The organism is Pseudoteredinibacter isoporae, assembly GCF_040372805.1.
GTDB classification, from domain to species: Bacteria; Pseudomonadota; Gammaproteobacteria; order Pseudomonadales; family Cellvibrionaceae; genus Pseudoteredinibacter; species Pseudoteredinibacter isoporae_A.
On sequence record NZ_BAABWJ010000003.1, the window covers coordinates 1 to 57,671 of the forward strand.

The 57,671-nt window shown below is 50.2% G+C and carries 46 protein-coding genes (1 of these 46 running past the window's edge); 17 read left to right on the top strand and 29 right to left on the bottom strand.

The genetic code is table 11. The features are described 5' to 3' along the window. Window positions 1–814: 814 nt before the first annotated feature. Window positions 815–1,923, top strand: a protein-coding gene (locus ABWW03_RS08160; protein WP_353407591.1) for an IS3 family transposase whose coding sequence is annotated in 2 segments (ribosomal slippage) — window positions 815–1,067 and window positions 1,067–1,923 — 1,110 coding nt in all. Because the reading frame shifts where the segments join, the coding sequence is not laid out codon by codon here. A gap of 397 nt (window positions 1,924–2,320) precedes the next feature. Here ABWW03_RS08160 and ABWW03_RS08165 read toward each other — a convergent pair. After that, entirely contained in the window at window positions 2,321–2,677 is a 357-nt protein-coding gene (locus ABWW03_RS08165; RefSeq protein ID WP_353407592.1) for a hypothetical protein, read from the bottom strand. A 120-nt stretch (window positions 2,678–2,797) separates the two neighbouring features. On the opposite strand from ABWW03_RS08165, the gene dusA reads away from it, so the two are divergent. Then, window positions 2,798–3,781, top strand: coding sequence for a tRNA dihydrouridine(20/20a) synthase DusA (gene dusA, locus ABWW03_RS08170; protein ID WP_353407979.1), 984 nt, complete (start codon window positions 2,798–2,800; stop codon window positions 3,779–3,781). Window positions 3,782–3,856: 75 nt separating this feature from the next. Here dusA and ABWW03_RS08175 read toward each other — a convergent pair whose 3' ends face one another. Together ABWW03_RS08175 and ABWW03_RS08180 are read right to left on the bottom strand one after the other, a co-directional pair. After that, window positions 3,857–4,699, bottom strand: a complete 843-nt coding sequence (locus ABWW03_RS08175) for an alpha/beta fold hydrolase (protein WP_353407593.1) — start codon at window positions 4,697–4,699, stop codon at window positions 3,857–3,859. A 113-nt stretch (window positions 4,700–4,812) separates the two neighbouring features. Further along, window positions 4,813–7,011 carry a TonB-dependent receptor gene (locus ABWW03_RS08180; protein WP_353407594.1) on the bottom strand — a complete coding sequence of 733 codons (2,199 nt, stop codon included), beginning with the start codon at window positions 7,009–7,011 and terminating at the stop codon, window positions 4,813–4,815. 196 nt (window positions 7,012–7,207) lie between these two features. Here ABWW03_RS08180 and ABWW03_RS08185 point away from each other — a divergent pair, with 196 nt between their 5' ends. Both ABWW03_RS08185 and ABWW03_RS08190 read left to right on the top strand, forming a co-directional pair. Beyond that, window positions 7,208–7,675 (top strand): MarR family winged helix-turn-helix transcriptional regulator, encoded by a 468-nt coding sequence (locus tag ABWW03_RS08185; RefSeq protein WP_353407596.1) that lies wholly within the window; start codon window positions 7,208–7,210, stop codon window positions 7,673–7,675. 54 nt (window positions 7,676–7,729) lie between these two features. Next, complete coding sequence (locus ABWW03_RS08190) at window positions 7,730–8,830, top strand: DUF2817 domain-containing protein (protein WP_353407597.1); 1,101 nt, start codon at window positions 7,730–7,732, stop codon at window positions 8,828–8,830. A 22-nt stretch (window positions 8,831–8,852) separates the two neighbouring features. Here the strand turns inward: ABWW03_RS08190 and ABWW03_RS08195 are convergent, their stop codons facing one another. Beyond that, complete coding sequence (locus tag ABWW03_RS08195; RefSeq protein WP_353407598.1) at window positions 8,853–9,848, bottom strand: AraC family transcriptional regulator; 996 nt, start codon at window positions 9,846–9,848, stop codon at window positions 8,853–8,855. Between the two features lie 188 nt (window positions 9,849–10,036). On the opposite strand from ABWW03_RS08195, the gene ABWW03_RS08200 reads away from it, so the two are divergent. From ABWW03_RS08200 to ABWW03_RS08215, 4 genes are all read left to right on the top strand, one after another. Then, a complete protein-coding gene (locus ABWW03_RS08200) occupies window positions 10,037–10,870 on the top strand; it encodes a metal-dependent hydrolase (RefSeq protein WP_353407599.1) in 834 nt (277 codons plus the stop codon). 129 nt (window positions 10,871–10,999) lie between these two features. After that, window positions 11,000–12,931, top strand: a complete 1,932-nt coding sequence (locus ABWW03_RS08205) for a DUF3604 domain-containing protein (RefSeq protein ID WP_353407601.1) — start codon at window positions 11,000–11,002, stop codon at window positions 12,929–12,931. Between the two features lie 101 nt (window positions 12,932–13,032). Next, window positions 13,033–13,965, top strand: coding sequence for a transaldolase (tal, locus tag ABWW03_RS08210; protein WP_353407602.1), 933 nt, complete (start codon window positions 13,033–13,035; stop codon window positions 13,963–13,965). 21 nt (window positions 13,966–13,986) lie between these two features. Continuing rightward, window positions 13,987–14,436, top strand: a complete 450-nt coding sequence (locus tag ABWW03_RS08215; protein ID WP_353407603.1) for a TerB family tellurite resistance protein — start codon at window positions 13,987–13,989, stop codon at window positions 14,434–14,436. A gap of 97 nt (window positions 14,437–14,533) precedes the next feature. Here the strand turns inward: ABWW03_RS08215 and gap are convergent, their stop codons facing one another. From gap to ABWW03_RS08270, 11 genes are read right to left on the bottom strand one after another with little or no spacing between them, the layout of a single operon-like run. Next, complete coding sequence (gap, locus tag ABWW03_RS08220) at window positions 14,534–15,532, bottom strand: type I glyceraldehyde-3-phosphate dehydrogenase (protein WP_353407604.1); 999 nt, start codon at window positions 15,530–15,532, stop codon at window positions 14,534–14,536. A 48-nt stretch (window positions 15,533–15,580) separates the two neighbouring features. Further along, window positions 15,581–16,711, bottom strand: coding sequence for a DUF819 domain-containing protein (locus ABWW03_RS08225; protein WP_353407605.1), 1,131 nt, complete (start codon window positions 16,709–16,711; stop codon window positions 15,581–15,583). Further along, window positions 16,708–17,043 (bottom strand): hypothetical protein, encoded by a 336-nt coding sequence (locus ABWW03_RS08230; RefSeq protein WP_353407606.1) that lies wholly within the window; start codon window positions 17,041–17,043, stop codon window positions 16,708–16,710. The genes ABWW03_RS08225 and ABWW03_RS08230 overlap by 4 nt, the downstream gene beginning before the upstream one ends. 7 nt (window positions 17,044–17,050) lie before the next feature. Then, entirely contained in the window at window positions 17,051–18,019 is a 969-nt protein-coding gene (locus ABWW03_RS08235; protein ID WP_353407607.1) for a sugar kinase, read from the bottom strand. Window positions 18,020–18,030: 11 nt separating this feature from the next. After that, window positions 18,031–19,215, bottom strand: coding sequence for a mannonate dehydratase (uxuA, locus tag ABWW03_RS08240; protein WP_353407608.1), 1,185 nt, complete (start codon window positions 19,213–19,215; stop codon window positions 18,031–18,033). A gap of 24 nt (window positions 19,216–19,239) precedes the next feature. Beyond that, a complete protein-coding gene (locus ABWW03_RS08245) occupies window positions 19,240–20,724 on the bottom strand; it encodes an aldehyde dehydrogenase family protein (RefSeq protein ID WP_353407609.1) in 1,485 nt (494 codons plus the stop codon). Next, window positions 20,725–21,810, bottom strand: coding sequence for a histidinol-phosphate transaminase (gene hisC / locus ABWW03_RS08250; RefSeq protein WP_353407610.1), 1,086 nt, complete (start codon window positions 21,808–21,810; stop codon window positions 20,725–20,727). A gap of 18 nt (window positions 21,811–21,828) precedes the next feature. Continuing rightward, window positions 21,829–23,466 carry a thiamine pyrophosphate-dependent enzyme gene (locus ABWW03_RS08255; protein ID WP_353407611.1) on the bottom strand — a complete coding sequence of 546 codons (1,638 nt, stop codon included), beginning with the start codon at window positions 23,464–23,466 and terminating at the stop codon, window positions 21,829–21,831. Window positions 23,467–23,497: 31 nt separating this feature from the next. Further along, a complete protein-coding gene (locus ABWW03_RS08260) occupies window positions 23,498–23,767 on the bottom strand; it encodes a hypothetical protein (RefSeq protein ID WP_353407612.1) in 270 nt (89 codons plus the stop codon). Window positions 23,768–23,776: 9 nt separating this feature from the next. Next, the gene (locus tag ABWW03_RS08265; protein WP_353407613.1) at window positions 23,777–24,931 is read right to left on the bottom strand and encodes a nitrilase-related carbon-nitrogen hydrolase; all 1,155 of its coding nucleotides are present in this window, start codon (window positions 24,929–24,931) and stop codon (window positions 23,777–23,779) included. A gap of 14 nt (window positions 24,932–24,945) precedes the next feature. Continuing rightward, window positions 24,946–26,529: a phytoene desaturase family protein gene (locus ABWW03_RS08270; RefSeq protein WP_353407614.1), complete on the bottom strand. Its 1,584-nt coding sequence runs from the start codon at window positions 26,527–26,529 to the stop codon at window positions 24,946–24,948. Window positions 26,530–26,872: 343 nt separating this feature from the next. On the opposite strand from ABWW03_RS08270, the gene ABWW03_RS08275 reads away from it, so the two are divergent. Beyond that, on the top strand, window positions 26,873–27,604 hold the full coding sequence (locus tag ABWW03_RS08275) for a FadR/GntR family transcriptional regulator (protein WP_353407615.1): 732 nt from the start codon (window positions 26,873–26,875) through the stop codon (window positions 27,602–27,604). A 6-nt stretch (window positions 27,605–27,610) separates the two neighbouring features. Here the strand turns inward: ABWW03_RS08275 and ABWW03_RS08280 are convergent, their stop codons facing one another. The 6 genes from ABWW03_RS08280 to ABWW03_RS08305 all read right to left on the bottom strand — a co-directional run bounded on the left by ABWW03_RS08280 (window position 27,611) and on the right by ABWW03_RS08305 (window position 35,806). Further along, window positions 27,611–28,390: an SDR family NAD(P)-dependent oxidoreductase gene (locus ABWW03_RS08280; RefSeq protein ID WP_353407980.1), complete on the bottom strand. Its 780-nt coding sequence runs from the start codon at window positions 28,388–28,390 to the stop codon at window positions 27,611–27,613. Between the two features lie 88 nt (window positions 28,391–28,478). After that, on the bottom strand, window positions 28,479–30,776 hold the full coding sequence (locus tag ABWW03_RS08285) for a TonB-dependent receptor (protein WP_353407617.1): 2,298 nt from the start codon (window positions 30,774–30,776) through the stop codon (window positions 28,479–28,481). A gap of 227 nt (window positions 30,777–31,003) precedes the next feature. Beyond that, window positions 31,004–31,639 carry a bifunctional 4-hydroxy-2-oxoglutarate aldolase/2-dehydro-3-deoxy-phosphogluconate aldolase gene (locus ABWW03_RS08290; RefSeq protein ID WP_353407618.1) on the bottom strand — a complete coding sequence of 212 codons (636 nt, stop codon included), beginning with the start codon at window positions 31,637–31,639 and terminating at the stop codon, window positions 31,004–31,006. Window positions 31,640–31,941: 302 nt separating this feature from the next. After that, complete coding sequence (locus ABWW03_RS08295; protein ID WP_353407619.1) at window positions 31,942–33,255, bottom strand: sulfatase family protein; 1,314 nt, start codon at window positions 33,253–33,255, stop codon at window positions 31,942–31,944. A 9-nt stretch (window positions 33,256–33,264) separates the two neighbouring features. Continuing rightward, window positions 33,265–34,593 carry a sulfatase-like hydrolase/transferase gene (locus ABWW03_RS08300; protein WP_353407620.1) on the bottom strand — a complete coding sequence of 443 codons (1,329 nt, stop codon included), beginning with the start codon at window positions 34,591–34,593 and terminating at the stop codon, window positions 33,265–33,267. A 211-nt stretch (window positions 34,594–34,804) separates the two neighbouring features. Beyond that, window positions 34,805–35,806 (bottom strand): AraC family transcriptional regulator, encoded by a 1,002-nt coding sequence (locus tag ABWW03_RS08305; protein ID WP_353407621.1) that lies wholly within the window; start codon window positions 35,804–35,806, stop codon window positions 34,805–34,807. A 325-nt stretch (window positions 35,807–36,131) separates the two neighbouring features. On the opposite strand from ABWW03_RS08305, the gene ABWW03_RS08310 reads away from it, so the two are divergent. Further along, window positions 36,132–38,741: a TonB-dependent receptor gene (locus tag ABWW03_RS08310; protein WP_353407622.1), complete on the top strand. Its 2,610-nt coding sequence runs from the start codon at window positions 36,132–36,134 to the stop codon at window positions 38,739–38,741. A gap of 79 nt (window positions 38,742–38,820) precedes the next feature. On the opposite strand, the gene ABWW03_RS08315 is transcribed toward ABWW03_RS08310, so the two are convergent. Next, window positions 38,821–39,273: an HIT family protein gene (locus tag ABWW03_RS08315; RefSeq protein WP_353407624.1), complete on the bottom strand. Its 453-nt coding sequence runs from the start codon at window positions 39,271–39,273 to the stop codon at window positions 38,821–38,823. A 239-nt stretch (window positions 39,274–39,512) separates the two neighbouring features. On the opposite strand from ABWW03_RS08315, the gene ABWW03_RS08320 reads away from it, so the two are divergent. Then, complete coding sequence (locus tag ABWW03_RS08320; RefSeq protein ID WP_353407625.1) at window positions 39,513–41,249, top strand: proline--tRNA ligase; 1,737 nt, start codon at window positions 39,513–39,515, stop codon at window positions 41,247–41,249. 45 nt (window positions 41,250–41,294) lie between these two features. Continuing rightward, window positions 41,295–41,882, top strand: coding sequence for a lytic transglycosylase domain-containing protein (locus ABWW03_RS08325; RefSeq protein WP_435372750.1), 588 nt, complete (start codon window positions 41,295–41,297; stop codon window positions 41,880–41,882). A gap of 9 nt (window positions 41,883–41,891) precedes the next feature. Here ABWW03_RS08325 and ABWW03_RS08330 read toward each other — a convergent pair whose 3' ends face one another. Both ABWW03_RS08330 and ABWW03_RS08335 read right to left on the bottom strand, forming a co-directional pair. After that, window positions 41,892–42,821, bottom strand: coding sequence for an exopolyphosphatase (locus ABWW03_RS08330; protein WP_353407627.1), 930 nt, complete (start codon window positions 42,819–42,821; stop codon window positions 41,892–41,894). Window positions 42,822–43,012: 191 nt separating this feature from the next. Then, window positions 43,013–44,311, bottom strand: coding sequence for a valine--pyruvate transaminase (locus ABWW03_RS08335; RefSeq protein ID WP_353407628.1), 1,299 nt, complete (start codon window positions 44,309–44,311; stop codon window positions 43,013–43,015). 232 nt (window positions 44,312–44,543) lie between these two features. On the opposite strand from ABWW03_RS08335, the gene ABWW03_RS08340 reads away from it, so the two are divergent. Next, complete coding sequence (locus ABWW03_RS08340) at window positions 44,544–47,015, top strand: zinc-dependent metalloprotease (RefSeq protein ID WP_353407629.1); 2,472 nt, start codon at window positions 44,544–44,546, stop codon at window positions 47,013–47,015. Between the two features lie 74 nt (window positions 47,016–47,089). On the opposite strand, the gene ABWW03_RS08345 is transcribed toward ABWW03_RS08340, so the two are convergent. The 5 genes from ABWW03_RS08345 to ABWW03_RS08365 all read right to left on the bottom strand — a co-directional run bounded on the left by ABWW03_RS08345 (window position 47,090) and on the right by ABWW03_RS08365 (window position 52,120). After that, a complete protein-coding gene (locus ABWW03_RS08345; RefSeq protein WP_353407981.1) occupies window positions 47,090–47,761 on the bottom strand; it encodes a response regulator in 672 nt (223 codons plus the stop codon). Between the two features lie 47 nt (window positions 47,762–47,808). Beyond that, complete coding sequence (locus ABWW03_RS08350; RefSeq protein ID WP_353407630.1) at window positions 47,809–49,272, bottom strand: ATP-binding protein; 1,464 nt, start codon at window positions 49,270–49,272, stop codon at window positions 47,809–47,811. A gap of 47 nt (window positions 49,273–49,319) precedes the next feature. Next, complete coding sequence (locus ABWW03_RS08355) at window positions 49,320–49,850, bottom strand: EF-hand domain-containing protein (RefSeq protein ID WP_353407631.1); 531 nt, start codon at window positions 49,848–49,850, stop codon at window positions 49,320–49,322. Between the two features lie 117 nt (window positions 49,851–49,967). Next, a complete protein-coding gene (locus ABWW03_RS08360) occupies window positions 49,968–50,570 on the bottom strand; it encodes a response regulator transcription factor (RefSeq protein ID WP_353407632.1) in 603 nt (200 codons plus the stop codon). Between the two features lie 5 nt (window positions 50,571–50,575). Further along, window positions 50,576–52,120 (bottom strand): PAS domain-containing sensor histidine kinase, encoded by a 1,545-nt coding sequence (locus tag ABWW03_RS08365; RefSeq protein ID WP_353407633.1) that lies wholly within the window; start codon window positions 52,118–52,120, stop codon window positions 50,576–50,578. A gap of 194 nt (window positions 52,121–52,314) precedes the next feature. Between ABWW03_RS08365 and ABWW03_RS08370 the strand changes: the two genes are divergently transcribed. The 4 genes from ABWW03_RS08370 to ABWW03_RS08385 all read left to right on the top strand — a co-directional run. Next, window positions 52,315–53,097: an SDR family oxidoreductase gene (locus tag ABWW03_RS08370; RefSeq protein WP_353407634.1), complete on the top strand. Its 783-nt coding sequence runs from the start codon at window positions 52,315–52,317 to the stop codon at window positions 53,095–53,097. A 155-nt stretch (window positions 53,098–53,252) separates the two neighbouring features. Then, window positions 53,253–55,061, top strand: a complete 1,809-nt coding sequence (locus ABWW03_RS08375) for an acyl-CoA dehydrogenase (protein ID WP_353407635.1) — start codon at window positions 53,253–53,255, stop codon at window positions 55,059–55,061. A gap of 85 nt (window positions 55,062–55,146) precedes the next feature. Then, window positions 55,147–57,273, top strand: a complete 2,127-nt coding sequence (locus ABWW03_RS08380) for a 3-hydroxyacyl-CoA dehydrogenase NAD-binding domain-containing protein (protein ID WP_353407636.1) — start codon at window positions 55,147–55,149, stop codon at window positions 57,271–57,273. 125 nt (window positions 57,274–57,398) lie between these two features. Further along, window positions 57,399–57,671: the start of an acetyl-CoA C-acyltransferase gene (locus tag ABWW03_RS08385; protein WP_353407637.1), read on the top strand. The gene runs 915 nt beyond the window's last position; only the first 273 of its 1,188 coding nucleotides appear in the window; it begins with the start codon at window positions 57,399–57,401; its stop codon lies beyond the right edge, outside the window.

Below are 57,671 nucleotides of genomic sequence, written 5' to 3' on the forward strand. Positions count from 1 at the left end.
GTTGATGAATGGGGGATGAGCAGTGAAGGCTCTCCATCGGCACCAGGTAATGGAATAAGCTCTCCAGGAGGGGCTGGGTGGTCTCCATTACCAAGCGGCAATATAACAATTGAACCTGTAGACTAATAGTTATAATCTCTCCCCCTAGTTTTTATTCACAGGGGGAACCTTAAGAGTTAAGGACTCTATGGAGATATTCTATGGATATTTTAGAAATTATAAAATACTCAGCTTTTGCTCTCTGGGTGTATATATACAATGGATTTTTATACAAAAACTATGAAAGGTTGATATATACATTCTTAATATATTGCGCCATTTCCTTTCTTTTTAGATTTTCTCTAAATGAAATGCCTAACGATATCTACGCAGCTCTGTGGGTTATGTTTTCTCCAATTGTTGTAATGTACATATTAGCAGGGTTATTAAGTCGATATGTTAATATACATGACTGGGTTAATAAGAATAACTAGTTACATAGTTCTATGTTTTTCTTTATGCGCCAATAATTCATATTCAAGTGTGAATACCAGGGTGAACTGGAAGTCTATTCGAGATAATAATATTGTAAAACAGAGCACTGATTACTCATGTGGATCATCTAGTGTCGCTACAATATTAAAATATTTCTATTTGACCGACACCTCCGAAAGGGAGGTTCTGTCAAGACTACCAAACTTGGATGATGATCTATCCGCTTCTCTACTTGAACTTTCTAAAGCTGTTGAAAGCTATGTGTAAACCTCCCTTAAACTAGGGACATCCAAATTTAGAGTTCTCCGGCGTACACTACGTCAAAATGGAGAGCCAAAGAATGAAGAAATCACGCTACACGGAAACCCAGATCGTTAAGATCCTGAAAGAAGTAGAAGCAGGACGACTGGTCAAAGAGGTCTGCCGAGAATATGAGATATCCGGCGCAACCTATTACAACTGGAAGTCCAAGTACGGTGGCATGGAAGCGTCGGACATCAAGCGACTGAAAGAACTTGAAGAAGAGAATCATCGCCTAAAGGCCATGTTCGCTGATCTCAGCTTGGAGCACCGGATACTCAAGGATATCGTCGAAAAAAAGCTGTAAAGCCAGCAGTCAGACGAGAGCTGGTTGACTATGCCCGTAAGGAGCATGGCGCAAGCCTTCAAATGGCCTGTCGTGCTGTTGGCATCAGTGACTCAGTCTATCGCTATCGCCCAAATCCAAGTCGCGATGATGAAGTCATTGCCAAGCTTCAGGAATCCGTAGAAAGGTATCCAGCGTATGGGTTCGCCAAGTTATTTAAGATACTGAGGCGCTGGGGGTATACGTGGAATCACAAGCGGGTTCACCGGTTGTACTGCGAATTGAATTTAAACAAGCGCCGTAGAGGCAAGAAGCGGTTGCCCAGTCGTAACCCAGAGCCGTTATCTGTGCCCGCTCAGGCCAACCACTGTTGGTCTATGGATTTTATGAGTGACAGTTTGTTCTGTGGTCGCCGCTTCCGGACATTTAACTTGGTCGACGACTTCAATCGAGAAGCCTTGGCTATCGAGATTGATCTGAACTTGCCGGCCCCCAGAGTCATCAGGGTGTTAGAACGTACCGTAGCGTGGAGGGGCTACCCTAACAAGCTGAGAATGGATAATGGCCCGGAATTTATCTCAACAGCATTGGCGGAATGGGCAGAGGATCATGGAGTCGAGCTTGAGTTTATTAAACCTGGCAAACCGACACAGAACTCTTATGTCGAGCGATTCAATCGAACCTACCGCGATGAGATTCTAAATATGTACGTGTTTCGCACGTTGAACGAAGTGCGAGAGTTAACGGAAAACTGGATCAGGGAATACAATGAAGAACGGCCTCACGATTCTCTCGGCGATCTGACACCTTGGGAATATCTGGCCAAACATGAACCGGAAAACTCTAATTTAGATTGTCACTAATTAGGGGAGGTTTACAGGATGTTTCATATCTCGAACCAATACCCTTTGATTTTCTTCATCTAGATCTACCCACCGAATTCGACAAATCTCGTCTTGACGTCGACTTGAAAATAGAGCAAAAAGAACCACTTCCACCATTGGTATGCTGGCACGGACATCACGATCGTCAAAACACCCCATAAGATTATTTAACTCCTTTAATGATGGGCGTCGAGTACGTTGCGTTGAGTGGACTTTGAGATTAACTTTTCCTTTCGGCACAGGAAGCTAGCGTCATCAATAACTTGTAGATCCAGTGGAATGTTTCGAGCTATTCGCACAGCTCGGAATGCATTCCGAAGCCAAATAATATCGTTGTTCACTGTCGACGCACCCGCTCCTAACCGACGACGCTCGCTTATATGAGAACAGGCTGGCTGGATTTCACCTGGATGGCATCTAGCTTTGACAGAGAATGATGCTTAATCAAGAAATCTATATGACTAAGTTTTGATCTGCCAAACTTGGATTTACCATCAAAATCATCACGGTACCATTCAAGCACTTGGCCGACCGTTACATCTTTATGCTGTATCTGCTCTAGGGCACCTGGACTCTTCAACTCGGATTCTCGCCGCGCAGCCCAGTCCTTTGCTAGCGATTTCTTATCAAATGTTTCGGTTTCTGTATGAACTACTTTACCATTACGCTTTATACGAATTTGCGCAGAGTACTTCATACCATCTTTGCGTTTACGCTTTGTAATTGTCGCCATAATTCTCCTCTGCGGTGCTACCAGAGGTTTGGTAGCACCGAATATTGAAAAATAGTGAAAAATCAGTTTAAAACGGGTCAAAATAAGTTGTTGAAAAATCCTTACAAATCAACCGGAAACATAGATGTAGCAAGGGCTCCAGTGAATCGAAGGTTTACTTTAGCACCTATGATGGACTGGTCTGATCGCCATTGTCGTTATCTTTGGCGCCTGATCAGTCAGCACTCTGTGGTTTATAGCGAGATGGTCACGACGGCTGCCCTATTGCATGGTGGGCAGCATGAGCGGCATTTGGGCTATAACGAGGTTGAACACCCCATTGCTTTGCAGTTGGGCGGATCCTCACCTGCGGACCTGGGCCATTGTGCCAAGCTAGCCGAGGATTGGGGTTACGATGAGGTGAACCTGAATTGTGGCTGCCCCAGTGACCGGGTGCAGGAAGGCAAGATTGGAGCGATTCTAATGGCCGAACCAGCCTTAGTGGCGGATTGTATTAAAGCCATGCAGGACGCCTGTTCGATTGATGTCACCATCAAGCACCGTATCGGTATCGACGATATGGAAGACTATGCAGATATGTGCCGCTTTGTTGAGGCTGTTGCCGAAACAGGCTGCAAAACGTTTATTGTTCATGCACGCAAGGCCTGGTTAAAAGGTTTGAGCCCGAAGGAGAATCGTGAAGTTCCACCTCTGCGCTACCCTTTAGTGCACCAACTTAAACTGGAATACCCCGAGCTGGAAATTATTATTAACGGTGGCCTTAAAAATCTGGACGACTGTGAACAGCAGCTGCAGGAAGTGGATGGCGTGATGGTGGGCCGGGAAGCCTACAGCAACCCTTACCTTCTGGCTGAGGTCGATCAGCGCATCTATGGCGACGACCACACCATTCCGGATCGCATGTCGATTTATCAGCAATACCTGGAATACTGCCGAGAACAACACGCCTTAGGACAAAAGCTGCATTTCATGAGCCGCCATGTTCTCGGCTTGTTTCAGGGGCAAGCTGGCGCCCGCCAGTTCCGGCGACACATTAGTGAAAATATTCATAAGTCCGGCGCCGGCATGGATGTGTTGGAAGCGGCGGCGGAGTTTATTCGCTGATTATCGCAAGCCCCCAACTCGATTGATCCGCACTATAAGCTTGGCGTTTTCACTGAATCTTTCAATCGGGACGGTTCAGTGAAAACGATTCAGTACCTGCAGCAGTTTATGATTGAAAGATTCAGCCTGATCCAGCATCAGGAAATGACCAGCTTTTTCAACACAATGCACTTCGATTTTCTTCCCATACTCGGGAAGAAAATCGCTTTCCACATAGCTTTTTTTTGCAGCTATTGCGATGACTTTACCTCGAAACTCTTTCAGCTGCTCACTCAAACTCCAGAGCATAAAGTTTTCTAGAATCGCACCTCCAGCTAGAGGGTCGGCTCGAGACATCGCGGCAGTGACCCATGCACGCAATTCCGGATCACTACCAGAAGGAAAATACTCATCCATCAAACCTTCCAAGGTTGCATCAAAGCCATTGAGAATGCTGTGTTTAATCGCTTGAGCCGCTTCCACGTTAGCCTTCGGATACAAATTCATATAGGTAAAAGAATCAGCACCAATGACAGCCCGAATGCAGGAATTAGTTTGGTTTGCCGCCGTCAGGGCCAGAGCGCCGCCGATGGAGTGCCCAATCGCGACGCAATCACTGATGCCTTCTTTTGCCAAAATACCGTTCACATATTCGGCCTGGGTATCAAGCCGACAGTTTTTCAGAAAGCTCTTCTCATTTGCTTGCGAAAATTGAGAGCGACCAAATCCGGGATAATCCATGATGATAATATTGAAGCGGCCACATAAGGTATTGAGCTGTCGCTGCCACATTTCAGCAGGCCCGGCCCAACCGGGAATCAACAACAAATAAGGTTCATGCAGGCCAGCATGGAAGGATGTGTAATAGTGTATGCACCCTTCTTTGATTTCCAGTTCAGAAGACGCCAAACTGAATTGGTCGATTAAAGTCAAAGTCATAAATCCACAACTTAAAAATCACATTGTTAAACTGAATATTCGAAACATCTGCCGTACCGACGTGCCCACTTGAACGTGCCAGCACAGCAGAACCGCCATCGCCATAAGATGATTTAGAAGTTATAGGTGAATCTTACACCGGCTTTTCGCGGTGGTAAAACAACCGAAAACGGACGAGGCTCATTGAAGAAAAAGCTGTTAAACACCCGCGTTTCGACAAACTTGTCTGCCACATTGTCCACGAAGAAGTCTACACGCCAATCGTCTTTATACACAGAGGCTCGCAAATCGAGAACATTGTAAGAATCGACCGGGAACTGCAAATCAATGTCAACACCACTGCCCGACAAGATATCACCCACATAGCGATACTGAGCACTCAGCTCCAATTCCGTCTCATTGGCAATATCAAATGACCAGTTAGCACCGATCAGGGCATTTACCTTAGGCACATAGGGGAAACGTTCTCCGGAACGGTCTTCCCCAATGGTATCAATATAGTTGGTATAAGCCGCATCGGTATAACCCGCACTGGCCGTCAGCTCAAAAGAGTCGTTGAGGCGCCAGTTAATATTCAGTTCTGCACCTTCTGAGCGACTTTCACCGGCATTGCCCACGGCGGCAACGGGTAAATTAGGATCGCCATTGAAAAAGACGATCGTTGTTAATTGTTGATCACTGACGTCAATGCGAAATAGTGCCAAGTCGAAATCAATCTGACCATCAAAGAGATTACCTTTAATACCCAGCTCATAATTATCGGAAATTTCAGAATTAAACCCGGAGTTGGAAATTGGGCTGGCGGGCGCAAGGGGGAAGCCACCGGCACGAAAACCTCTTGCATAACGGCTGTAAACACTCACATCATCATTCAATTTAATTCGCGCCGACACAGTGGGGGAAACATTGTCATCATCCAACTTGCCAGACGGCGAACTCACCACAGTGGCCAAATCAACTCCGTTTTGTCGCAATACAAAATCCAATTCAGCTTGGGACTTTACGGTTTCTTTGGCAAAACGAGCGCCAAACCCTAATTCCAACCATTCGTTCGGGTTCCAAATCACGTCCGCGAAGACCGCGTAACCACTGCGGTCCAGGTTTTGGATTTGAGCGTCCACCAATAACTGACTGCCGCCCAATAAGTCGAGGTCGCCAAACTGGATATAGCGATCGGACAGTTGCTTTTCTCTGAACGCATAGACACCCGCCAACCAATTAATATTGTCGCCCCAGTCACCGGCAAAACGAAATTCCTGAGACAATAGCTCTTGAGCACTGCGGATGTCCTGGAAGTTTGGCCCTCGTTCCGGGGAGCCGTCAAAATCGAAAGGCAAAGAGGAATTCACTTTACGATACGCGGTAATGGAAGTCAGTTCGACATCCCCCATTACATAATCAATATTCAATGCTGCACCGTAGTTATCGTATTCCGCATCAATTTGAAAATCACTGCGAACAATATAATCCTGTGTTCCGCGTGGCACACCTGGCAAACCATCCAAACCACGACGATAGGATTTATCAATACTCAAATTCACTTCCAGATCATCACTTGGGGTATAGCGGAAAGCAGTTCGCCAGGAATATTTGCTTTCATCATCAGCCGGAACACTGCGGCCACGCTGATTGCCGCCAGCCGCTTGGGCGGCCACCGGGTTTTCCAGAAAACCATCGGTGCGCGACATATCCGCTGCAATACTGGCAAAGAAATCCTCGGCCAACTGTCCTGAAAATGCCGTTTGAGCACGCACGGTATCGAACTCATCATAGGTCAGTGCAACACGGCCACGAAATTCTTCATCCGGGCGTCGCACCACGATATTCAAAGCACCGCCCTGTGTGTTTCGACCAAAAAGCGTGCCCTGTGGCCCACGTAATACTTCAACTCGCTCAACATCGAGAAAGCCAATATCAAAGGCCAGGGAAGGCACAAATGCACCGTCTACAAAGGTTCCCACCGCAGGTGCACCGGCACTCTGAGAACCCACACCGCGTATCACAATGTTCAGAAAATCGTTACCAGGGGAAAGCAGATTTGAGCTGAGAGATAGGTTCGGCGTTTTACCAACAAGGTTTTCAACATTGTCGACACCGCCTAAAGCCAAGTCATCACCGCTATACGCTTGTATAGAGAGCGGGACGTCCTGCAGTGATTCTTGGCGTTTACGTGCGGTCACGACGACCTCTTCCAAATCGGCATTTGCTTGGGAAGCAGTACCGATTTGGGCCAGCGCTGACAGTGGCCAGCCCAGGCCAGTGATCGCGATTGATAAAGCATATGGTTTCAAAGCATTTTTATTTATTAGCATTGTTGTCAACGCCTCTTCTCGTTCTCAATGATTGTAGTTGAACTGCCCTTACAACAGTTGACAAAGTCAATCATTAATCAAATAATTGACTTTGTCAATCTAACGTGGACAATTTATTCAGGACGTAAGAAATGGCTGAATAGGCAAACAAGCCAACAGCATGATAAGCAACTGACCGAAAGAGACCCTGAATACGATGAGCAAGCCTGCAATAGCATTCGATATCCATGACTACATTCCCTTTAGATTGGTGGTGGCGCAAACCAAGATGCACGCATCGTTGCGCCCGGAAAGTGCCGAAGGTGCCCGCGCGATTGCCGAACTCTCTCAAACGGAGTTTCGCATTCTGGTGTTGCTCGCCTCGAAGGGACCCATGCAACCCTCGGCCGTTGCCGAGGAATATGGCTTCGATCGAGCGATGGTGACACGAGCCTTGTCCAGCTTGGCCAAAAAAGGTCTGCTGACTAATGAGCGCCAGGAAAGTAATCAGCGCAGCAAAATTGCCGTGCTGACGGAGAAAGGCCGGGACTACGCCCAAGTGGAGTTTTCAGTACTGGAACACTATGGCCAACATTTGGACCGGGCATTGGACGCAGGCGAGAAAACTAAACTGTTTGAAATTCTCGACAAGCTCTTGAATGCGAACGAACAATTTGAACCCTAGCGCGGCACACTGAAAAACAACTGAGGGTGCAGCGCCTCACAAAAAGGAAGAAGAATGACTTTTCGTCAGATTTCCGGCCCATTGGGCCGCGCTTGCAGATCCAATTACAGCGGGGCACGCGCACTCTTTTTAGATACTGCCCAAGCGATTGGCTGTCATATTGATCATTACCTGAATGAACGGGTTGTTGGTATTGCAGGAGAAGCGCTGTATTGTGATGTGGCACGACTGGGCCCCGATTCCGCAAGCCGGAAGATCTTACTGTCTTCGGGTGTGCACGGTGTCGAAGCGTATTGTGGTTCGGCTATGCAAATTCTCATCATGCAAAACTTGGTACCCCAAATTGATCTCCAAGATTTGCAGATTATTTTTGTGCACACGCTGAACCCTTATGGCTGTTCACATTACAGCCGCAACAATGAAAACAATATCGATTTAAACCGAAACTTTGTGGATTTTTCACAAGCCCAAAACACTTCAGATGAACAACGTTTGTTTCGGGAACAAGCCTACCCCGCCGATTGGACAGGCACGGATTTAAATCGCTGCTTGCAACGCATTGAACGCTATATCGCGAATTATGGCGCCGAACGATTTCAAACCCTGATGACACAAGGCCAATATTTCAGTCCACAAGACCCCTACTTCGGCGGCTATGCTTCCTGTTGGTCCAATAAAGTGTGGACAGATGTTTGCAAAAAACACTGTCAGGCCAATGTGAATCTGGTGCACCTCGACTTCCACACCGGCCTTGGTCCACGAGGTGCCTGCGAGTTGATTTACACCGGCAGCCCAGAACATGTTCAACGCGCCAGCCAAACCTTCATCAGCGGACGATTGATTGCGCCCGGCGCAAAAGATAGCTCAACGCCCAGCATCAGCGGCCCACTGTGTTGTGGTTTACTGGCCGTCAATCCTGACGCGCTCTGCGTGGCGCTAGAATTCGGCACCATTCCAATTGAAGCAATGCTTGGCACGTTAATCGAAGCCAACTGGCTGCATAACAATCCAGAATGCGACGAAAAAGAACGCCGACGCATTCAAGATAAAACGGTAAACGCGTTTTTCATTTCCGAGCCGGATTGGCTGCATCAGGTTTGGGATATGACCGAAACCTATTTTATGGATGCGCTGCACAGTTTAAATAAAACGTAAATTGGGAAGGCTCATAGGGAACTCAACGCTCGCCGTTTTTTGGCGAGCCTGCAGCCCTGTCTCGCCACGTCGATGGTGTGATGCCGCTCCAACGAATAAACGCTTTGCGGAAATTAGCAACATCATCAAAGCCGGTAAGACGTCCAACTTCTGCGATACTTAAACGGGTTTTACTCAGATACTGTTGTGCAAGATGCAAACGCAAACTGTCTAATAGCTGCTGGAAGCTGCTCCCCTCTGCTCGCAGCTTTCGGCGCAAGCTGCTTTCGCTCATATTCAAACGCAATGCCACTTCCGGGGCACTTAGATATTGCCCACGCTTACGCAATAGAATCTGCTGAACACGCGCCGAGATCAGCGATTTATCGCCCAATTGCCTAGACAGCTCATCGCATTGTTGGCGATACAGCGCCTCATTCACCGGATCGGCTTGTTCAATGTTTCGCGATAGCAATTCCCGATTGATTAAAATGGCATTGTTTGGCGCTGAGAACTCAATGTGTTCACCCAATAACTCCCGGTAGCGCGCAGCATAAGAAGGCGCAGGATAATCAAAGCAATAAGACTGTGCGGCCGCTGCCCCAGGGAAAAGACTCTCAGTACAGTTGCGCACGGTCACAAACAACGACTCCACATTAAATCGTTCGTGGCGACTGCTTAAATGTTTGGCATGACACACCAGAGCGAAGTTTTCGCCACTGGGCAGCAAGGAAATGGACACGTGCGGCATCAAGGCTCTTTGGTATTGCAAGAGCAAGTTCAACGCGGCTTCCGCGGTAGGACTGTTCATCAAGGCATAGCCAAACACCCCCAGACGATCCAAACCAATACGATGCCCAACCTCAAGCCCCAAACCCGGTATGGGTGCAGCTTCTATGGCGATATCCATCAACTGCTCGCGCAGTTCATTGTCGATAATGCGCCCAAGAACTAAGCCCCGTTCACGGGCCAAAGCGGGAATATTGACCCCCAATTCCGACATGACGATCGCAAAGGTTTCTTGAACATCATCAAACATGGTGAGCCCAAACAATGAGGTTGAACCCCCACTATACAGTAACTATTGGCTCATGTTGACTGAAAATAACCCCACATATGATCGAATATAACCCCACACATTATTGTACGGCTGTCTATACTTTATTCTAAGCTCAGCTCGTTAAACGGCTGCGCGAGGGTCAACCCATAACAACAGCCGAGATACCTATGAGCCAACAATCACGTACGCCCGAGCATGTGGATATCCACCCCCGCAATCGCGAACATGAAATCGCCGACTGCCTCAGTCGTGATTGGTACGGCGGCCACCCTTTTAAGACGGCCTGGTTCAACGCCATGTCAATCACCTTTCCGCTGGGCGAGAAATTTTTTATCGATAGCGTACGCCACTTCGCCGGTGAGATTGACGATCCCAAATTAACACAAGAAATTCGTGGTTTCTGCGGCCAGGAAAACGTGCATCGTCGTGAACATGAGCGTTACAACCAAAGCCTGTGTAAGCAACGGGGCTACGATTTAGAGTACATGGAAAACCGCCTGAAGAAGAAGTTGGCACTCAGCGAGAAAATGTACACGCCGTTAGAATTGCTTTCTATTACAGCGGCCTTAGAACACATCACCGCGATCATGGCTGAGTGGGCACTCGACCCGGAAAGCACCATGGCTCAAGAAACCGAAGCCACCATGCGCGAATTGTGGGACTGGCACGCGGTAGAAGAGATGGAACATAAAGCGGTCGCCTTTGACGTATTCAGAGCAGTGGGCGGCGATGAAAAAATGCGTAAAAAGAGCCTTAAACGAGCGACCTTCTTCCTGCTTCTGGATATATTTGTGCATCTCGTGCACATGTTGAAACGCAATGGTCAGCTGTGGAATATGAAAATCTGGTGGCAGGGCATGGGCTTTCTGTTCGGTAAAAAAGGTGTCTTACGTTTAATTTACCCTCTGTGGAAAGAGTACTACCGCGACGGCTTTCATCCTTGGGATCGCGACACTCAGGAACAATTGCAGCGCTGGGAAGACGCTCAGACCGCTTCTTAACTTCTGCTCTCCCCCTCATTTTCACGCATCGCGCCTGTTCAGGCGCGAGCTGTCAATTCCCCCCATTAACATCGAGTAGGAATCGAGGCATATTGGCACCCTGACATAACAACAATAAATGGTGCCACCATGAAAACACTCTCCAAAGTTATAACCTGGCCTGTCTCCAGGCATAACTTTCTGTCATTAGCCGTAGTCGCCAGCAGCTTGGCTTTGGCGACACCCTCCCAGGCCAATTCAGAAAGAGAACTGCTCTGGGGCGATACCCACCTTCACAGTTCCTATTCCTTCGACGCGTATCTGAATCAAAACAAATCTGCAGACCCCGATACAGCCTATCGTTGGGCAAAAGGACAGTGGGTTGTGCACCCTTACACCAAAGCGCGCATCCGCATTAATACCCCACTGGATTTTCTAGTGGTCTCCGATCACGCCGAAGTGATGGGCGTGCTGAAACACATTACCGAAGAAGAAGGTGGACTGGGTGAGCTGGGCTGGTGGGACAACCTGAAACGCTGGTTCTCCATTGAAGTCATCCGCAACGCTATGGAAGATGGCAGCGGTGCCGAATTATTTCTCGATGCCCTACCGAAAAAATTGCATTACCCCGGTAAAGATCCCGTACTGGATCCGGGCAACCCAGAACCGAACGATGTCTTGGGTGATACCAGTGCAGTGGAGCAGCGAACCTGGCATGCGATTGTGGACTCCGCCGAACGCCATAACCAACCGGGAAAGTTCACCACCTTTATGGGTTGGGAATGGAGCTCGATTCCCGCTGGCGCCAATATTCACCGAATCGTGTTGAGCCCTAGCAGTGGAGAACAGGCCAAACAATATCAACCCTTCAGTTTTATCGACAGCCCCTACCCGGAAGATTTGTGGGCCTGGCTGGAAAAAACCCAACAGGAAACCGGCAGCGAGTTTATCGCCATTCCCCATAACTCTAATATCTCAAAGGGCTATATGTTCGATGAGAAAACTCTGCGCCGTGAAGACATCACCGCGGATTACGCACGCACACGCATGCGCTGGGAACCCATTGTTGAAATCACCCAAATTAAAGGGGATTCCGAAGCTCACCCCAGCTTGTCGCCCGAAGACCAGTTCGCGGGGTTTGAACCGTTTGACTATTATCTGCAAACCGGTGATGAACAATATCAAGCTCGCCCCGGAGATTATGTGCGTACAGCGCTGGGCCGCGGCTTGACCCTTGAAAACAAAACCGGCGTGAACCCGTATAAGTTTGGAGTCATTGGCTCCACTGATGCCCACACCGGTTTGTCTTCCGCAGAAGAGGAAAACTTCTGGGGCAAAATGGCTTACGATTCCATTCCCGGCAATAAAATTGGTGGTGCCTTTTCCAGTGACGGCGGCCCCAAAGGTTGGGATATGGCCGCTCAAGGTCTCGCCGCCGTTTGGGCTGACAGCAATGATCGCCAGGGCATCTTCCAGGCCATGCGCCGAAAAGAAGTTTACGCCAGCACCGGGCCACGCATCAGCGTTCGCTTTTTTGCCGGTTGGGATTTTAATGAAACAGATGTGCACGCTGAAAACTTTGCCGAGCGAGGTTATCAAGGCGGTGTTCCGATGGGCGGCGATTTGTATCAGGCTGAGCCCGGCAAGGCACCGCGCTTCATCATTCGTGCAACCATGGACCCCAAATCCAACCCCCTCGAACGTATCGAAGTGATTAAGGGTTGGCTGGATGCGGAAGGCCAGCATCATGAGCGTATATACACCGTGGCCGCTTCGGATAATCGCGAGCTCCCTGATCGTGGTCAGCTCGCCAAAGCCCAGGCCACTCTCTCAAACAGCGGAGAGATCCAAAGCAATGTCGACGGCGCCAGTGAACTGCTGAGCTATTGGCAAGACCCGGATTTCGATGCTCAACAAAAAGCCTTTTACTATCTGCGCGTCTTGCAAACACCCAGTATGCGACACTCGGCAATGGACGCCCAGTCTCTGCAGATTGAAGCCAAGGGCTTTCCGGAGCTGATTCAGGAACGCGCCTACAGCTCGGCGGTTTGGTATAACCCGGGGCACGCTCAAGTCAACTGACAGGTTTCTGTCCCTAAAGCTATGGTAGTATCGGGCAATCTGTTATTAATGATTGCCCGATACGGCAACACAGCAACACCATAGCAAGGAACCTGCACGCCATGAGCACGAGCAAACTCGAACAACTGAAAAGCATGACCGACGTGGTGGCCGATACCGGAGATATTGAAGCCATCGCCAAATATCAACCCCTGGACGCCACCACCAACCCTTCACTGGTCTACAAAGCGGCCCAACTGGAACAGTATCAAGAACTGATTAACGCTGCGGTTGCCGCCACGCACTCACCCCAAGCTGCGGCAGACTATCTGGCGGTCAGCCTGGGCAAAGAAATCCTGAAAATCATTCCGGGTCGAATTTCCACCGAAGTGGATGCCCGCTTGTCCTTTGATCGCCAAGCCACCGTCAGCAAGGCCAAACAACTGATTGAACAGTACGCGAAATTCGATGTAAATCCGGATCGGGTGCTGATCAAAATTGCATCTACCTGGGAAGGCATTCAGGCCGCACGGGAACTCGAGGCCGAAGGCATCCAGTGCAACCTCACCCTGCTCTTCAGCTTTGCCCAAGCCCGAGCCTGTGCTGATGCTGGCGTAACCTTGATTTCTCCCTTTGTCGGCCGCATCTTGGATTGGTATAAGCAGCAGAATCCGGATCAGGACTTCAACGGAGCCAACGATCCCGGCGTTCAGTCCGTTAGCCGCATCTACAATTACTATAAGCAACATGGCTACGGTACGATCGTCATGGGCGCCAGCTTCAGGAACACCCTGGAAATTGAAGAACTCGCTGGCTGTGATCGACTGACGATCAGCCCAGGGTTGTTGGAATCGCTCAGCCAGGATCATTCTGCTCTGGAACGTCGTCTAATAGACGATCACCAAAACACGTTGGACAAAGAGCCGGCTCTGAGCGAAGCCCAATTCCGCTTTGAGAGCAATCAGGATGCGATGGCAACAGAGAAGCTCGCCGAAGGTATTCGCAACTTTATCCTGGATCAGGAAAAGCTGGAGGCTTTGCTGGCGCAAAAATAACCCCTACAGAAAGCAGCTATTATGTTTGATTTTTTTAAAGAACTGTTTGAAAGCTCGAGTGAAGCCACCGCAGAAATCAGTGCAGAAGACAAACTGCACTTAGCCGCTGCGGCGCTGCTGATTGAAATTGCCGTGTCAGATGAGCACTTTTGTGAAGATGAATTAACCGCGTTGGAAAAAATACTGAACGGTAAAATGGGTATTTCTCAGCCCAAGCTGGACAGCATTATCGAACAAGCCAGAGCCGAACAAGGTGACGCGACCTCGATTCATCAATTCACCTCGTTGCTGAACCAGCATTACAGCCCCATACAAAAGCGCGATCTTGTGCAATATATGTGGCAAATCGCTTACGCTGACGGCAATCTGGATAAATACGAAGAGTATATGGTCCGTAAAATTGCTGACCTTGTGCACCTGAGTCACAGCGATTTTATTCTGGCGAAGACCCGAGCCAAGCAGGAGCAGTAAGCGAACGAGTCAAAGGCTTAAAAGAACAATCCAGACACATTCTGGAAAATGAGTCGGGCACAGGGAGGTGCCTGACTCAGAAGTGATTCAACAGACACTAGAGCAGACTTTTAATCTTCATTGAGACATCCAGCATCCGATTGGAGAAGCCCCACTCGTTGTCGTACCAAGCTAACACTTTCACCATGCTGTTGCTGACTTTGGTTTGCCCCGCATCAAAGCAGGACGACAAACTCGAATGGTTAAAATCGCAGGAAACCAACGGCCGATCATTATAGCCCAGAATATCAGGATGACTCTGAGCCGCTGCTCTGATTGTCGCATTCACTTCTTCGACCGTTGTATCACGGCTGGGTAGAAACGAGAGATCAACCAGCGATACATTTGCCACTGGCACTCTTACCGCCATACCGTCCAACTTACCCGTCAACTCAGGCAACACATGGCTTACCGCCTTGGCCGCTCCGGTTTTGCTGGGAATCAATGACAGTGCGGCGGCTCTCGCTCGATATGGATCGTTGTGATAACTGTCCTGCACATTTTGATCGTTGGTATAAGCGTGAATGGTCGTCATTAAACCATCTTCTATTCCAATCACCTCGTGCAAATGCTTAGCGATGGGCGCCAGGCAATTGGTGGTGCAAGACGCATTGGAAATAATGGTATCGCCTACACTCAACTCATGGTCATTCACTCCGAATACCACCGTACGATCCACTCCATCGGCTGGGGCCGAAATCAGAACTTTCTTAGCACCAGAACGAATGTGCTGTTCAGCGAGTTCCCGCCGGGTAAATCGCCCGCTACATTCCAACACCAGATCGACGCCCAAATCTTTCCAGGGCAAGGCTTCAGCGTTGGCTTGCTGCAACAAACGCACAGCCTTACCGTCGACAATCAGGGCATTGCCCTCTACCTGAACGTCACCATTGAATGAGCCGTGCACAGAATCATACTGAAACAGGTGCGCATTCATCTCTGCATCACCCAAGTCATTGATGGCGACCAATTCCAGCGCTTCCGACAGCTCCGACTCAAAATACGCCCGACAGACACTCCGGCCGATTCGACCAAAGCCGTTAATGGCTACTCGCATGTTTTACCTCTACTTCTACAGTACGATTTAAAATTTGAACGGTGCTGTTTATGCCAGGAAGTTACTGATCGCGACTCCGATAAAGGTGGCAATAGCGTAGCCAAATATTCCGCACATGATTCCTGGGGTGACCAAGTCGCGCCAGCCTTTGGAAATGGCGATGGCCGCTGTCACCGCAGGTCCAACTAACGCTGCTGCGGAGGCCACCAGAGTTTCTTGAAGGTTGAAGCCCAATACGCGACAAACAATCAGAGTGATCAACAGATGGCCAAAAATAATGAACATGCCGTAGAAGAACAACGTAATCGCCACACCCAAGAAGGAAGACATATCCGTGCCGGCACCGGCCACTGCGAAGAACAGATACATCAACAACAATCCGGCTTCAAACTCACCTTCCAATTCCGCCATGGTTTTGGGAAAAATATTGGCAATCGCCAGACTGAAGATCGTGATAATTAAGAAACTGTATTGTTCAGCCGAAAACCACTGAGCCAGAAAATTCGACAAGGCACATATCCCAAAACTGAGCGCCAATGCCCCTGATATATGAGACAGTTTCAACGCGGCCACGTTACCTTCGCTGGAAAATTCACTGTCTTCTGTATGACTGACGTCAGCAGTATCCTTGAAGAACCGGAGCACCCATTTCACAGAAGGAATGGCCAGCAGCAACATTAAGGCCAGCATGCTCACAATACTGCTGGCACTGATAGCCGTGCTAAACTCAGACTCACTCATGCCAACCACTTTGGAAACCGCCAGGAAATTAACGGCGCCACCAATAAATCCACCGCTGTAAACGCCGGCCACCTTGGCTCCGATGTCGCCAAGATTAAAGAACATAAAGCCCACAATAGCGGCTACCGTGGTTGCACATGCGGCGACAAAAAAAGCCAACATCACTCGACCACTGTCTTTGAAGATACGTCGCAGATTACTTTTGAACAGCAGCAAGGGAATGGCCAAAGGCACCAGACTCGAACCGACAAAGTCATAGCTCGAGGATTGAAAAGGAATAATATGGAAATTCGACAGCAGCATAGCCGCCAGCAATACCCAGACCACGCCTGAGATCTTTCGCCCTATCTCCAATGTGTCGATCCAGAATCCCAGACACGCCAAACCAAGTAGGACAGCATACAGGGCCATTACATTATCAGCAGGGATAAGACTCATAATTGCCTCGAGTTGTTATTATTAAGTATCTCGCGCCAATGGCGCACTCTGGATTTCAGGAGTTCATCATCACGGGCGCGATCATCTGGATTGTCATAAGATGCGAGAAAACCATTATGAGCGTCTGCCAACATGCAATCCATTAAATGATCACTTAATTCAGTGGGCGACCAGTTCAGCAATTCGCTCATGGCCATGATTCTCGCCAACGACGGTTCCCGGAAAAACAGTTCTTCTGTGCCCGACAGCGCTGTCAACGAAATGTCCCGGTTACCACGTTCAGCAATCGCCTGCTGATTTAATTTTCGAATAAACTCAAAACTTTCTTTCATCGCCAATTCACCCTGGCATTTTATCCAAAGGAAGAATCGCACCTTTGTGTTGAACCACCTGAGCAGCCAGCTTCTGCGCGGCTTTACAGGCTTGAACAGGGTCCTGGCCCTGGCAACGCGCGGCAATATACGCAGCATTAAACGAATCGCCCGCCGCCGTGGTATCCACTAAGGAGACGGTTTCGTCAATTGGGCAATCTCGACACTGATCCAACCACAAGGCCAAACAACCTTCGGCGCCCTTTTTGATGATCAACTCTTTACGTTTTCCAAGCTTCAAACGTTCAATTGCCCCATCGCTGCTCTGCTTGGGGTAAAGACACAATTCATCGTCCAGTGTGGGCAAGGCGATACGAGACAACTGATAGGCCTTCGAGAACCAGTGCCGAGCGCGTTCAAACTCAGGCCATTGTTTCGGTCGAAAATTGCTGTCAAAGGCCAGCACACCACCTCGATCACAATAGGTTTTCAAAAACGCAAACAAAGCATCCAGCTCATGGTCTTTGAACAAGGACAAGCTGATGCCGCTGAAATAGATCACATCGTAGCTCCGCAATTCAGCAAACAAAGCTTCACGGCGTTCTGCTGTTGCCAACAGTTGCTTGACGGGCGCTTGGCTGCGCCAGTAATGAAAATAGCGCTCGCCAGACTCATCATTTTCAATCGCGTACAAGCCTGGCAGACTGGCTCGGTATCGATGCACCAGGCCACAAGCAATGCCTTCCCGTTGCCACTGTCGAATCATCCACTCACTGTAGGAATCATCCCCCAGCGCGGTGACATAATCCACATTCAAGCCAAGGCGAGACATATAGATCGCGGTATTCAAGGTATCACCGCCATAAGAAACCGTCGCCGACAGAGCCTGAGGCGTCGCCAGTGAATCGTCCATAGACAATTCCAGCATACACTCGCCAATCACCGCGATGCGGGCCTGTGGGTTAAGCACTTCTTGCCAGAGGGAATCCGTCGCCATAGTCGATGTCATTACTGTTCACTCATACTGCGCTTCAGGCCATAAATCAACCCACGCAATTCCGCCAGGCCCTTCATTCGGCCGAGCATGGAATACCCTGGATTGGTTTTTTTATGAACATCATCGCCCAGTAAATGACCGTGATCCGGTCTCATCGCGATCTCACAATCCTGACGCCCCGCAGCTCGGCGGGTTTGTTCCTCTTCCAAAAGGACTTTCGCCAGGGCGTACATATCATTGTCGCCTTTTAGATGTTCAGACTCATAAAACGAGCCGTCTTCATCGCGTTGTACATTTCTGAGATGCACAAAGTGAATACGGGGACCGAATTCCTTTGCCATCGCCGGCAGATCATTGTCTGCTCGTGAGCCGAAAGAACCTGCACAGAGAGTTAAGCCATTCGCTTCACTCGGGGAAGCCTGAAACAACGCCCTTACATCATCTGCGGTAGACACCACACGTGGCAATCCAAACAGGGAAAACGGCGGATCATCCGGATGAATGCACAAATTGACGCCCAGACGTTCAGCAACAGGAACGACGTACTTCAAAAATTTGAACAAATTTTGCTGGTACTGTTTTTCGTCGACTTGCAAAAATTCTTCAATCAGAGCCGAAATACCTTGTCGATCATAGGCATCCGAGCCGCCGGGCAAACCGGCAATAATGTTGTTCTCCAGCTGCTCAACTTCTTCCTCGGACATTTGATCGAGGTATTGCTGTGCAGAGCGTAGCTGGGTCTCTGAATAGCTGTCTTGGGCATTCCTTCGGCACAGCACATACACATCGTAAGCCACAAATGCATCCATGGAAAAATGCAGCGCGTAGCTTTCATTATCCAGCTTGTAGCGCAAGCTGGTTCGCGTCCAATCCACCACCGGCATAAAGTTGTAGCAAACGGTATTCACACCGCAGCGGGACAAGTTGTCCAGCGTCTGGCAGTAGGCTTCCATATACGCTTGTGCGCCCGGCCGGGCCAGTTTTATGTCATCGTGGAGCGGCACACTTTCGACCACATTCCACGTCAAGCCAGCCGCTTCAATTAACTGTTTGCGCGCCTGAATATCCTCTATTGGCCAGATTTCGCCAACAGCAATATGATGCAAGGCACTGACCACATGACTGGCCCCGGCCTGAACAATGTTTTCCAAACTGACCGGGTCATCAGGCCCGAACCAACGCCATGATTCCTGCATATCTACCTCTAACTTAGCGCTGCCTTATAAACGGACGATAACGGACTTCGTCTCAGTGTATTGCGCAATCGCTTCTTCACCATTTTCGCGACCCCAACCGGATTGTTTATAGCCACCAAAGGGCACCGCCATATCAGGCAGGCCATGACAATTGATCCAGAGTAAACCGGCTTTGATTTTTGCTGCGGTTTTGTGGGCGCGCGAAATGTCTTTTGTCCAAATACTCGCCGCCAAGCCGTATTCACTGTCATTGGCCAATGCGACGATATCGTCTTCATCACCGAAGCGTTGAACAGCCAATACCGGCCCAAACACTTCGTCTCTAATCAGATCCATATCCTCATTGAGCTCGGTAAAGATCGTCGGCTCAATAAAGTAACCCGCTTTGTTCAAACGCTGCCCACCACACAGCAGCGAAGCACCCTGGGCTTGAGCTTTCTCAATGTGAGCCATAACACTGTCACAGTGGCGCTTGGAAATCAGGGGCCCCATACTGGCTTCTGAATCCCGCACATCACCCGGCACAATCGCCCCCGCGAGGACTTTCAATTTTTCCAGTAACGCGGAATAAATATCGTGATGGACGTAGAGGCGAGATGAAGCAACGCAGACTTGGCCGGCATTGGAAAAAATACCGTCGATCACACCCGCAGCGGCCGCATCCAAATCGGCATCCGCAAAGACAATCATGGGTGATTTACCGCCAAGCTCAAGGCTGACTTTTTTCAGATTGCCCTGTGCAGCCGACACAATGCGTTTACCCACGGCGGTCGAACCCGTAAACGACACTTTATCAACCTGTGGGTGTTCGACCAGTTGCGCACCGATGTCAGCGCCACCCAGAACAACATTCAGCACGCCATCGGGAATGCCTGCTTGCTTGGCCAACTCTGCCAAGAATAAAACCGTCAAGGGGGTTTCTTCTGCGGGCTTGAGCACACAGCTGCAACCCGCAGCCAATGCCGGAGCCAACTTCCAACAGGCTTGCACAAGAGGACCGTTCCAAGGAACAATTAAGGCCGCCACACCCACCGGCTCGCGGCGGGTGTATGCGAGAAACTCACCCTCAGGCATGCCCGCCAATTTTTTGCTGGCACCATCAAGTTTGGAACACCAGCCGGCAAAATATCGAAAACAGTCCGCCGCAAATGGAATTTCGCCCTGGCTGGCAGCTGCATAAGGCTTGCCCGCATTAAGCATTTCCATTTCTGCAAGCAAACGCCCCTGCTCCTCCATTAAATCAGCCAAGCGCCACAATACCTTGCCACGCTGACTGGGACTCAAGCCGGTCCAGCTCTCCTGATCAAAGGACTCCCGCGCCGCGCGAACCGCTGCTTCTACATCTTTTTCCTGAGCAGCCGAAAACTGGGCAATGATCTCAGCAGTACTTGGGTTGATGATCGCCTGAGACGCTGAGCCCTCGATAAAACGTCCAGCAATCCAGGAGGACTGCGGTTGTTTCAAACGTTGTTCAGTCTGCTCAGATAGAACATGTAGCGCAGTAGCCATTTATTGCTCCATATATTCTGTCAGGGCGGTGAGCACAGCGTCGTTTTCACTGTCCAGGCCAACGCTGATTCTCAGGTACTGATCATCCCCGCCTGCCGGGCGGGGAATAATGCCACGCGACATCAAATGCTGTGCCGCAGCCGCACCACTCTTACCGCTCCTTTGCGGGAATTTGAGCAGATAAAAGTTGGTTTGGCTGGGAATCACTTCAATGCCTAAATTGCCCAACACCGACTGTATACGTTCCAGCGATTGTTTATTGTGAGCTTTTACCTTGGCAACGAATTCGGTATCGCGCACGGCCGCAGCGGCGGCGGCCAATGCTGAAGCATTGGTGTTGAATGGCGTGCGAATTCGGCCACTGGCATCGACGATGGATTCGGGGCAATACGCCCAGCCAATGCGCAAGGCCGGTAAACCATAAATCTTTGAAAAGGTTCTCGTCATTACGACGTTGTCGAACTCATCAACCAAAGCGGAGCCGTCTTCGTAATTGTCATCCCACACATATTCCGCATAGGCATCGTCGATCAACAACAGGCAGTCTTCTGGCAAACCGGCGTGAAGACGTCGCAGCTCGGATGATTCAATAAAGGTTCCAGTGGGGTTATTGGGATTGGCAATGGTACAAAAACGAGTCTTATCCGTGACTCTTGCCAATAGGGCGTCAACATCCACTTTATAGTCTTTTTCCGGAGCGATAACCAACTCAGCACCTTGAGCAACACAGTGAATATTGCTCATGATAAAACCATTTTCACTGAGTAAAGCTTCATCACCTGGGCGAACATAGGCACGCACCATCAACTGAATCAATTCGTCCGAACCATTACCACACACTATTCGATTCGGGTCCAGTTGATACGTCTCGCCAATCGCTTTACGCAGTTCATACTGACTGCCATCTGGATAGCGATTCAGATTTTTCGCCACATCTTCGTAGGCTTTCAGGGCCGCCGGAGACGGCCCATGAGAAGATTCATTCGACGACAGCTTTATCGGATTTTCAACACCATCGATTTGACTCTGACCTTGTTTATAAGGCGCCAGTTTTGCCACACCAGGTGCCGGGCTTAGCTTACTCATAATGATATCCCTGCAATATTAAGAACACACTGACTGGCGATTCTGAGGCATCATCAAGAATGGCCAAGGCGCCGGGAAGAATTCATTAATCTCAACTTCAATGATCGATGGACCTGTCGCATCAAAGGCTTGGCGAATCGCTTCGCGCATCGTTTCCGGGCAAGTGGCTTTGAAACCATTGGCTCCGAAACTCTCTGCCATTTTCACAAAATCTGGATTGTGCAGATCTGAACAAATCACGCGCCCGTCAAACCACTCTTTCTGTTGTCGCTGCACGTTGGTGAAGCGGCGGTCGTTAAAAATGACAGTGACCAATGGCAATTGGTATTGAACCGCCGTAGAGAGCTCCTGCATAGTGAACATAAAGCCGCCATCACCACTGACTTGGATAACTTTCTTATCCATATTACCGGCCATCACACCAAGTGCAGTTGCGTAACCGTAACCCAATGTCCCCTGGTAACCGGCGCTGATGTGTTGGCGCGGCTCATAAACCGGAAAACCATACCAGGACACAAAACCAACCTGAGTCACTTCATCGACGAAGATTCCGTCTCGAGGCAGCTCCTCACGAATAACGTCCAGGTATTGCATTTGCGGACCAACTTTCTCGCGAATTTCGGCATCAACTCGCTGCTTCAACTCGCTCAGTTCCGCTTCACGACTTTCGGCTTTAAACGAACCATTGGCCGCCAATAGCGCATCCAGAACATCACCGGCATCAGCAACAATTCCAAGCTCCGGCTCACAGATTCGACTGATTTGAGTCGGGTCGACGTCCACGCGAATAACGTTCAGATTATCGTCTTTGCCCCACATCGTCAGAGGCCAGTTGAGGCGGGTACCAATGGCCAGGACGACGTCAGTTTCCCCCCACAAACGATGCCCCATCGGAAAATTCGCACTCAGGTAGCTGTCGCTGGATACAATGCCCTTACCGCTGCGGCAGGCCATCACAGGAATCTGCAGTGCTTCGGATAAATCACGTACCTGCTGGTAAGCGCCCAGGGCACCGGAGCCAACCACAATCATCGGCTTGCTGGCGTTCTGCAACAGGTTCAGAGCTTCAGCAATCTGATCCTCATCCACAGGCAGTTTGGGATAGCTGCTGTCACCGTCCAGCAGTGCAACTTCCGCTTCCAATGCCATAATGTCCATCGGCATTTCAATTTCAACCGGGCGAGGATAGCCAGTGGCCATTTGTTTGAACGCTTCCGCCACTTTAACCGGTGCTTCAGCCGGATGATCAATCGAAGAAGACCATTTCGTGATGTGACTGATCATACCGAGCTGATCGTTAATCTCGTGCAGGTCACCATAACCCTTGCCAATGGCCGTCGACGGAATTTGACCAGAAATACACAGGACTGGTGCATAGTTCGACCAGGCGGTACACAATGCGCCGGCGGCGTTTAACAAGCCCGGGCCTGGCACGACGGCACAGGTACCTACTTTACCGGTGGATTTTGCGTAGCCATAGGCCATGTAGGCAGTAGCCTGCTCGTGACGAGTGTGGATCAGGCGAATACCCTCGCCTTCTTTGTACATGGCATCAAACAGGAAATCCAATTGGCCGCCTGGTAATGCAAACACAGTGTCCACACCGTTTTTACGCAGCGATTTAATAATCGCTTCTCCGCCCGTCATCTTACTCATGATAAAACCTCTTGAAATCTGTGCACTATTGCTATTTTGTCTGCTGCTGTTGAGCGGCTTTTAACTTTTGACTCTTACGTCGGCGATACCGGATCAGAAAAACCGGGAACGCCAGGATATACAACCACACCATAGGAACCTTGAGCGCCTTGCCCAGGGCAGAAACCACATCGTCAGGGCTGACATACACCCTGCTCTGCATACTCTGGTCCGGATGGCTGTGAATAATCAGATGGTCTTTTTTGTACTCGAAATGACCAAATTCAAAATCAATATCCGCCAGTTTGCTTTTTACTTTCATATTCGCACCCTAGGACTTTTTCAAACGCCCTGTCTGCTGGGCGTAATCAATTCGTTTTTGCAGTTGCTCACTGACATCTTTAGGCTCCATTCCCGCCGGAGGCGTGAACTGACCGCGCTCATACAAATCGTCAAACACTTCCTTGCAGATACTGATTTTTTCAACCAGTGCCTTCGGCGGCTTGCCGGAAGGAAAACGATTCGGTGGGTAAATTGGGTTGGTGTACATTTCACGGAAGCCTTCGGTGCGCACATCGATCCAACAGTTGTGGTTGGTTTTCGTGCGGTATTGTCGAAGCGCCTCGATGTCTACGGTAACTGCCAATACCTGCTCATTCGGGTACGGCGCTTCACGCAACATCATGCCGGTGTAGTCAATGGCAAACGAATGCCCCGGGCAGAACGCTTTAGGATAAAAGTCGTAATTCACACTGCCCCAGTTTGCGCCCAACAAGTAGCACATATTGTCGTGGGCACGCGTCCGGCGGGTGAAGCGCCAGAAATCCCAAGGCTGAGAAACCCCTTCAAATTCCTGAATTGCACCCGGATGACAAATCACCTCGGCACCGTTGTAACCCAATGCACGAGACACTTCTGGTGTACAACCATCGTGACAAGTCATTGTGCCCAGCTTGCCAATTTCGGTATCAATCACAGGGAACAGGTCTTTGATGCCGCCGCCAAAGTGTTCGCTGTACTCATCAAAAATATCGTGCGGGCTGGTACCCAAACCCAAGGAAGCATTGATGTGCCATTTGTGGTACTTCAACACCACATCACCGCTCGGACCCACGATAAAGTTGGTATTAAACCAACGATCGGGAAACTCGGGCACAGATTCCACCACACCACCGCCGCAAATATACAAACCATACTCTTTGGCAATTTCACCCAGCTGGTCAATTTCAGGACCAGGAATTGTCACAGCCTTTTTCAGCTGATCTTCAATTTTGCTTTCGCCCTTACCTGGCGTTCCCACACCCTGTAAGAAATACTCCGGCAGGACCACCAGCTTTACCGGGACTTCCCAGTGGTAGCCTACGCCGAAATGAATCATGTTTTTTACACGATCCAGATTCAGTTGAATGCCTTCTCGGTCATTTACCACATTCACTTCAGGTTGAATAATCAATGCGGTATAAGGATCAATTCTTTTCTGCGCCACGTCTCTGCCCTTTCTTAAAAATCAAAATCGTCGTCTTCTTTCTTCAAACCGAGATCCGCCAGAATCTCGTTTGCTGCAATGGTGCCCATACCACAGATGCCGCCGCCTGGGTGACAGGAAGGCCCCGTCATATAAAACTTTTTGAACGGCCCTCGGTAATCGGAGTAATTCGGGAATGGGCGGAACGCCCCCATCTGCGCCAGGGTTCGTTCGCCTCCCGTAGTCACACCTCGGTGGAAACACAGATTGGCTCGCGCCAGACTCGGCCCGGTTTCAACGTATTCGGCCATGATGTTGTCGTCGGACATATTGGTGGTGTAATTACGCAACTGACCCAACAGTTTTTCACGACAATACTTTGCACCAAGATCTTCCCAGTTTTCACCGCTGGCCAAATCCACAGGCACAAAGGTATCCATAATCAAAGTGTGTTTGCCGTCTGGTGCACGGCTCGGGTCCATTTGGGTCCAGGCCGCTGTCCACAGGAACGGATCGGATGGCATTTTTCCAGCGGCAATTTCCTGATACTGCTTATCGATGTCTGCCACCGTGCCGAACATGCGCTGAAAGGCCGTCGCATTCATATCCGCGCCACCATGAAATTCCGGTGCTTCGTGCAAGGCATAATGCACTCGAGCAATGGTGATATCGCCGAAGCTGAAATTCTTAACCATATTGGTAAAGCCAGTCGGAAGCTGCTCTTCTTCAAAGCCTTTCAAATACGTTTGGAAAGGATCGAGCGCACTCACCACACCGCTGCGAGCAAAAATTTCACGCCCATCTTCCAAGCGCACACCACGACACTCATCACCCTCGAGAATAAATTTATCGAGGCTGGCGCCCGTTAATACCGTGCTGCCGTTGGCTTCGATGTAACGACGCATGGATTCAGACAACATGCCACTTCCGCCTTCGGGAATAGACTGGCCGAAGTAATGAATACTCGGAATCATGACGTAGAAACCGGCCGCGGTACCCAGTTGATCAGGCAAGGTTTGCGGAGCCATCGCCCAACCGAGAATAAACGCACGCACATGGTCGTTTTCAAAATTCTCGAGGGTGAACTGGCGCGAACTCAATTGATATTCACGCAATCGCTTCAAACCTTCAGGGTTATTTTCCAGGCCTTGGTACATATAGCTCGGTGGTGCCGGCGGGGAAAACATTCCCTTCACAACACCCTCTTGAATCTCACCAAACTCCTCGTAGATTTCGCGATAGCGTTGGGCGTCTTTGGGGGAGTAAGCGGCAATGGTGTCACAGGTTTTGTCGACATCCTTGTACACTACAATGCCATCACCTTCGTATTTATTAGGGTGGCCGGTAATCTGATCTTCGGACCAGATGTATTTCAAACCGTGCTTCTCAAACTCAGGTTTAAGCTCTTGGAAATCCGGATTCAAGTGAATCCATACATGGGACGAACCGAAGGGGTCGTGTTTAAAGCCAGGCAACGTCAACTCACGCGTCAGGGCACCGCCACCTACCCACTCATTGCGCTCCAAAACAATGACCTTCAGCCCGTTTTTCACAAGCTTCGCGGCACAGATCAGTCCGTTATGCCCGCCTCCCACAATGATTACATCGCTATCTGCCATAAAACCTCCCAAGCACGGCACACAGGCCATTAAATTCAAATACAGGCAGCCCAAGCCCAGGCCGACTCAATAAGAGCAATTTAATAATAATCCCATTAATTGTCAATAATCCCATGATTAAGAAAGCCGTGATTTTTGAAAAACAGCATCAAACACTGTAAATTCGGTGCTATAGGGCTTAAAAAGTACAAACTTGGCAAACGGGCACACAACTTGCCAGGGTATATAATCCCACCTTACGATTATTAAATAGATCCAATAAGTTAATTTAGATAGAATCAACAACTGCCAGCAGGCCCGTAGGACGCACTACTACCGGAACAGAATCAGCCAGGGATTTATAATGAGCAAAACAGAAGCACCTCGCAAAAACACCCGCGGCCAGGTCAATGCCGCCGTGGACACATTAGGGCGACGCATCGCCAACGGCACCTACCCCCAAGGCAGTACACTGGCCATTGAGCAAGAATTGGCTGCCAATCTCGGGGTAGGACGTAACGCCCTGCGCGAAGCCGTTAAAGTACTTTCCGGTAAAGGCCTGATCTCCACAGCCCCTCGAAGCGGCACAAAAGTTCGCCCACGCGATGAATGGAACATGCTCGATCCAGATGTGCTCGCCTGGCACGCCGATCCAGAGGCCGCTACCCGTGAGTTCATGCTCGACCTGATCGAGCTGCGTCGAATCATAGAACCCAAAGCCGCCGAGCTTGCCGCCAAGCGCGCAACCAAAGAAGACATCGCTACCATTCTTGCCGCCTATGAAGAAATGGCCGCCGCCGGTTCCGATCAACATAAAAAAATGGAAACCGATATCGCGTTCCACACAGCCATTCTTAAGGCTTCCCACAACACCGTGTTATCACACTTCAAACACGCCATTTCCACTTATCTGCGGGCGCACGTTCCCCAGGGTAAAATCCAGGACGAGAAAACCACGGAAGAAGATTTGGAACGGCATCATCAGATTGCCTGGTCGATCGCCTCCGGCAAAGCAAAAACCGCGCACAGCCTCACCGTAGAAATGCTGAACCAAAATCGCAGTCATTTTGAAGATGAGCCCACCGGTGAATCCTGAACCCATTCAACAGTAGCCCTGAACCAAAGTCAGTAAATGTTCTCTTTTGACCGAGGACAGTTCAGCGAGTACTTTTTCTGCCGCAGGGTCTGCCGGATACCGAAACTTCTTCAGACCCTCGGCCAATGCGCTTAATGCACTATCCGCAACCTTGGCCGCACTCGTCGCCGATGCACCCCCTGAAGAGGCTTCTCTCTGCAAGTTTGACGCAAAAGACGAAGGGATCAGCAAGCCCATCGACACAGGTTTGTCACGCCAATCCAAAGCATAAGACTCAATGATTCGCTCCAATGTGGATTTACTCCCGGCATAGCAGGCATCGCCCGGCAACCCCACATATGCCGACAAAGAACTGACTCCCAGAACCGATGTCAACACACCTTGTTCTACCAAGGGCGACAGTTTCGACAGACACAAATCCACGGAAAAAGCATTGACAGTCATGACGTGTCGCCAGGCTTGCAGTTCACGCGCGGGAGATTTTGCTGTTCCTCCGGGTGGATAACAGGCCGCATTAAATACAAGCGAGACCTTGGCAATATCAGACGTGTTCAGTGAACCGAAACGCACTTTGTGGATCGCCCCCCACAACGTCTCGGCACAATCGGGCAGAGCAAAGTCAACCACCGCCATGTGCAACTGCTCATGAGAGATAGTGGCGCTCAGTTTCTCAGCGCTTTGCTCGTTTCGAACCAGGGCCAGCACGGCGTAACCTTGCCCTAACGCCTGGCGCAACAAGGCTACCCCCAAAGAACCACTCGCACCACTGACAACCAGTAAATCCATCACATCCAGCCTCCATAAAAAAAGCGGGCGACCATTACAGCCACCCGCTAACAGGACACATGCCTACTTGACTTAGAGAGTATGCCGACTACTGAATCATGTACGTAAACTTCACACCAAACTCACGATAGTGAGGACGGACGCGAATACCTGCTGCACCAAAGTTGTCCGATGTACCAGTGTAATAGTCTTCGTCCAAAGCGTTTTTAACGAAGGCCGACACTCGAATATTTTCACTTTCCATGCCCGCACTGAAATTCACTACCTGATAGCTGTCAATCTGATAGGGGTACGTTGGCAAGGAGAATACGTCGCCATTCACAGTGCGACCCACCAAAGAACCAACCGCTTCGATATCACTCACCGTGTCATCGGTGTAGGCCCACTCAGCACGAACATAAGAATCCCAACTGCTGATCGAGAAACGGTATTCCAGAGCCGTATTCAAACTCCACTCAGGTGTTCTCGGCAGAGGCTGGCCCGATACATCAATGACGTTAGGCTGACCATTCGTTTCACCTTTCAGCACGGCATCTTTATAGTCATCAAATTTCGCATCGGTGTAACCCATGCCCGCCGACCAAATCAGCCCCTCAGTCAACAACGCGGTTAGCTCAAGTTCAACACCTTTTGCACTGGCCTCTTCCGCATTTTGAGTAGTGGAAATTGCCGAGCTGATGTCGGTTGGATCTTCCAGACGGTTGGTTTGCACCTGAAAATCCTTCCAGTCCAAGGCAAAAATAGCACCGGACAGATTTACACGACCATCCATTAAACTGCTCTTGAAACCCAACTCATAGCTGATCAGTTCTTCAGGTTCAAAACGAGCACCCGCCGTACGTGAACCACCAGAGACATCAGAACCACCGGCTTTGTAACCTTGGGCAATACTGCCGTACCAAGTCCAGTCCTCATCCGGCATATAACGCAGAACCACGCGCGGTGAAAAATCGTTAAAGCTCACATTATCGCGAATAGGATCCGGACCGCGATTAAAATCAATTTCAGAAACGGTGACTTTGTCTCGGGAATATCGACCGCCCAGGGTCAGGTCCAAAGTCTCATCGATATGCCACACCATTTCACCAAACAGCGCCGAGCTTTCATATTTGGCATACTGTTGGTTGTTGTTAATAAAACCGAGCGGGTTCGCAGCGTTCGGATCGGAATCCGGCATGATTTGAATCTGGTTTGCTCGACGCAATTCGTCTTCGACATAAAACACACCGACCGTCCAATCAATGGCACCTTCGCCATCGGAGCGCAAACGGAATTCCTGACTGATCGACTCACCGGTGTAATCATTCACACGACGCAGAGGGAGCGGACCGAAAGTTAGGGGAATGCCATCCAGATCAGCCACACGATCAAAGGAACTGTCCAACCAACCGGTGACCGAAGTAAATACCATGCCATCCAAATCCCAGTTCACCCGACCATTCACAATCGTAAATGATTTTTCATTCAGTTCACGGGAATCGCGATCGATTCGACGCTTATTGTCCGGATAAAAGCCCTGGCCGGAATCAATCGCATCGCTGGCACTGATACCAAAAATGGATTGCGTATCCAGATCCACAACACCGGTCGGAATGCTGATATCGCCGCCTTCATCCTCTGTAGTGTGAGTGATGCTTAAATCGAGTGTGACGTCGTCGTTTGGCAGGGCGCGAATCGATAAACGACCCGTGCCGTACTCATAAAACGGATCGTTCCCCAGAGGATTCACATTGGTGATTGGAGTATCGGATTCGTCATAGGCCATCACCGCACGAGCCATCAAACGATCACTGATTGGCAAGTTGATGATGGCTTCAGCGCCACGGGTGCCGAAGTTTCCGGCACTGACCGAACCTTCAAAATAAAAATTTTCATCGGGCTTCTTAGTGGTGATGTTCAATGCACCCCCCACAGCATTTCGACCGAAGTAGGTTCCCTGTGGGCCACGCAACACTTCAATTCGCTCAACATCCTGCAGCTGGGGGTTGATGGTACCTTGGGCTACGCTCCCCACAGACAACTCATCGATGTAATAACCAATCGAGTTAGCCGTCGAAACGCCATCCAAGGTCACATTGCTGACACCACGAATGCTGATATTGATACTGCGACTACCGCCTTCACCATCTTCAGAAAAACCAACATTGGGCGTCATCGACAAATAGTCGGCAGCCTCAGTGATATTCGATTTTTCCAGGGATTCGGCAGTAAACGCCGACACGCTGATTGGCACATCCTGTAAAGACTCAGATCGACGCTGGGCAGTAACCACTACCTCCTCCAACGCCAGAGACTGGGAGTCCCCATCATCCTGCGCAACTGTCACGCCAGAACCAGCCGCCAGAATTGCCGCCGTCAAACTATTTACTGTGTGCTTGCTAAACATCGTATCTATCGCCTCTTCTTTATTATGTATGCACATATGCAATAACGACAGGTGACCCTCTACTTTCACCTTATTGCTTTACGAGTAATATAATCCCATTAATAAGCATCGGTCAATACATTTAAACCCATTAATTTTACATTTTTTGATTAATTTACGAACAAAACACCTAAAAATAAGGACTTACAAAGAATCAATCTCATTTGAAATATTTAATCATCCCACTTTTAATGGGTTTTTTTACAAGCATCCATTGCCAGGCATGCCTGCCGACCCACCTCGTCCCAATCGCCCCGCTCCATTGAGGGCTTGTCAATCATCCAACTCCCGCCAACGCAAATTACATTGTCGAGGGCCAGATAGGCATCAAGGTTGGCCGGGGAAATACCGCCAGTTGGGCAAAAGTTCACTTGGGGCAACGGCCCTTGTAGAGCTTTAAGCAAAGACGTGCCGCCGCTGGCTTCAGCCGGAAACAATTTCATGTAGTTAAGGCCACGCTCCAAAACGGTCATTACCTCAGAGGCTGAACTGACCCCCGGCAGGAACGGCAGCCGAGTTGACAGTGCGGCAGACAACAGTGAGGGCGTACAACCCGGGCTCACCAGAAACTCAGCTCCCGCTCCAACCGCATTGGCAACATCCCGTACGCTGAGCACGGTACCTGCACCCACAACCACATTTTCAACATTCTCTTTAATCCGACTAATAGCCTCCAGTGCCTGAGGGGTACGCAGGGTAATTTCAAGGGTTTTAAAGCCCGCCTGCACCATGGCATTCGCCAGTGGTACAGCGTCATCAACGCGGTTTATCACGATGACAGGCACAATGGGAGAAAGGGATAGGATATCTTTGGTATTTGACACTGCTTACACGTCCGAACGAGTTAATCATGGGATTAATTTAAATTAATCCCATGATATTGTCCAGACTCACAGCCGAGCAAACGTCGCCAGCCTCCCTCCTGAAACCGAGAAAATGTCTCGGAGAAGAGCGCAGAATGCGCCGTCAGTGAGTGACGCTGGGTACTGAAGACAAAGAAATGTGGGCAAGGAGCCAAGCGGATTTTGAGGTATCGACCGAAGAACCTCACCATTGTATTCATCCAATGAATACGGGTTTATCTCGACGCAAAGGAGCAAGCCATAATGCGCGTGCTCCTCAGATTTCAGCGCGATTTATGACGGGCTGAGAGACCGAATTCCTTCCGGCCTTCACGATAGAAGCGCATCATCTTTTCCCACTGATCCTTATGAGTAGATTCCACACTATAGCGCTCTTGCGGGTCTGCGTTCATATCGAACAACAGCTTTAGATCATGATCCGGGAACCAACGATTAACCCCGCGATAACGACCCGACAGAACCGCTTTCCAATTCTGGGTTCGAACCGCCGCGATATCATCATCGGCAAAAAAATACAATTTTTCATGGGGTGAGTCATGGCTACCTTTCAGCATCGAGGTAATGTCGCGCCCATCGATTTTTCTGCCTTTAGGCAACTCCGAGCGGGTAATCGTCGCAATAGTTGGCAGTAAATCGATATTCATGGATATACCGTTGGAGACTTTGTTTTCCGGAATCTCGCCTGGCCAACGGGCGATAAATGGCACCCGATATCCTCCCTCCCAGGCCGTTCCTTTGGTCGACCGAAGCCCCGCCGTAACTCCCCCTTGATAAGGGCCGTTGTCACTTGTAAAAATCACCAAAGTATTTTGATCAAGCCCCATGGCTTTTAATGATTTCAGAATAGCTCCGGTACTCCAGTCTAATTCTTCAACCACATCTCCATACAGTGATGCTTCGGACTTTCCAACAAAGTCTTCCGATGCGTACAAGGGCACATGAGGAAAAGTATGGGCGATATAAATAAAGAAAGGCCGGTCTTTGTTGTCTCGGATGAAGTTGATGGCTTCCGATGTGTATCGTTGAGTCAGTGTTTGCTGAACCACAGGCTCTTCAATTTTTTGCCTGTTTCGATACAAGGCCAAAGGGTTTTGATTGTTGCTGTAGGGCAGGCCGTAGTAGTAATCAAAACCGTGTTGCGTTGGCCAAAACGTTTCTGTATGCCCGAGGTGCCACTTACCGATGATAGCGGTTTGATATCCCGACTCTTTCAACATCTCCGCTATCGTGATTTCCTCCAGTGGGAGACCATGGGTATCGTTCACAAACAATACCTGATGAGCCATACCCGATCGTATTGGATAACGCCCGGTAAGCAAACCTGCCCGGCTCGGTGTGCAGTTCGAAGCACTGGCATAAGCGTTGGTAAAGCGCACACCCTCATTCGCCATTTGATCTAGATTGGGCGTATCAATGACCTCATTGCCATAGGAACCCAAGTCTCCATAACCCAAGTCATCTGTAAGAATCACTATCACATTAGGCGGTCGCTTCACAGACTCTGCAGCCGTGATACCGGTCATGCCCAATAGGCTAAGGCACATCGCGAAGACGATGCCTAAATTACATTTCATCATCGTAAGCCCTTAATTGTGATGGCTGTTATCAAACTGCGTGCTGTCGGGTTGCTTGGAAAGCGACTCCAATGTATTCCGTCCTTGCTTCAACAGTTCCAACAAATGACGTTTCTCATTTGGGAAGTCTCGAGACAAATCGTATTGCTGACTGGGCACTACGTTCATGTCGTGCAGCAACGTAGAAAGGTTTTTCTTACCCTCGAATCGAATCGGCTGCGCATCACGCCAGGGCGGATAATCACTCAGCATCAATCTCCAACGTGGTGTTCGCAGTGCCGCTATACGTTCATTATTAAAAAAGTACAAGACATCATGGGGTGAGGGTTTCCCTTGGGATAAAACCGGAAAAATATCCTTACCATCGACCTCAGGAATGTCTTCTTCCGTTCCACCAGCTAACGTAACCAATGTGGGCATGATGTCGATATTCATTGTCATCGCCGGGGAAGAACTGCCGGCCTCAATAACCTCGGGCCAGCGCGCAATAAACGGCACTCGATATCCGCCTTCCCATGCGCTGCCCTTACCTCCCAACAAACCACCAGTGCTGCCCTCTGGAAACGGGCCATTGTCACTGGTAAAAATAATCAACGTGTCATCACCCAAACCTTGGGCATGCAATTCCTTCATGAGCTGCCCCACCGCCCAATCAAGTTCTTCCACCACGTCACCGTAGGCTCCAGCCTTGGATTTGCCGGCAAAGTTTTTGGAGGGAATCAAGGGTTTATGCGGCGCCGTGTAAGACAAAAACAGAAAAAACGGTGTGTCTCTATTGTCGCGAATAAACGTCAAAGATTTTTCGGTAAAATCCAGCGTCAACGTTTCAGCTGAAAACGCACCTTCTTTTTCACGGCCGTTGAGCATCTGCTGGTTTGGTTCATCATTTGAATACAGCAAACCGTAAAACTCATCAAAACCGTGATTTTCAGGGTGGTAAGCTTCTTTATCACCCAAATGCCATTTCCCAATCAGTGCCGTTTTGTAGCCTAGTTGCGATAACTTTTCCGGCAACGAAACCGATTGTGGTTTCAAACCACGCTCATCTCCAATGTTGATGGTTCTGTCTGCCAAGCCAGTACGAATAGGGTATTGGCCGGTCATGATTCCGGCTCGTGACGGGGTACAAACATTACCACTGGTATAGAACCCCGTTAGGGAAATGCCTTCATTCGCCAGTTCGTCAATATTTGGGGTACGAATTAAATCATTGCCAAATGCGCCCACATCCCCGTATCCGAGGTCGTCTGCCAGTATAAAAATGATGTTTTTAGGTTGAGCTTGGCGATCAGCCAGCGCACCAAAGGACACGCACAACAGCGATAAGCTCAGGAAAGCCATGAGCCGTCGCTGAGATCGCAAAAGGAAGCCCCCAGCATGCGATAACATTGAGGATGTGAGGATAATTGGGTGGGTATTTGACACGGCTTACACGTCCAAACAATTTAATCATGGGATTAATGTAAATTAATCCCATGATATTGTCCAGACAGAAGCACGTAATCACTGCCGGCGCAAAGCTTGAATAAAAAGGCCTATTCAACGCCCCTATCTACAGACCTTCGCGAAACTCTGTGGGTGTGCAGTCAAACCAACTCTTAAACGCTCGAGTAAAGTTACTGTGGTCGGCGAAGCCTAGCAAAAGCGCCACTTCAGTAATCGGACGATACTGTTGTTGTAGATATTGCTTGGCCAGTTCCATTCGCACGTCCCGCAATAAGGCCGTGAAATTACTGCCTTCTTTTTGCAACTGTCGTTGCAACTGGCGAGGGCTCAAACATAAGCGTTCGGCAATGAGTTGCTGACAGGGCTCCCCCTGAGGCAACAATTCTTTGATGGCATCCTGAGTTTTGAGAATGGCACTGCTTTGGACGATCCGTTGAATATAATCCTGGGCCAGATCGTCTTGTCTAGCCGCCAACTGGGGATCGGAATAGTCCAGAACTCGATCCGCGACAGCAAGAGGAAATTCCAATTCATGCTGTTCACCCCCGAAGTGCACTGGACACCCATAAAAGTCTTCAAAGGCATCGGGAGATTCCGGATCAGGCCTCTGCAAACACACACGGCTGGGCTTGACGTCATCCGGAAAGATGGAGCGGCATAACGTGAGCAGTCCCGCAAAGCCAAAATCAACCACTTCCAAACCAACATCCTCAATGGGAATTTTGGTTTTCATATGCAAACAGACAGACTGTTCATCGCGGACCATGTTCAATGTCACCACGTTCGTTAGAATTTCCCGAAACTGAACCAGGCGAGCAATGGCTTCAGAAATCGAAGCGCTGCATAACATCGCTAAACCAAGGGCGTGCCAATGAACAGGCTGGCAAAGATGCGCAGAAGTGATGCCCAGGTTTTTATCTCCCGTGTGAGCAAGCGCAACCTTCCAAGCACGGTCAATGATACTGACCTCAATACGTCCGTAAGGGTTACGCAACAGGTCGATATCGATATTGGCTTCGGCCAAGACCTCAGGGTAGGAAACATTTCGCTCTTTAAGAATGGCTTCCAGAGCGGTTATCCAGCTGCTTAATGAAGTATAACTTTCCATTATTTTTATAGCGTTATCATCAAAACGGATGACCATAGTATACGACATGGAGCAAACAGAATGCTCGAAATTAAGTTGTAAGATTCATCCCCAAAAAGAAATAAGCATCATACCGACTATTCCTAAAATTGATTATCCTTCCGCCTCGTTTCGTCTCTGAAAAGAAACAAAAAATATCAAATTCAGTGACATGGTTTCACGAGACCACTGTTTGTCGTCTTCGGCATAGTTCAATACGCCAACACACGCTTATGCTTTTGACGGTCAATGCCATAACCATAACGACATATCACTACCACTGAAATAATAAGAATAGGGGAACACCATGTCACAAGCACCGCATTCCACAACCAAGTCATGCCTTCTGGCCGTAGCCATCAGCAGCGTTTGCATGACTCCGATGGTTCAAGCTCAAACACTGGAAGAAGTCATTGTTACCGCACAGAAACGCGCAGAATCATTACAAGATGTGCCTATTTCTGTGTCCGCCATGAGCGGAGAAACTCTGTCTGATGCTGGCATTCAAAGCTTTACCGACATGAACCATTATGTGCCCAGTTTTTCCGTCACCAAAGACCCGATTGGAGACAAAATTAATATCCGCGGTATTCAATCAGGAAACCAGGCGGGCTTCGAACAATCGGTGGGCACCTTTGTCGACGGTATTTACCGTGGGCGCGGCACTCAGTCGCGCTATTCTTTTCTTGACGTGGAAGCGGTCGAAATACTACGAGGTCCTCAAGGTACATTATTTGGAAAAAATACCATTGCCGGAGCATTGAACATCCGCTCTGCTCGACCGACCGATGAGTTCAGCGGCCTGTTGAGTGCCAGCTACAATACCGAATTTGAAACCAGCGACTTACAAGGTTTTATTTCTGGGCCATTGAGCGACTCGGTGCGCGGCCGCGTCTTTCTCATGAATCGAGAAATGGACAAAGGTTGGGTTCAAAATCGTTTTTACAATGCCGACGTCCCCGTCAGCGATGAAAAAGCGGGACGCTTGAGTCTCGAAATAGACTTGGGTGATAACACCACATTGCACATCAAAACCGAAGCTGCCGATTTCACCACCATCGGTCAACCTTGGGACATTCTGGTCGCTGGCGGCTTATCCGCGTTTGGCATCAGCAGCAGTGCCGACTATCGAACCCGCATGGGAAATATTCCTCAAGCGCCCTTCACACATTTTGGTGCCAACGGAGAATTTGTCAATGACCCGAACGGCGTGATGGATTTTGGTTCAGCAGGGAGACTCGACGGTGACAGTACCGAAAGTGTGATCACACTGGAGCACGCAAGCGACCAAGGGACGCTTACGGCCATCGTGGGGCATTCCGCCTACGAGTTTCAGCGGTTTCTGGATGCAGACTTTGGCCCGACGTCTTCTGCGCGTTTTGATGACAGTGAGGATTTCGACCAAAAAAGTATTGAACTTCGTTTTGCTTCAGATACCGAGGGTGATTTCAATTACATTACCGGCATGTTTTACCAGGAACAGGACCTGACCGTTGATGGTTTGAGTCTGTTCAATTTCGGCACCTTGCAACCGTTGCTCAACGGTGGCTGCGTCAGCGCACTCGGTGCAGCCTACCCGGCACTGTATGTTTCCGGCGATGCACTGACGACCGCCAACAATGTCGCCGCGGCTGTAGGCTCAGCGGGCGGTGCCGGTGCAGCACTTGCCAATGCTTGTGGGCAAGCCGCGGCCTTCGAACCTCTGGTTAATGCAGGCATCAATGGTGGCAACCGTTACGCCCTTCTGGACCAAAGCACTGAAAGTTGGGCGGTTTTTTTCCAGAGTACTTATGATATTTCAGACAGCACCCGTGTGACCCTGGGGTTGCGGTATACCGAAGAAGAGAAGTCCGCTTCGCAAAGTGTTCACGCCGCCGATTTTGTCGAAGGGGGAACCAGCCCGACCAACAACCCGATACTCATCGCCACTGTTGAGACCGCAGGTGAGTTTTCAACACACCATTTTACGCCAGACGATCCGGGGATGAGTCGCGATGAAGAAAGCCTCACTTGGTCCGCCAACATTCAGTGGGATCTCAGTAACGACACTATGTTGTATGCCAGCGCCTCCACTGGCTTTAAAGCGGGCGGTTTTAATTCGTTTTACATGGCACTGGGACAAGCCGATAACTCCCGGGACGCGGCCTTTGAAGAAGAGGAAGTCATCAGCTTTGAAGTGGGCAGTAAAATGACCTTGCTTGACGGCGCGGCGGAATTGAACCTCGCCTTATTCCGTACTGAGTTTGATGATTTGCAGGCATCGATTTTTACCGGCGGCACAACCTTCGTCGTGCAAAATGCCGCCAAAGCCGTCACACAAGGCTTAGAGATTGATGGACGCTGGGCCATCAGTGATCGCCTCAATCTGCAGGCAGCCTTTGCCTATATCGATTTCGAGTTTGAACAATTTCCCAATCAGGCCTGTACCGCTGCACAATTCACCCAGGCTCGACAAGCCGCGTATGACGCTGCCTTAGAGGCAGGCAACAGTCTTGGCGCTGCGGCCGTGGCACTGACCTACACGAACGGCAGCTGTGCCGCTGCCGGGGTTAACGATCTGCAAGGCAAAAGCTCGGAAAATACGCCAGAGCTACAATTCAGTTTAGGGCTCAATCACACTCAAACACTGGGCTCGGATTTTGAATTGCTCAGCAATCTCAATATCAGTTGGACTGACGACGTATTCCGTCAGGCCGACCTCGACCCGATTTCATTGCAGGAAAGCTTCTGGAAGATTGATGCCAACGTCACCCTGGCCTCCGTGGATGGTCGTTGGGATGTCAGTTTGATCGGAAATAACCTCACGGACGAAGTGACCTTGAGTTATGTGAATGATACCCCGCTGTTTAATGGCACCCATCAGGCTGCGCTGGAACAACCTCGTTCATTTACCCTTCGTGGCCGCTGGCACTGGTAAAACTGACACAGGAACACCACAAAAAAGCCCAGCATAGGCTGGGCTTTTTTGTGGTTTGCATGAGCGAGCTATGACCTTATTACGCCTCTTCCGGCGTGAAGAAATCACAGGCCAATGCACTTCTCAAACGCGAGAGACGCGAAGCCAATTCATCATCATCGTACGCTTTTGCAGGCACCGCTCCCCAAATCGGGTTCGGCCAGGCGGCGTCATCTTTAAAGCGCGCCACATGATGAATGTGCAACTGAGGCACATGATTGCCCAAAGCCGCCATGTTCATCTTGTCGGGTGCAAATAAGGCCACCATAGCTTCGGATAAATAGCCCGATTCCTGGGCAAATTGCTGGCGATCAAGTTCGCTCAGGTGATGCATTTCGGTGTGATTGGCCCGTTTGGGTACCAACAGACACCAGGGGAAATTGGCATCTTTACTCAAGAGCACAAGCGACAGTGGAAAGTGCCCAACGACGACAGTCGACTCGGCCAATTGTGGGTCCAGCTTGAAGGGCTGGGTATCCATGGTTTCATCCATAGAATTATCCTCGATCAAATTTTAACCATTCCGCACCCAAAACAGGCCCAGAAATGGCTTTACCGGGCTAAGACGAACAAAACGGCGTAGACCACCAGAGGCTGGCGCCTTAAAATAGCGCGTTCATTTGCTGCCTGATCGAATTGCGGGCAGCGGGCCCGGAAGGCTTCTGCATTGTACTTCCAGCATAGCAAGACCGGGCTCAACCGCAAACCGCTTGATATGAGATACAGACCACTATGCGTGCCAGCCGATTTTTGATCGCTACTTTAAAAGAAACCCCTGCCGACGCCGAGGTCATCAGTCACCAGCTGATGCTGAGAGCCGGCATGATCCGCAAGCTGGCTTCTGGCCTGTATACCTGGTTGCCGATGGGCCTGCGTGTGCTGCGCAAGGTAGAAACCATTGTCCGCGAAGAAATGAACAAGTCCGGTGCCCAGGAAGTGATGATGCCAGTGGTCCAGCCGTCTGAGCTGTGGCAGGAATCCGGACGCTGGCAGGAATATGGGCCAGAGCTTGCCCGCCTGCAGGATCGTCACCAGCGTGACTTTTGTTTGGGCCCAACCCATGAAGAAGTCATCACCGATATGATTCGCAATGAAATCAGCTCATACAAGCAGTTGCCGGCCAATTTCTATCAGATTCAAACCAAATTCCGCGATGAAATTCGCCCGCGTTTTGGCGTTATGCGTTCACGCGAATTTGTGATGAAAGATGCCTATTCTTTCCACACCAATGCGGAGTCTCTGCAAGAAACCTACGATGTGATGCACGGCACCTATTGCAGCATCTTTAATCGTATCGGTTTGGATTACCGTCCGGTATTGGCCGACACCGGTTCCATTGGTGGCGCGCATTCCCATGAATTCCACGTACTGGCGCAAAGTGGCGAAGACGATATCGTGTTCAGTGATAGCAGCGACTACGCGGCCAATGTTGAAAAAGCTGAAGCCTTAGCGCCGTCCGGAGAACGTCCAGCCGCCAGTGCAGCCATGAAAAAAATTCATACTCCCGATCAGAAAACCATCGCTGCGGTGAGTGATTATCTGAACGCGGATCCGAAACAAAGCGTAAAAACGTTGATTGTTCTGGGTGAAGCCGAAGAAGGTGAAACCGCACCGCTGCTTGCTTTGGTTTTGCGTGGTGATCATGAGCTAAACGATATTAAGGCGGAAAAACTGGAAGGCGTCGCGAACCCATTAACGTTTGCGCCTGAAGAACGCATCAAAGCCGAGCTGGGTGTCGGCGTCGGCTCAATCGGCCCGGTTGGATTGAATATTTCAACCATTGTTGACCGCAGCGCGGCCCATCTGGCTGACTTTATTTGCGGTGCCAATGAAGACGATTACCACTACACCGGCGTAAACTGGGAGCGTGATACAAGCCTGTCCCGTGTTGAAGACATTCGCAATGTCGTGACGGGCGATCCAAGCCCTTGCGGTCAAGGTAAACTGGAAATCAAACGTGGTATCGAAGTCGGTCACATCTTCCAGCTGGGCACAAAATATTCCCAGGCAATGAACGCGTCGGTTCTGGATGAAAACGGAAAAGACGTTGTGATGAGCATGGGTTGCTACGGTATTGGTGTAACGCGGGTTGTGGCCTCGGCCATTGAGCAGAACCATGATGACAATGGCATCATTTGGCCAGACGCCATTGCACCGTTCCAGCTGGCCATCGTGCCGATCAATATGCATAAATCCGAGGCGGTTGCCACGGAATGTGAAGCGCTGTACAACACACTGAGTGCGGCGGGTGTTGACGTCATTTTGATGGACGAAGCCAAAGCCCGCCTGGGTGTAATGCTGGCCAATACTGATCTGATGGGGATTCCTCATCGTTTGGTTATTGGCGATAAAGGCCTCGCCAAGGACAGTATTGAATACAAAGGCCGCCGCGACGAACAAAGCCAGGATGTCGCCCGTGGTGAACTGGCCAGTTTCCTCAGCGAGAAACTGGGTGCCCGAATCGCCTAAGTGCCCCATAGCGCTTATCGCTCATCGGCACTGAGCCAACACGCCATGTTCAATCTTCAGCGCAAACAAGCAACACCACTCACCCTATCAGGACTGGTGTTGCTGCTGTGCTGCCTCCCCACACTCCTCTTTGCACAAGCTCTGGAAGTTGACCCGGAACTGCGCAAGCGTTTGAAATCCAGTATTGCTTTAGCAGACAGTTTTGAAGACCGATTCGATGCCGAGGTCTGGCTTGTTGCCAAATCCCAGGTCCTCAAGCGCTACGTCAAGGACCCCGAAAAGCGTTTGCGCATTCTAAAAGCCGTGCACCGCGAAGCCAGTCGCCAACAACTCCCACCGGAAATGGTATTGGCGGTGATTCAAATTGAAAGTCATTTTGATCGATTTGCGATTTCAAAAGTTGGCGCGCAAGGCATGATGCAAGTCATGCCGTTTTGGAAAAAAGAAATTGGCCGCCCACAAGACAACCTCACCAAAATGGATACCAATCTACGCTATGGCTGTACCATTTTGAGGCATTACCTGGACCGGGAAAAAGGACGTTGGCCAGAAGCACTGGCACGCTATAACGGCAGCTATGGCAGCTACCGCTACAGCCGAAAAGTGTTGAACGCCTGGGACCAATGGCGTTAAGTCAAACCGCTAACCATCAGCATTAATGCTGCTGATCAGCTCTTCCAGGACATCTTCCGCCTTATCGTTTTCAATTTGACAAGTCCCCGCAGCCAAATGGCCGCCACCACCATACTTCAACATCAATTCACCGACATTGGTTTTGGAACTGCGGTCCAGAATTGATTTACCCACCGCAAACACGGTGTTCTGTTTTTTCAGGCCCCACATGCGGTGAATGGAAATATTGATGTCGGGATACAAGGCGTAAATCATAAAGCGATTGCCCGCCCAGATCGGGTCTTGCTCTTGCAAATCCAAGACCACCAGATTGCCATGCACCGTACTGTTTTGTTTGATCTGATCCATAAACAGAAGATGATGCTCGCGATACATTTCCACCCGTTCTTTCACATCAGGCAGTTCCAGTATTTCGTCAATATTGTGATTCGCGCAGTAATCAATCAGCTGCATCATCAGTTCATAATTGGAAATTCTGAATTCCCGAAAGCGTCCCAAACCGGTGCGCGCATCCATAATGAAATTCAACAGTTCCCAGTTTTGAGGATTCACAATATCTTCACGCGCATACTGCGCGGAGTCCGCCTTGTCGACGGCGTCCATCATTTCTTCCCAATCAGTGGGAAATACCTCAAAGCCACCATAATGATCAAACACCACCCTGGCCGCCGAAGGCGCTTCTGGATCAATAATATAGTTGGGAGCCGTATCATTGCGTACAGCCTCAGAATGATGGTGATCGAAGGCCAGGTAGACACCAGGCACATAGGGAAGATTGGTGGTGATATCGTTGTCGTCAATATCAACTTTGCCATCCTGCATATCTTTAGGGTGGACAAACTTGATGTCCGACACAATGCCCAGATGCTTTAACAGAACCGCACAGACCAAACCATCAAAATCACTGCGGGTCACTAATCGATATTGCTTTGTTGTCATTCTCTCACCTTTTAGCAAACAACCGAACAAGGCTCAATTGGGGGCCTTTTCTTAACCATAGTCCAAGCTATAGCGGCCTGCTGTGGATTTGCTGAAGTGAGAAGAGAAAATCAGTGGATTAGGCGACCAATGGCCGCTAATCCCTTGATACTGATAGGAAATCTGTACAAAGCAGAGCTCAGGTGCCGAGCTTAGGTCCCCGCCTCTTCATAGGCCTTGCGTACCTCCTCGGCAATGATCTCGATCCCCCGAGCAACGACTTCGGGGCTTTGGCTGTAGGTGACCCGCAGACACTCATCTTTATGGTCCCAATCCTCATCGAGCCCGACGAAGAAATGATGGCCAGCCACCACCAATACGCCGCGCTGTTTCAGACGTTGATAGAGCTGCTCACTGCTGATGGGTAGGCCTTTGAACCAGAGCCAGAAAAACATCGCGCCTTCCGGCTTGTGCAGACGATAAGGCAAATCACCAAACGCCTGTTTCACCGATTCCCGTGCGGCCTCAGCTGCCCGCTGATAGTAAGGACGAATAATGTCGTTACTGATCCGTAAAATGCTGCCGTCGGAAAACAGCTGCTTACCAATGCTGGGGCCGAGCGTTCCAGACGCCAGGCTGACGATGGTATTGGTATTGGTAAACGCCTGAATGATTTCTTCGCTGGCCACCACAATACCGGTGCGCGCGCCCGGCAATCCCAGTTTGGAAAAACTGAAAACGACGATGGTATTGTCATTCCAATGGGGTTTCGCCTCACTGAAAATCATATTTGGAAACGGAATGCCATAGGCACCATCGATGATCAGAGGAATGCCCTTGTTGCGGGCCAACTGGTCCAGCTTGGCAATTTCACCATCGGTCAGAACATTACCGGTTGGATTAGTGGGACGGGATACACAAATCGCACCGATATCCTCTCCGAGGTTCAGCTCTTCAAAATCCACTCGATACTTGAACAGATTATCGTCCAATTCCTCGATTCTGGGTTTGGCGGCGACAAACAAATCGTCTTCGACACCCACATCGGCATAACCCAAATATTCGGGCGCCAGGGGCAACTGAATTTTCTTATAGCTGCCATCGCTCTGACGACCGGCAAACATATTGAACAGATTGAAAAACGCCGACTGGGAACCGTTACTGACGGCAATATTTTTAGCCGTCACCGGCCAAGCTAACTCGTCATTAAGCAACTTGGCGACCGCCTCCAGGAATTCCCACTCGCCCTGAGGCGATTGGTAAATACCAAACAACTTGTGACGCTCGCGCTCATCCGCCAGCACGGCTTGCAGTTTTTCTGCGAAAATATCTTCCAGTTCCGTTATTCGACTTGGATTGCCACCCCCCATAAAAATCATATCGGGTCGACGCGCCAGGGCTTCGCCCAGATCGTCCATCAGATTAACAATACCCGAATCACCTGCCATTTTTTGCCCGAGCCTGGACAGCCCATTACCGGTTTTTGGCGGCATGTTTGCATCCTTATCCATCACTTCACACCATCACAATCAACAGCCGACAGTTCGCCGGCCCAATACGGCCAGCCTACCCTGTTTATCGATCAAAATCGACCGCCACCAGAACCTCTGCCAGAGACAGATTCGGTATGCGTGCCCTGTCGATTTATTCGTCTTGTTATTGGAGCTGACAAGGTTTCGTCTGCAGACGATAATGCTGAGCTTGATCAGACAGCCCTATCATTCACCAATCAGGATAATAAACATGTTTCCCATGCTGCAATTATGGGCCCGACGCCCTATCCAACTGTTGCTGAGCTTTTGCATTTTATGGCTGGGGGCCAACAGCAGTCTGGCGGCATTCCCCTCCATCGCCAGTAAAACCAAAGGCATGCAAGCCATGCCGGGTTTTGTAGACCTCTACTGGGACGAGGAAAAAGGCGATCTGTATATGGCCATCGCCGAGCTGGATAAAGAATTCATCTATCAAGTTTCCCTCGCATCCGGGCTGGGCAGTAATCCGGTGGGTCTGGATCGCGGACAGCTTGGGCATACTTTTGTTCTGGAAGCTCGTAAAGTGGGCCCCAAGATTTATTTTTGGGAAAAGAACTATCGATTTCGTGCTGACAGCGACAATCCAGCTGAGCGTAAAGCCGTACAGGAAGCCTTTGCTCAATCTGTACAATGGGCCTTCCCCATTGTTGCTCGCAGCGGCGACAAATATTTGCTGAAAGCCAATGATTATTTTCTGCGGGACACGCATCAAGTCATCTCCCGACTGAAAAGGGCCAAGCAAGGTAAGTTCACACTGGACAAAAAACGCAGCAGCTTTCACCTGGAACGCACCAAGGCCTTCCCCAATAACACTGAAGTGGAAGTGAATCTGACTTACGCCAGCGAAAAGCCCGGCAAGTTGGTTCGTCATGTTGCCGCCAATGCCAGTTCCGTGAGCCTGCGTCAACACCATACATTTATTGCCGCACCTGAAGGCTATACTCCACGTTACGCCGACCCACGCATCGGCAGCCTGGGTCTGACCTACCAGGATTATGGCAGTGCAATTGAACAGGATTTGTTTGTCCGTCTTGCCGGGCGTCATCGCCTGGAGAAGAAATTCCCGGAACAAGCGCGTTCAGAGGTGAAAGAACCCATTGTGTATTACGTCGATGGTGGTACACCTGAGCCTATTCGCAGCGCATTGATCGAAGGGGCACTGTGGTGGAACGATGCATTTGAAGCCGCTGGGTTTATGAACGCCTTCCAGGTGAAAGTCCTACCTGAAAACGCCGATCCTCAAGATTCTCGTTATAACATGATCCACTGGACGCACCGCCGCACTCGCGGATATTCCTATGGCAGTTTTATTATGGACCCGCGCACCGGTGAGATTATCAAGGGCAATGTAAACTTGGGCAGTTTGCGCCTGCGTCAGGATTATCTGCACGCACGCAAAGCCCTTGAAGGATACCCAATGGATCAACACAGCATGTGTCAATTGGCGGATTCTCCCAGCTTTGACTATCTGGCCAAAGTGGCCAATGGCAGCGACAAAGCGGCGGTTGAGATGGCCCTGGCCCGTGTTCGCCAGCTCTCCGCTCACGAAGTGGGCCACACCATTGGCCTGCCTCATAATTTTATGGCGTCCAGCTATGGCCGTGAAAGCGTGATGGATTACCCGGCACCGATGATCGACATCAAAGACGGTAAGCTCGACGTCAGCAATGCTTATCTGCAACGCATCGGTGAGTACGATAAATTAAGTGTTCGCTGGTTGTACGGCGAGTTTGATCAGGACAAAGAGCAAACCGAACTGGCAGCCATAATTAAAGAAAGCATTGATCGTGGTCTGATTTACATTAACCACATCAACAATAAATTCACCCGTGCAGCGCATCCTAAAACCTCGGTGTGGGACAATGGCAGCAACCTGGTTGATCAACTTGAGCATGAATACAAGGTTCGCCGCATTGCTCTGGATAACTTCGGTGAGCACTTGCTGCGCCCCGATGAGCCCTACAGCAATCTGCGTTACATTCTGTTGCCGAGCTATATGCACCATCGCTTTCAGTTAAACGCTGCCGCACAGACACTCGGTGGTGCGGACTATCGTTACGCCAGCCGTGGTGACGGTCAGCAAACCATCAATATCGTTCCGGCCGAAGAGCAACTGCGCGCACTCGACCTCATACTGCACAGCCTGAGCCCTGAATTTTTGCGCTTACCAGCCGCTGCACTGGAATTGATCACTCCAGCAGAAGGTCGTTTCAATCAGGGTGAAACTCTGGCCGGTCGTGCCAACCTGATCTTCGATACCGACGCCGCTATTGAAGCTTCTGCCGCACTGAGTATTGAACAGATTCTGCGCCCGGAACGTTTGCAACGCCTGGAAAACTTCTCTGTACGCGGTGATTATCCAAGCGTCGAACAAGTGCTTGACCGTCTGCTCAAGGCAACCTGGGATGTCGCACCGGCCAAAGACCCACAGGATCGCCAGATTCAAAAAGTGGTTCAACAGGTACTTGCTCAGAAAATGGCAGACACCGCCGCCCACAAAAATACCAGCCACAGTGTTCGCGCCGAGTTAAATCACAAACTCAGCAGTCTGGCCAAACGATTGAAGAGCAAACGCAAGGCAAGTGCTCATGAATTGCAGGTCGCCAGGAATATCGACCACTGGCTGAAAAAGCAGGAAAGCCAACTCAAGAGCATTGACTTGCCGGCAGGTGATCCGATCTAAACAAACCGGCAGGTGCCCGATCTAAACAAAAAAGCAGCGTTTAACGCTGCTTTTTTGGGCTTGGCCTTTAATGTTTACTGTTCAAATCGATAACCGACACCGTAGACCGAGTGAATTAACTCCTGCTCCGTAACCGCCGACAGTTTCCGGCGCAGGTTTTTGATATGACTGTCCACGGTTCTGTCGGTCACTACCCGACCATCGTTATACAACTTATCCATCAATTGATCACGGGAAAAAACTTGTCCCGCATGACGGTACAGATAATGAAACAATCGGAATTCGACCGGTGTCAGCTCCAACGTCTTACCCAACACCGATACCTGATAACTGCTGTCATCAATCAGAATATCACTGTCAATCGGTGCGTCCTCAGGTGAGGATTTGTAACGACGCATTACTGCTTTAACCCTCGCCACCACCTCTCTCGGGCTGTAGGGTTTGCAGATATAGTCATCCGCGCCAAGCTCGAGCCCCAACAATCGATCAATCTCTTCTACCTTGGCGGTGGTCATAATAATCGGCAGGCTGGAAAACTGACGCACTTCACGGCATATGCTCATGCCATCTTTTCCTGGCAACATTAAATCGAGCAACATCATGTTAGGCTGCTCAGCCTTGACCCAATCCACGACCTCAAGACCATTCGCCAAGGTATGACATTCATAGAGTTCTTGCTCCAGATAGTCATTTAATAATTGAGCCAGTTTAGGCTCGTCCTCAACAATAAGTATTTTTTCTTTCATCATGTCCATCTCAGCAATGTTTTGCTATGCCCTGGAGAGAAGTTCGATCAATGTTCATATACCGGTAAATATAGAGTAATTTGTAAGCCGCCCAATGCCGATGACGAGGCCTCTATTCGGCCACCATGGGCCTCGACAATGTTCTGGCACAAGGACAAGCCCAAACCTGATCCACCGTGTTCTCGGCTCCGGGATTGATCAACACGATACAGACGTTCAAAAATTTTCGGCATATCCTCTGGTGAAACTGAGGGTGAAGAATCCTGTAGAGTCACCCTCAATTCTTTCTCAAGGACTTCTGCACTCAAAAGCGCTTCACCTCCAGCATCGGTATAACGCAAACTGTTTTCCAGGAGATTGTGCATCAGCTGGGCGAAGCGCTTGCGATCGGCTCGAATATAGCTGTCCAGGCTGTCCAAACCATCAGCGCGCAAACGGAGTCCTGCTTTTTTAAAGCGCAGTTCAAAGGCGTCTGTAGACATCTCGAGTAACTCTCGGGCATTTTCCCGGGCAAATCGATAATCCAGAGCACCTGCATCAGACAACGCTAACTGGTACAGGTCGTCCACAAGGCGACTTAAGGCCAACACTTCGGCATGCAGGGATTGCACATTGTCGGCATTGAACTTTCGAACACCATCCAACACCGCTTCGATCTCGCCTCGTAGAACCGCCAAGGGCGTGCGTAACTCATGGGAAATATCCGCGATCCACTGCTGACGGGATTGCTCATTTTTTTCCAAAGTGAGCGCCAACTGATTGAAGTCCCGGCTCAAACTCGCAAGCTCGTCATTACCACGAACGTCCACCCGTCGACTGTAATCCCCCTCCCCTAAGGCTTTTGAACCTTCAGCCAGGGCGCGAATCGGGGAGATAAGGTGTCGAGCCAACAGCCAGGCCAACAGGGCGGAAACCAACAGGGCGAATACCACGACCCCCCAAATTTTCTGAAGTTGTTTACGGCGAAATTCATAGTCCGGACGGTTTCTTTGAAGTTTGGCTTTTCGAATAGCAAAACTGCCAATGGTCTGGCCATCCAGTTTCAGAGGAACCCGAATTTCATCGTTCTTCGCCCCATCGGTGACAGGCCATTTGGAAGACGACATTAACAAGTCACCGCGCTCATCATAGATACGCAAAAAACGCGCCTCTCGAAAGTGTCGTTCGAATATTTTACGGCGATGCTTTTCCTGATTTTTGTTCAGGCGTTCGGCGTCAATCCGCCCGGCTTTTTCCTGAAAGTGCTTTTGACGTTCAAGACTGAGGGTTTGGAAAATAATTCGGCGCATCATACGCGGATTGTCTTTCAAATCCTGCCAACTGCCTTGCACGCGATAGTGTTCAACCAGGGCGTTGCGAATGGGTTCAGTTCGCTCAACCGCAGCATTGTTGAGGTATTCACGAAAGCCACGATCGAAATTCAAAAACGTAAACCAAGCCACAGCCAGAATGACACTGGCCGTAGCGAGGGCAAAGGCGAGAAACAGTTTGCCTTGCAGTCTAATGTTCATACAACGTTTCAACTCAATAGGTTATCTCAGCCTTTGCCACTACACGCTTAGCGACTGAGCATTTTTCGCATTTTCTTTTTGGAGTGCTTGCGACTCTTAGAAAACTCTTCTTCGCTGATTTGACCATTCCCGTCCAGATCCATGCGCGCGAAACGCATACCGGCACGATCAGATCTGGCGTCCTGAAGTTCTTCCTGGGTCAACTGACCATCCTGATTAGCATCAGCCAGAGCAAAAATATTTTTGGCGATTTGCTCGCGTTCACTTGGACGACGATCAACAAATTCACTCAGACTGACAGTGCCGTTACCATCACCATCCAAGCGGGCAAACATTTTGGCCTGCATTTCGGCCTTCTTGGCTTCACCATAGGCGGTCAATTCAGCCTGACTCAACTGACCATTCTGATCGCTGTCCATATCCGCGAAACGTGCAGATTTCGCCGCCTGAATTTCAGAGCGCGTAATGATACCATCGCCATCCAGGTCCAGCTTTTCCCGATGCCCTTCGCCACCTGGAAAGGCGTATGCCTGGGAAGTTGCCGCCAAGGCGATCATCATCGTTACTATCTTCTTCATATCCAATTCCTCGATTCTCTGTAATGGTTAAGGCCACATCGTTGTGACTTGTTGCCCATATTAGGCATCGAGAATGCAGCAAATATGGAGGAATTGTGGAATATTGCCCAGCTAAGGTTAAGCATCATCGGACATGAGATTGATTTTCTGAATCAGCTCCGCCAGGTTGCCGGCCTGCATTTTTTTCATTACGCGTGACCGGTGAATTTCAACGGTTTTCACACTGATACCAAGAGTTTCCGCCAGGCCTTTATTACTGGCACCCCCAGCCACGAGATGCGCTACTTCCTGCTCCCGGCGACTGAGCGCCTGCCAGTGACGATTGGCTTCAAGCAAATCAGATTGTCGCTCAAAGCGACGGGGAATCTCTTCAACGGCCTTAGCGATGATCGCCAACAGACTTTCATCATCAAATGGCTTGCTGATGAAGTCGAAGGCCTGGTTTTTCATCGCGGCTACCGCCATTGGCACATCACCATGACCGGTAATCAAGATGACTGGGATTTGGTAGGCCTTGGCAATAAGTTGTCGTTGCAGTTCGAGCCCGCTCATGCCTGTCATGCGCACATCCAAGAGTAAGCACGCGGGTTCGCCCTGATAGGCGTTGAGGAACGCTTCAGCACTGTCATAGCCTCGACTGTCGTAGCCCGCGCTTTCCAGCAACCAGGACAGGGATTCTCGAAAATCAGCATCGTCATCAACGATCAGTATTGGATTCATTGTGCTTACCTACTCGCCGCCAAGCGGATTCTAAAACAACTGTAACTCTGACCATCGCTGTCGACATCTATGCCGCCGCCCAGACTTTCAACAATAGAGCGGGAAATCGACAGGCCCAAGCCCATACCAGAGGATTTGGAACTGTAATACGGTTCGAAAATATGCGTCATTTCTTCAGCGGAAATACCACCCCCCTGATCCACAATATCAACTTGCCAATCCTGGCTGTGGGTTTCGGCTTTGTTCAGCGCCTGAATCGAAATATTGATTTCTCGTTGAGCGTTGTTGTTTCCACTGCGATCGCCAGACTGAGCCATCGCTTCCAGAGCATTAATCAGCAGATTCACCCAAACCTGCTGCAATTGAACCTTGTCGGCCATCACCTGTGCTTTACCTTGGGGCTTGTCCCAACGAATGTTCACCGATTGTTGTTCGAGTTCCTGTTCAACAAAATTCACCGCTTCTCGAAGAGACTGCTCCAGATCGATTAACTCAGGACGGAGTGGGGTTTTCTTCACCATTGAGCGCAATTGCCGCACTATGGCTGCTGCACGCTCGGCCTGCTTTTCCATTGCGGATAATAACTGCGTGAGTTTGTCTGGGCTGATGGTTTCTGCCTGCTTCAGTTTCCGCAAACCGCCACGGGCGTAATTCAATAAGCTCGCCAAAGGTTGATTGATCTCATGGGCCAGGCCACTGGCCATTTCCCCCAAACTCATTAAGCGTTCGCTGTGCGCCAGCTGCTGTTGTTTATCTTGCAATGCCTGTTGAACCGCCTGCTCTTCTGTTCGATCGCGGATAATCAGAGAATAAAGCCCATAAACCGGTTCCGTATGCGTCGAGATCAACTGCTCAAGTTGCCAAAAGCCTTCTTTCCTGCCAGGAAAATCCAAGCGAATGGCGCCCTTCCAGCGCCCTTTCTGTCGGGCCACCTGCAACGCGATCGTACGAATCTTCTGAACACTTTCCGTCGACAAATAATCACGCAGTGAGAAACGTTCCTGTGGCTCGGCACCGCTTTCAGAACGCCCGAGCGCCTGACGCGCCGCACGATTTAAATCCAGCACTTGCAATTGTTCATCGCACAACAGCACCAGATCTGCACTGGCCTCCACAACCGCCGCCAACCTTTGCAGAGCCTGTTCAGCTTCAACTTCCTGTTGCACTTCACGGGTAACGGCAATGATTTCTTTAAGCTCCCCGCTCTGCTCATCCCGTATGGAACGATGAGTACTTTCCACCCAGCGGTATTCACCCTGGCGATTTCGGGAACGATAGCGAAAGGTTCGGGTTCCATGTTTTTTGATGGCGGGAATCAACTTGTGCTGCATCGCCCAAGCATCTTCAGGGTGGAATAACTCGTAAGCGGGTAGCCCCAACAGCTCATCAGCACGGTACCCCGTGAGCTGCTCTACCGCCGGATTCACGGCGCTGTAGGCCCAATCACCAGGACGGTGTAGGGTAATCATCACTCCAGACTGCTCGGCTAGAATTCGATAGCGTGCTTCATTGTATTCGAGCAGATTGGATGCCGGCTCCAGGCTATCCATTGATCAGTGCCCTTTATTGACTGCTTATGAATACGCAGTATAGGTGATTCCCCCTAGTCGAAAAAGCATTCTCACCCCTTCAAAGCGCCATTGTGAATGTTCCGCCATCACAAGAATAAATAAGCCCCGCCAGTTCGGCTTTGTTAGGCTCTGCCAATTCAAACCAACGACGACGTTCAGAGAGGAGAGTAATAATGCTGAATGATTTATTTGGGATGCAGGGCAAGGTCTGCGTGATTACCGGTGGCTCACGTGGCCTGGGTTACTACATTGCTCAGGGCTTTTTAGAGGCAGGAGCCGCACGCGTCTACATTACGGCTCGTAAAGCCGAAGCTTGTGAAGCCGCCGCTGCTGAGTTGAGTCAATACGGCGACTGTATTGCGCTCCCCGGTGATGCAGCCAGCAACGAAGGCATCCTCGCATTAACCCAGGCGTTGAATGAGCGCGAATCCCATATCGACGTGCTGGTGAATAACGCCGGAACAGGCTGGGCTGGTGAGTTTGGTCAGTTCCCGGAAAAAGGCTGGGACAAGGTCATGGACATTAATGCCAAAAGCCCCTTCTTCCTGACTCAGGCTCTGCTGCCCCTGTTGAAAGCCAATGCCAAAGCAGACGATTACGCCAGCGTCATTAATATCGGCTCCATTGCCGGTATCGTCGGAAACGGCCTCGATAACTTCACCTATGCGGTGAGTAAATCCGCAGTACACCAGCTGACTCGCGTATTAGGGAAGGAATTGGCCGAAAGCCACATCCGTGTCAACGCTATCGCTCCAGGCCGCTTCTATTCCAAACTGACTGAGTTCCTGAGCACCAACAAAGAGGCCTTTGAAGCGGAATGCGCCAGTATCCCGATGCATCGCTGGGGTGAAGCCAGTGATATTGCCGGCGTAGCGATCACGCTGGCCAGTAAGGCCGGCGGCTTTATCACTGGTCAGATTATTCCCGTCGATGGCGGCACCACCCTTATTGCCTGAACCCCACAAATTGTTCGTTTAGCCCTTTCAGGACGAAGAACAGGCCAGAATCACTCTCCTGGTCGCTAAATCAAGCCTATCGCTTGATTGACTCAGGCTTTTGAGGATAATAGGGGAATACCCCTATTATCCTGTAATTCATCGAGAAGATCACCATGTCACAAACCCCCTTGCTTAATGACCGCGATATTGAGTTCCTGCTGTACGAGTTCTTGAACAGTGAAGCCCTGCTGAAGCGCCCCCGCTATCAAGAACATTCTCGCGAGGTGTTTGATGCCACGATGGCGACCGCCAAAACCATCGCTGAAAAGTACTTTGCCAACCACAATGCCAAAGGCGATGCCAATGAACCGACCTTCGATGGGGAAAAGGTTCATTTGATTCCGGAGACTCAGGATGCCTGGAATGCCTTCGCTGAAGCTGGCTTTCTGGCCGCTCACTACGACTTTGAAGAGGGTGGCATGCAAATGCCGGAAATTATTCTGCGCGCAGCCATGTCCTATGTATCCGCCGCGAATATTGCCTCAACCGGTTACCCGTTTCTGACGCTGGGTTCTGCCAATCTGATTCGCAGCTTCGGCGATGAGGCTCAAAAGGCGAAATACCTGCCCCCGATGATGGACGGGCGCTTCTCCGGCACTATGGCCCTCACCGAACCCGGTCAGGGCTCAGCATTGGCGGACATTAAAACCACCGCCAAACCCCAAGAAGATGGCAGCTATCGTATCTTCGGTCAGAAGATGTTTATTTCGGCCGGCGACCACTCTCTAACCGACAACATCGTTCATATGGTGTTGGCCAAAATTGAAGGTGCACCCGCGGGAACCAAGGGTATTTCTCTCTTTATCTGTCCCAAGTTTCTTGTGAACGATGACGGCAGTGTAGGTGAGCGTAATGATGTTGCTCTGGCCGGCTTGCTGCATAAGATGGGCTACCGCAATACTACCTCAACAGTGTTGAGCTTTGGCGAGAAAGACGGCGCCATCGCTTATCTGGTTGGCGAGCCCCATAATGGTCTGTCGTATATGTTCCAGATGATGAACGAAGCCCGTATTGGCGTGGGCTTGGGTGCCGCCGTGCTCGGCTATCAAGGCTACAACTACTCACTGGATTACGCCCGCAATCGCCCGCAAGGTCGCTTGCCGTCCCAGAAAGATCCAACATCCAAGCAGGTCAACATTGTTGAACACGCCGATGTGCGTCGCATGCTGCTGGCCCAAAAAGCTTATGTTGAAGGCTCCATGGCCCTGTGTTTCTACGCCAGCCACCTGTTTGAAGACTCTCACACAGCGGCCACCGAAGAAGAACGCCAACAGGCCTTCACTCTACTGGATTTGATTACCCCAATGGTGAAGTCCTTCCCGTCCAAATACGGTTTGCGTGCGAACGAACACGCCATCCAAATTCTCGGGGGGTCGGGCTACATTCGTGAATACCCCGTCGAACAGTACTACCGCGACAACCGACTCAATCCAATCCATGAAGGCGCCGAGGGCATCCACGGGCTGGATCTGCTGGGCCGGAAAGTCCCACTGGGTGGCATGGCCGGTTACCAGGCTCTGAAAAATGAAATTCAGGCCACCTCAGAAAGCGCCCGAACGCACAAGGAAACGGCGGCTTGGGCTGACGCGCTGGATGCGGCCGTCGCGAGTTTGGATCAAACCACCATGAGCTTACTCGGCACTTTGGGCAAAGGCGAAATTGATCTCGGTATGGCGAATGCCACGGTGTATCTGGATATGTTTGGTCGCGTGCTGGTCAGCTGGATCTGGCTGAAACAGGCTGTTGTGGCCGTCAACGCCCTGGCGGGCGATTTACATCAAGATGAAGAAAACTTCTATCGAGGCAAACTGCAAGCGGCTCAGTATTTTATCCAATGGGAACTGCCCGAAATCGATGCTCAAGCGACACTGCTGCAAAGCCTTGATGACACCTGTTTGGCCATGCAGGATGCCTGGTTCTAATTGTGCCACAACGTTAGAAAAAGGCAGCGTTGTTGTGCGCTGCCTTTTACGTATGACCCAAAATTAAAAAGACAAAGGAAGCACCATGAGCTCTCCAGCACTGTATAGCCAGCACGATAACATCGCCCTCATCACATTGAATGCACCACCCGTCAATGGTTTGGGCCAAGCCCTGCGCAGCGCGATCAAAGCGGCCTTTGAGATCGCAAAGAGTAACGCCGAGATCGATGCCATTGTCATCGCCTCCTCAGGAAAATTATTTTGTGGCGGCGCTGATATTGCCGAATTTGCGGCGGGCGGATTTCACACCGAACCCATGCTGCCAGGTTTATTAACTGAATTGGAAAACAGCCCCAAGCCCATCATTGCCGCCGTGAACGGCATGGCGCTCGGCGGAGGTTTTGAATTGGCCCTGGCCTGCGACTACCGAATGGCTCTGCCCAGTGCAAAATGCGGGTTACCAGAAGTTAACATCGGCATTTTGCCTGGCGCGGGCGGCACCCAGCGCTTGCCGCGTTTGATCGGTGCGGAAATGGCGACACAAATGGTGACCAGTGGAACCGCAGTTGCGGCTCAGAAGTTACTGGAAGCCGGAGCAATTGACCGCATTTTTGACGGTGAACCAAGTGCTTTCGTGGATGCCGCGATCGACTATGCACGAGAACTGATCGCCCAGAACGCCCCCTGTAAAACCTGTGCCGACCTCAGCGTTGAACATCCAGGTGAAGCCTTCTTCACGGAATTCAGAAAATCCATCGCTCGAAAAACTCGTGGCTTTTTTGCGCCAGAAAAGAATATTCAGTGCATTGAAGCCGCATGTGAATTGCCGCTCGCCGAGGGCCTGGAAAAAGAAACCGAACTGTTTCAAGAATGCATGCAAACCCCGCATGCCAGAGCTCAACAGCATATCTTTTTTGCTGAGCGCGCCGCCACAAAAATTCCCGGCGTCGACCCCAAAACACCGCTGCGCCCGATCAAAACCGTAGGCATTATTGGCGCAGGGACAATGGGCGGCGGCATCGCTATGAACTTTGCCAATGTGGGCATTCCTGTAACTTTGCTTGAAGTGAAAGCCGATGCACTGGAACGCGGTCTTGCGGTGATTCGCAATAACTACGAGATCAGCGCCAAAAAAGGACGTTTAACTGACGCCCAAGTCGAAGAGCGCATGGGCCTGATTCAGGGTAGCCTGGATTACGCGGATCTCGCTGAGGTCGATATCGTGATCGAAGCGGTGTTCGAAAATATGGACATTAAAAAACAGGTTTTCGCCCAGTTAGACAAAACCTGTAAAGCGGGTGCGATTCTGGCGACCAATACTTCAACATTGGATGTGGATGAGATCGCTGCTGCTACTTCTCGCCCGAATGACGTCATCGGCCTGCACTTTTTCAGTCCGGCAAATGTTATGCGTTTGCTGGAAATTGTTCGAGGCGCCCAAACCGCCAACGATGTACTGATGACGACAATTAAAATGGCCCAGCGCATTCGCAAAATGCCGGTAGTCGCTGGGGTTTGCTGGGGCTTTATTGGCAACCGAGGACTGGAACCCTATGGCCGCGAAGCCTCACGCCTGGTTCTCGAAGGCGCCAGCCCGGAACAGATTGACCGCGTTCTTTACGATTGGGGTTTGGCTATGGGCTTGCCTTCAATGATCGATCTCGCGGGAATCGACGTGGGCTACCTGACCCGTCAGGGGAATCGCGATATGTTTTACGGCCGTGACCCGAGTTACACCGCCGTGTGCGACAAGCTTTATGATCAGGGCCATTACGGCCAGAAAACCGGCACGGGGTTCTATATCTATGAAGGTCGCGATAAACGCCGTAATCCTGAGGTAAGCCAACTTGCTCAAGCACTTGCCGCAGAACATGGCGTAGAGCAACGCGACATCAGCGATCAAGAAATCCTTGAGCGTTGCCTGTTTCCATTGATCAACGAAGGTGCCCAAATTCTGGATGAGGGCATCGCTTATCGAGCCAGTGATATCGATGTGATCTACTGCAACGGCTACGGCTTCCCCGTTTATCGCGGTGGTCCGATGCAGTATGCTGATGAAATTGGTCTGGATACCGTTGTACAAGCTCTTGAAACATACCAGAATGAACTTGGTGGCTATGGCCAAACTTGGTTCCAGGTTTCACCATTGCTGAAACGCCTGGCTTCAGAGGGCAAAAGCTTTAAGCAATACGATGCCGAACAAGCGTCGTAATTCACCGTAAATTCGGCCCTGGTGGCACTGTGTGCAACTCGGGCAAACGCTAGACTGGCGCCAAGCCTGAAAAACCAGTCTACACAACAAAATAAGCATTAGAATTTTTAACGAGGATCAACACCATGACTAAAGAAGCGGTAATTGTATCAACAGCCCGTACGCCGATTGGCAAAGCCTTTCGTGGCGCCCTGAATAACATCAAATCACCAACGCTGACTGGCCATGCCATTAAGCACGCGGTTGAGCGCGCCGGCATTGAAGGTGCTGAAATTGAAGACGTCATTATTGGTTCCGTACTGAATGCCGGTACCGCCTCAAACAACATTGCGCGTACCGCTTCTATCGCTGCGGGCGTTCCAGTGACCGCTGGCGCACAAGTGATCGACCGTCAGTGT

Coding starts and splice junctions, on each gene's coding strand:
- ABWW03_RS08340 (WP_353407629.1), top strand. CDS start 44,544: ATGTTTCCCATGCTGCAATTATGGGCCCGACGCCCTATCCAACTGTTG.
- ABWW03_RS08310 (WP_353407622.1), top strand. CDS start 36,132: ATGTCACAAGCACCGCATTCCACAACCAAGTCATGCCTTCTGGCCGTA.
- ABWW03_RS08185 (WP_353407596.1), top strand. CDS start 7,208: ATGAGCAAGCCTGCAATAGCATTCGATATCCATGACTACATTCCCTTT.
- ABWW03_RS08365 (WP_353407633.1), bottom strand. CDS start 52,120: ATGGATAGCCTGGAGCCGGCATCCAATCTGCTCGAATACAATGAAGCA.
- ABWW03_RS08280 (WP_353407980.1), bottom strand. CDS start 28,390: ATGGATTTACTGGTTGTCAGTGGTGCGAGTGGTTCTTTGGGGGTAGCC.
- ABWW03_RS08330 (WP_353407627.1), bottom strand. CDS start 42,821: ATGACAACAAAGCAATATCGATTAGTGACCCGCAGTGATTTTGATGGT.
- ABWW03_RS08350 (WP_353407630.1), bottom strand. CDS start 49,272: ATGAACATTAGACTGCAAGGCAAACTGTTTCTCGCCTTTGCCCTCGCT.
- ABWW03_RS08360 (WP_353407632.1), bottom strand. CDS start 50,570: ATGAATCCAATACTGATCGTTGATGACGATGCTGATTTTCGAGAATCC.
- ABWW03_RS08345 (WP_353407981.1), bottom strand. CDS start 47,761: ATGAAAGAAAAAATACTTATTGTTGAGGACGAGCCTAAACTGGCTCAA.
- ABWW03_RS08325 (WP_435372750.1), top strand. CDS start 41,295: ATGTTCAATCTTCAGCGCAAACAAGCAACACCACTCACCCTATCAGGA.
- ABWW03_RS08255 (WP_353407611.1), bottom strand. CDS start 23,466: ATGAGTAAGATGACGGGCGGAGAAGCGATTATTAAATCGCTGCGTAAA.
- ABWW03_RS08195 (WP_353407598.1), bottom strand. CDS start 9,848: ATGTTTGATGATGTTCAAGAAACCTTTGCGATCGTCATGTCGGAATTG.
- ABWW03_RS08300 (WP_353407620.1), bottom strand. CDS start 34,593: ATGGCTTTCCTGAGCTTATCGCTGTTGTGCGTGTCCTTTGGTGCGCTG.
- ABWW03_RS08270 (WP_353407614.1), bottom strand. CDS start 26,529: ATGGCAGATAGCGATGTAATCATTGTGGGAGGCGGGCATAACGGACTG.
- ABWW03_RS08225 (WP_353407605.1), bottom strand. CDS start 16,711: ATGAGTCTTATCCCTGCTGATAATGTAATGGCCCTGTATGCTGTCCTA.
- ABWW03_RS08285 (WP_353407617.1), bottom strand. CDS start 30,776: ATGTTTAGCAAGCACACAGTAAATAGTTTGACGGCGGCAATTCTGGCG.
- ABWW03_RS08295 (WP_353407619.1), bottom strand. CDS start 33,255: ATGATGAAATGTAATTTAGGCATCGTCTTCGCGATGTGCCTTAGCCTA.
- hisC (WP_353407610.1), bottom strand. CDS start 21,810: ATGAGTAAGCTAAGCCCGGCACCTGGTGTGGCAAAACTGGCGCCTTAT.
- ABWW03_RS08200 (WP_353407599.1), top strand. CDS start 10,037: ATGAGCCAACAATCACGTACGCCCGAGCATGTGGATATCCACCCCCGC.
- ABWW03_RS08380 (WP_353407636.1), top strand. CDS start 55,147: ATGAGCTCTCCAGCACTGTATAGCCAGCACGATAACATCGCCCTCATC.
- ABWW03_RS08180 (WP_353407594.1), bottom strand. CDS start 7,011: ATGCTAATAAATAAAAATGCTTTGAAACCATATGCTTTATCAATCGCG.
- ABWW03_RS08190 (WP_353407597.1), top strand. CDS start 7,730: ATGACTTTTCGTCAGATTTCCGGCCCATTGGGCCGCGCTTGCAGATCC.
- ABWW03_RS08175 (WP_353407593.1), bottom strand. CDS start 4,699: ATGACTTTGACTTTAATCGACCAATTCAGTTTGGCGTCTTCTGAACTG.
- ABWW03_RS08235 (WP_353407607.1), bottom strand. CDS start 18,019: ATGGCGACGGATTCCCTCTGGCAAGAAGTGCTTAACCCACAGGCCCGC.
- gap (WP_353407604.1), bottom strand. CDS start 15,532: ATGCGAGTAGCCATTAACGGCTTTGGTCGAATCGGCCGGAGTGTCTGT.
- ABWW03_RS08215 (WP_353407603.1), top strand. CDS start 13,987: ATGTTTGATTTTTTTAAAGAACTGTTTGAAAGCTCGAGTGAAGCCACC.
- ABWW03_RS08320 (WP_353407625.1), top strand. CDS start 39,513: ATGCGTGCCAGCCGATTTTTGATCGCTACTTTAAAAGAAACCCCTGCC.
- ABWW03_RS08275 (WP_353407615.1), top strand. CDS start 26,873: ATGAGCAAAACAGAAGCACCTCGCAAAAACACCCGCGGCCAGGTCAAT.
- ABWW03_RS08230 (WP_353407606.1), bottom strand. CDS start 17,043: ATGAAAGAAAGTTTTGAGTTTATTCGAAAATTAAATCAGCAGGCGATT.
- ABWW03_RS08305 (WP_353407621.1), bottom strand. CDS start 35,806: ATGGAAAGTTATACTTCATTAAGCAGCTGGATAACCGCTCTGGAAGCC.
- ABWW03_RS08355 (WP_353407631.1), bottom strand. CDS start 49,850: ATGAAGAAGATAGTAACGATGATGATCGCCTTGGCGGCAACTTCCCAG.
- ABWW03_RS08375 (WP_353407635.1), top strand. CDS start 53,253: ATGTCACAAACCCCCTTGCTTAATGACCGCGATATTGAGTTCCTGCTG.
- ABWW03_RS08315 (WP_353407624.1), bottom strand. CDS start 39,273: ATGGATGAAACCATGGATACCCAGCCCTTCAAGCTGGACCCACAATTG.
- ABWW03_RS08205 (WP_353407601.1), top strand. CDS start 11,000: ATGAAAACACTCTCCAAAGTTATAACCTGGCCTGTCTCCAGGCATAAC.
- ABWW03_RS08165 (WP_353407592.1), bottom strand. CDS start 2,677: ATGGCGACAATTACAAAGCGTAAACGCAAAGATGGTATGAAGTACTCT.
- tal (WP_353407602.1), top strand. CDS start 13,033: ATGAGCACGAGCAAACTCGAACAACTGAAAAGCATGACCGACGTGGTG.
- uxuA (WP_353407608.1), bottom strand. CDS start 19,215: ATGCAGGAATCATGGCGTTGGTTCGGGCCTGATGACCCGGTCAGTTTG.
- ABWW03_RS08370 (WP_353407634.1), top strand. CDS start 52,315: ATGCTGAATGATTTATTTGGGATGCAGGGCAAGGTCTGCGTGATTACC.
- ABWW03_RS08260 (WP_353407612.1), bottom strand. CDS start 23,767: ATGAAAGTAAAAAGCAAACTGGCGGATATTGATTTTGAATTTGGTCAT.
- ABWW03_RS08245 (WP_353407609.1), bottom strand. CDS start 20,724: ATGGCTACTGCGCTACATGTTCTATCTGAGCAGACTGAACAACGTTTG.
- ABWW03_RS08335 (WP_353407628.1), bottom strand. CDS start 44,311: ATGGATAAGGATGCAAACATGCCGCCAAAAACCGGTAATGGGCTGTCC.